This window comes from Pantoea sp. SGAir0180, from assembly GCF_043546245.1.
On sequence record NZ_CP028071.1, the window covers coordinates 1 to 56,224 of the forward strand.

The following is a 56,224-nucleotide window of genomic DNA, read 5'->3' on the forward strand; positions in this document are numbered from 1 at the left end:
AGCGCATCGCCCTGTACTGATAAAGCGGTATCGGTGCCACCGCTAGTCCGGTGCTTCATCATCTTAATGAAACTGTCGGGAAAGCAGGCGTATCGCTTCCTGACACGCTTTCTTTTCAAGCTGCTCTGTGCTCTGTTCACTGTATTATGCAGTGAACTGACAATATCCTGAAGATGGAGCTCGCCATCGGGTTTAAGCAAACGCGCAACTATCGTACCAATAATGGAATAGATGTCTTGCATGGCGGTGTCATCACTCATTCGACCTCCGTCAGCGAAAACGTGCCTTTATTAATCAGCGCGTCGGTTATGTGAATACCTTTCAAGGCGCTTACTCGTGCAAAGCGTTTTTCAGAAAGTAGGGTGAGCCGCTGCCTGGCAGCGACTTAATGAAGGTGATGGATACTGAGATCACCGAGTTCTGTCGTTTGCGATTCAGCCGGACGAGAAATCATCTCCGCACGGATTTCTTCAATGGCCCGCAATGCTGCGCGAATGCGTACCTCATCACTTTCGGTATCCAGAAGCTGTTGCAGCCGCTCAAGGAGAAGGCGCCAGGAAATTGCCGCATCCTCATTCAGTAGCTGCGTCACCATCTCTCCGATGATGATGTCCGTCATTTTTCGTCAAAAACGTTATTCATATACTCCCCGGAAGGCGGTTCTGAGACCGAAAGATTAGCACAGGTTTTTCCAGTGGGGGTTTGCTCAGCATCAAAATGAGACTGCACGGATGTGCAGGCGGCACTGCAATGGCACCGAAAACCTTTACTGGCTTTTTTTGCGGGCAACAGAATAAGTTTCTTTGAGCAATCATTCAATTGTACATTGACGTATTTTTCATCTTTGCCAAAGAAAGAGCCCGGGCAGTGCCGGGCTCTGGCGGTCATGCTGCTGCATCGCCGGTTAACTGAGCAGGCGGTCAGGCTGTACGAAACACAGAAACCATGTCGCGCAAATCACTGGCCCGTTTTGCCAGTTCATCTGCGGATGACGCCGACTGCTCAACCAGTACTGCATTTTGCTGTGTCACCTGATCCATCTGGTTAACGGCAATATTAATTTGGCTTACGCCGCTGCTCTGCTCTTCAGACGATGATGAGATATCGCGAATCAGCTGAGAGGTTTGCTCTATGGCCTCAACGCTCTGCTTAACTTTGCTGCCCGCATCCTGCGCCAGCGTTAAGCCTTCATTCGACTGAACGACAGATTGCTCTATGAGACCTTTAATCTCTTTCGCGGCACCGGCTGAGCGCTGCGCCAGTGCGCGCACTTCGGCCGCTACTACGGCAAATCCTTTACCCAGTTCGCCGGCGCGAGCCGCTTCAACGGCGGCGTTAAGCGCCAGTATATTGGTCTGAAAGGCGATGCTGTCAATGACGGCGGTGATTTCCTCAATCTGGCTTGAGCTGCCACGAATCTTCTGCATTGTCGCCATGACAGCGTTCATCGCATCACCACTCATTAAGGCCGCATTAGTCGCCGATACGGCCATATCGGAGGCGTAACGTGTGTTATCGGCATTCTGTTTAATAATGGACGACAGTTGCTCCATACTGGCGGCGGTTTCAGCCAGCGAGGCGGCCTGTTCCTCCGTACGCGATGAGAGGTCGTTATTACCCATCGCAATTTCTTCCGACGAGTTGGCAATGGTTGACGCGTTATTTTTGATACTGGTCACTAACAGCGAAAGACGTAGCTGCATCTGCGCCAGGGCATTCAGCAGTTCGGCGATCTCATTATTGCCCGATACCGTTATTACGGTGGTTAGATCACCCGCTGCAACTTTACTGGCCACTGCCACCGCTCTTTTACAGGGCGCGTGACCGAACGACTAATCATAAACGCCACAAAGACTGCAATGAGTGCTAACACCAGTAATGCGGCCAGCAGGATATACTGCGAATGACGACGTTGATCGATTTGATCGTTGAGCGTGATTGCCAGTTGCTGGCTGAGTTTGGTGCCAAGATCGTTATAGGCGTTAATCGCCTGGGTAAAGTCTTTTACGTAGTCCAGAGGCGTAATCTGCACGGTTTTCGTGATAAAGACGTTTTCCGCATCTTAAGCACGCTGGCCGAACGTTGATAGGCGTCCTGCGCCTGCGCGGCAAAGTCAGTTTTCAGTCCTGGCTCTACGGTAAAGGCTTTATTCAGTACATTACTGAATTTCTCCAGTGCATTTCGGCCGCCTTCAAGTTGATATTCCATGGCGCCACGATAGGATTCGTCAGCTTTATCCCCCGCCGCAATGATGGACGTACCACTTGCCCGGATGCGCCCGAGCGTTTCGGTCAGCTCTGGCAGGCGGCCATAAATACTCATAATAAGTTGATAAGTATTCAGGTCGGCATCTAAAGAGAGACTATACAAATCAAGAATGTCTTGATTCGTGTCCAGCAGGTTTTGAATGAGTTGGGCATAATGCGTCAGGCTGCTCGACAGCGTTAACTTCCCCGTTAACACGTCCTGTTGTAGCTGTGACCATGCGGTCTGAACGTTTAAAAACGCTGAGTGGGTTGTGCGCTGGCATCATATTGACGCAATTCAGAGGCTATTTTTTCATACATTGCATCGATCTGAGAAGCCAGCGCTACGCGTGGTGCGTTATCCAGCTTATTTTGGGAAATAGCGATGGCGCTTTCCGCACGATGGCGCTGTATCAGGTTAAGTAATGTCAGGATATCTTTTTCGATCGGTACGCCCTGTAACTCTTGTGTTTTTACGTTAATCGCTTCATTACCCGTCTGAATAAATAGATAGGTAGGTAATATAAATAAAACCAGAGCAAAAATACCGAGGATAAAAAATTTTGTCGCAGGCCGAGTTTGTCGAGAATCTTTTTCATTACTTACGGTCCAGGTGGAGTGGTGTCTTTTGATAAAATCATCAAAATATAATTATGTTATGTTTTTACTGTAATAGAATGGAAATTTTTCGCTTATTATCAACGATCTGTTTGATTTAACGGCAGGGCGAGACCCATTTTTCACAGTGAAGACAGTATAGAGTGCATTCTTCTGTTTATCATGTTAAAGATTCACTAAATTTTCTTTTCAGTGTGGCTAAGCCAAATTATTTTTCTTTTTTAATTTTCATCTAATCATAAATAGGTATGTATGGGATGCTTGTTATAAAAAGCAGCCTCGCTCGCAAAGAATGAAAAAAAATTAAAGTTATCCTGAGGGTGACGATAATGGCGATCCTTATTTTTTAGTCAACAATAAAGTCTTACAGGGCTTTTACCGGGTAATATTCTGGTCAGATAATTAAAGCCATATGACTTACGATGAGTATCGCCACGTGCTCAATACGGTTAAACATACATTCCGCTTACTCCCGCAAGACGTTTCGAAGCTGAGATTGTGTTGCAATCTCTGTGCCGCGTTTTGTGTCGCTGCGTGCGTCATCGCCTGCGTGTTTTCCTGCGCTTAAGTATTGTTTACAGTGAAGAAGTGTACACGGTAAGGCACGCTCTGACGCCGCAGCGGCAAACGGCGAGTCTTCCCTGTTAACCAGATTGAATATTTTTCTTATCGCCCGAAAGTAACCAATACAATGTTTTATTCTCTTTTTCTAAATGAAATTCTTCTTTTAGTTTAAGATTTAATATTCGTCAAATTAATTTTGTTTTTATTTAAAAGCTATAATTATCATCATTATTATTTTTTTTGTTGAGGTTGTGTTAATTTTTACTGTGGATTTTTCTTTTTAACCGATATCTGTTTTCACCATAAGCAGGGAGTCCATAATGAAAATTTCAACGCGCCTGACGATGAGTTTTGGCCTTTTAATTACGCTGTTTATTATCTGCACCTCAGTGGCCTATACCGGTATGAATAATGCCGTAACGGCATGGATGAAGCCGTAAATGTCAAAATGAAGAAATACCGTGTGGGGATGGACATGTACGGTGGTTACGTGACATGGCCGTCATTGTGCGTAACCTTGCCTGATTAAGGATCCCGACCAAATGCAGCGAGAGTGGCAACGTATTGTCACGCAAAAAGCGAGCTATAAGAGAACCGTGAGCGTCTGGCTGCAATGGTTGCCAGGGATTCAACGCCAAAGGCCAGAGAGGCTTTGATAAGATAGTAAGTAGCGAGGGCCCGGTACTGGCGGCGCTGGAACATGCCGGCCAGCTTGGCTTACAAAATAAGCAGCAGGACGCGACGTCTTATCTGATAAAAACGGTTCGGCCATTGCAGGGCAATTACTTGAGTCGCTGAAAGAGATGACCAGCCTGCAAATGGAAGACAGTGAAAGTCCGTTGAAATCACCAGTCAAATGTGCGCCGGGCCACGCTGATTCTGTTGATTCTTGCCTCCTGTCGGTGGTCGTTTCCGTCGCAGCGGGGTATATGATTATACGCGTGCTGATGCGTCAGCTCGGTGGTGAACCTGCTCAGGCGCAGGCATTATCTGCGCGATTGCCGCGGCAATTTAACCGCACCGGTCACTTGCGTGCCAACGATTCAACCAGTCTGCTTGCTTCTCTGGCGAATATGCAGTCCAGTTTGCGGCGTCTGGTTAGCCAAATCAAAGAGACCGCCGGCTCCGTCGCTTCGGCATCCGATGAAATTGCTCAGGGCAATACTGAGCTGTCATCACGTACAGAACAGCAGGCTGCGGCCCTACAGGAAACGGCGGCCAGTATGGAGCAGCTCACCGCCACGGTGAAGAGCAATACGGCCAGTGCACAACACACGGCTACCGTTGCCCGCGAGGCTGCAACCCTGGCGCGCAGCGGCGAGTCCGAAGTCCAGCGCATGTCTCATACCATGAATGACATCGCCCTGAGCGCGACAAAAGTACGCGACATCACAGGCGTAATTGAGAGCATTGCGTTTCAGACCAATATTCTGGCGTTAAATGCGGCGGTTGAGGCAGCGCGGCGGGAGAGGGTGGGCGCGTTTTGCCGTCGTCGCTGGCGAGGTCAGAATCCTGGCACAGCGTAGCGCCACTGCCGCAAAAGAGATCAAGGAACTGATTGAACATGCGGTGGAACAGGTGGATAGCGGCGTTCATGTCGCCGCCGGAACCGGAGAAAGTATTCTGAAGGTCGTTGGCATGGTCAATGCACTGGCGGCGCAATGGATGAAATATCAATGGCTTCGTCAGAGCAGATGCAGGGGATCTCGCAGGTCAGCGTTGCCGTCAGTCAGATGGATGGGGTCACCAGAATAACGCGCGCTGGTTGAAGAATCCTCATCCGCCTCGCACTCCCTGTCAGAGCAGGCGCACACCTTACGCGGCATGGTTGAAGCATTTCAGGTTTGATCGCTTAACAGGGGCGGTAACGCCCTTTTTTATATCACAGAGTCTGGCTTGCCCAGCCTCACGACAGGACATCCCCGCGTCGCCAGGCAATCGGGCCTGTCACTGAATGGTCAGTACAACCCGGCCAATCAGTTTGATGTCATCAATCCACAATCAAAGGCCACGCCAATCCCGCTGACGTGGACTTTCCTGACCGGAATACGCGTCAGCGTTCTGACGCTGGCTGTGCCTTCAATTTCGACCAACCAGACGCCGTCATGCATATCTTCGAAGTCAGTATCGATGATGTATTGCGTGGTTTCGGCCAACAGTAAAAAAGCGTTGCGCGGTTCCTGCTTCAGGGGCGCATATAAGGCTTTATCCAGCATCACATAACCCGCATCCTCGATTTTTCCGCTGATTAGTCTTTTTCTAACCAGTGTCGGTGTGTCAGGTTTGCTTTCTGAGAACTTACTTCCTTTACCCGTAATCAACCATTGCAAGTCGCCCCCGTTTCCATAACGCACTGCAAAACGATATCTGACGGAAAAACATCACGTTTATAGCGTGCAGACAGGCTGCTTGCGGCAATTCCAAGGTGATCTGCAAGCTGCATTTTCATGGTAAAGCCATAGGCATCGACAACGCGATCCAGAGCTTCAGCGCTCGAGTTCGGAAATTTGAAATTAGTATAAACGCTCATTTTCATTGACACTTAGATTCAGACTAAGTATCCTCCGGTTTTAGTTAGCTTTTGATTGATGCAGCAGCAGCGGCTTTATCAGATAACGAAAGATTTTGCCTGATGAGGCCCATTTTTACAATCGTCATGCCGGAACCTTATCGCGTCGCTCACCTGTCTGCGTGTAACGGTCAGCACCGGTGAGATAAGGCAACAAGGGCGATTGTGTCGGTAAGCGCCGCGATTGCACGCAAGATGTGAGTGAAAGTGGTTTAACGCCTTGTCGTGCTGACACCGAGGCCAGTTGTCTTACCGTTTCGCTTAATGCTTAACAAAAGCCAGCGATGAGACAGGCGCGAATCCGTCATCAGGTACAGACACCATGATGTCAGTGACGGTGGCGACTGGTCAGTCAAACCCGATGCAAACTTTATCGGAGGAAAACAATGAGCCGCACCGTCCAGATAAAAAGCCCGCTATCCGCTTCGCATGCCGAAGCGCGTTTTGACAACGGCAGCAGCGAAAAGATGACCTTTGATGAATTTCGTCAGCGCTGGCGCTTGCTGCGCGACCGCAACCGTAACCCTGCGCTGCGGTACTTCAATCATCAAAATAACGATTTCAAATTCTGTGTTTTAACGCTGGTCAATCGTGACTGGCCCGGCAGTTTCAGGCAGGAAGATATTGGCAAACCTTTCGAGTGTTTCGATCAGTTACGTCGTGAACGCATCATCATGGCGATGAACAAGCTGGCGCGCTGGGGAAAGATATTGCCGCGACAGTTCTCAACGGCGGACTGCTTTTTGCCTGAATAAACCACCTAATCGTAACGCAATGACGTAAACCCGTCGGGCATGACTTTGCCCAAAATCTGGAGAGAAATGATGAACAGCGAAACCCATTCACTGAATGACGCCACAACCTTTACCCTCAATAAACTGCTTGATAACGAAAGAAAAGCCTGCGCACTGGCGGTCGCCAGACGGCTGAATGTTATGGCGGCGCATATTACGCGTCAGACATTAAACGGCATTGAGGCTGCGGAACTGCTGCGCAACGAAGCTGAACGTTATGAAAACGAATCAGGAGCGCTGCGCTGATGGCCGATACCATTGATGTCGCGCAGCAGCGCAGCGAAGAAATCCTGGCGCACAATATTGCCCAGGTCACGCAACGGCCCGTGGCAATCAGCGCTTCGTTTTGTGAAGAGTGTGATGCACTGATTCCCGAGGCGCGCCGTCGCGCCGTTCAGGGTGTCACCCGCTGCCTGTCCTGTCAGGAAGTCTGCGAGTTACGCACACGTCTTCACCACGGACAGGCGCGATGATGACTTTTGCTTACCCTGGGATGCCCCCGGCTGGCGATTGCCAGCCCGTATCCCACTTATGACCAGCAGCAACACCGCGATCGCCTGATTGCGGCGTGGCTGCATGGGCAGAAAACCTTAACGCCAGGCCAGGATGGTGCAACTGGACGTCCGGCGTCGCATGGCGTTACTTGAAAAGCAACAGGGCACAGCCCGGGCTAATGCGTACTTAGCAAAAACCTTTGTTGAGCGTACATTACCGCGTGTTGAGTCAGTCAACCAGCGCTACCAGTTGCATGCCATGCGTCCGGCATCGTGGCGCAACTGTCCCGAACGCTGTTGTGCCGCAAGGTGCAGCCAGAGCGGCCGGCACATTGTGGGAACTGATGAAGCGGTTTAACCGCCTGCCGGATATGTCCCGTGCTGATGTTGATTTACTCGCGGGCGATATTGCCAGCTTTATTCATGCAGAACTGGTGCAGTTGCATGCCAGCATCAGTGAGAGGACGGATTACCGTTATGTCCATCACCTCTACACAACCGCGGCTATCATCACCGTGAACTGGGACAAACGCCACCGCTCTGGGAAACGGTCAGTACTCGCTTCTTCTGTCCGACGAGGTTACCGCCGCCATCCTGCGTATGCAGGCAGAGAAATGGTGGAAAGGACAGTTGCGTCGTCTCAGCGCCTTCTGGCGAGAACATCTGCATATTGCCTTAGCCAACGTCAGCAAAAAGCGGTCACCTTATGCCAGCCCGATGGCGGTCGCGGAATGGAGGGAACAGCGTCGACGCACTCGTGACTTCCTGCAGAGTATGGATCTGGAAGATGAGGAGGGAACCGCATCAGCCTGATCGAAAAATATGACGGCAGTGTGGCCAATCCAGCCATTCGTCGTGCGGAACTCATGACACGCATTCGTGGCTTTGAAACCCTTTGTCAAAATATGGGCTTCCGGGCGGAGTTTTATACTTTAACCGCCCCGTCTCGCTATCACGCCACCTTGCAAACGGGCCACCGCAATGCGAAATGGAACGGGCCAGCCGGCGGACACGCAGCGCTATCTTTGCACGCTCTGGCAGCGAGTCCGTGCCAAACTGCATCGAAATAACATCAGTATTTTTGGTCTGCGCGTTGCTGAGCCTCATCACGATGGTACACCGCACTGGCACATGCTGATGTTTATGCGCCCTGAGGACGTCAGTCGGGTAAGTGAGATCCTGCGTGATTATGCCTGCCAGCAGGACAACGATGAGCTGAACAGCGCCCGCGCACGCAAAGCGCGTTTTCATGCGGAAGCCATTGATCCAGCAAAAGGCAGCGCGACAGGCTATATCGCTAAATACGTAGCAAAAAACATTGATGGCTATGCGCTCGAAGGCGAGCGGGATCATGAAAGCGGAAAGCCGCTGAAGGAAACGGCGATGGCCGTCTCGGCCTGGGCGGCCCGCTGGCGTATCCGCCAGTTTCAGTTTATTGGCGGTGCACCCGTCACGGTTTATCGCGAACTGCGCCGCCTGGCTGATCTGCAAAGCGCTCATGGTGCGGGCGAGGCGTTTGCTGCCGTACATGCTGCGGCTGATGCGGTCAATGGGCTGCGTACACCGATGCCCAGGGCGGCCCCTTCGTTAAACGTGACGCACTTACCGTGCGTGTCTGGTATCAGCCCGACGAAAATTGTAATGCCTTTGGCGAGGAAACGCAGTCGATTAAAGGCGTTTATGCCACGGCGACAGGGCCGGTGCGCCCGTGTTGACCCGGCTGAAAACATGGAAAGTTGTGCCTAAACGCGCTGAAGAAGAGGGCGGCCAAAAACCGCAGCCGGCGTTGCGGTCTTGGAGTTCTGTTAATAACTGTACGTCTCAGACATATCTTCTTTCTGATAGCGGGACATTATCTGCGGAGGCGCGGAATAAAGTCGGGTTCGGGAACGGTACAGGTCAGAAGCCTTTTCAGTGCCCACACACAACCCAGTCTGTCGCATTCTCCGGCACGGTTTTTAAGCCGGACAGCCGGACAGCGTTGACGGTGCCGCCGCGTTATCGTGACAGGCAGGCCTGGCCTGATCCGGACGAAAACAGGTGGGTTAAAAGGCCAGATTTTTAAACTATAAACAGTAAAAATCTATTGATTTTTCTTACGCTTCTGCAGGTCAGTGCCGCAGGTTTGTCTTAAGGAAGGTTAATAAAAGTTGATGCCTATCAACATGATATAATTTTTTACCAACTATCTTAAAACGCTTCCACAGTTAATCAATGCTATGATACTGTATGTATGTACAGTGTTTATTTTGGGGGAGGGAATTGTGGAAATGAATTACATGAGCGAGTTATGCTTGAGCGCGTTGAGCTTATCGCCAGGCTCACCAGTGAAGGGCCTGCGGCGAACGAGACAGGGAAATTGCGTTAAATTTGATTGCTGAACTCGCAGCTAACTACACCCTTTCCGATAACCGATTTTCCGTTGTCTTTTCGGCTACGCCTTTAAAAAAACCATGATGCCGGCGTTCTCACTGTAACGTCAGCGAGTTGTCCGTCGCCTGAGCCCACCCAAAGGATGATGTGGGTTCAGGCGCGGGCAGCGGTCCGGCAAACAGACCTTCACTTCGATCGGTCTTTAGCGTTCCTTTCTGTCATGTCAGGCCACAAAAAACGCCAGGCAGTTGTCACGTTCCTTTCCCGTTTCACTGCTTCATCCGGCCGCAGACGCTCATCGTTAAAACACGCACTTTTCTTTCCCGTTTCGCTGCCTCTTCCGCCTGCGGATCATCACGGCTAAAACACGCACCTTCCTTTCCCGTTTTATTGCCTCTTCCGGTCGTTGAACCTCATCGTTAAAACGCGCGCTTTTCTTCCTTCCTGCCGTTTTTTTAGCCGGATTCATCCCATTTTTACTGCTTTGCCCGCTCACTGTTGAGCGGGCGCTCCCGCGTTGAGCAATGCGCTGCTGAAGCAGACACTACTCCTGTCGCGCGCTGGCAACGCAGGCCGCGCTGAGCACATGCCCCCTGTTTACCGCATGGCCTGAGCTTTATGAAACCTGCTTTTGCGACAGGAGATATGGCCTGGCGATGCGGTGCGGTAATGCAGGCTACCGACAACATTTCGCCCAGCCAACCATGGTTTTTATGCTCATAAGGGGCCAATCAATGCTGATTTATGCACGACAGGAAGAAACGGTTGATGAGATTTGCTGGCGTTATTACGGACGCACGCAGCAGGCGGTTGAACAGGTTTATGCCGCCAATCCTGGCCTGGCAGAAAAAGGCCCAACCTTACCGCACGGATGCAAAGTGGTCTTACCAGATCTGCCCCAAGCGGCTACTGGTGAGACGCTCAATCTGTGGGATTAGTGCCAATGGAAAAAATCAGTTCTCTGATTAATTACCTCATCGGGATTGTCCTGATGTGGTTTGGACGTCACACACCACAGGATATCGCTTTTATGGTGGGCTCTGGCGTTGCTGTGTTAACGATGTGCATCAATGTCGCAACCTTTTTTATCAACTGGTATTACCGCCGCAAAACCTACGAGCTGCAGCAGCGCAACGTTAAGGGGCTGAATTTTGAGCCAGATCGCTAAGCGATGTGCCGTCGTCGCCGTGCTGGCCATGGCCGCACTGTTACCGCAAATCAAGATGCTAAAAACCTCCGAAGCCGGACTCAGGCTGATTGCTGATGCCGAAGGGTGCCGCACGTCACCTTATCAGTGCAGCGCCGGCGTCTGGACTAATGGCATTGGCCATACGCAGGGCGTTACGCCTGCCAGCGTGGTGAACGAGCGCCAGGCGGCAGTCAACCTGGTTTATGACGTCATGCGCGTTGAGCGCGCATTGATCAGTGCATGACACGTGACATGCCTCCGAGGTCTACGACGCGGTGGTGTCCTTTGGCTTTAACGTCGGCGTACATGCCGCCTGTAACTCCACGCTGGCGGGCTTCATTAACCGTGGCCGCTGGCGCGATGCCTGCCTGCAGCTCAGACGCTGGGTCTATGTCAAAGGGACGTATAACGCCGGGCTGGATAACCGTCGCCAGCGTGAAATGGCCTGGTGCCTGAAGGGGGCTGGATGATGCGACTGATGGTGTTTGCGATCGTGACGTTACTTGCAGCACTGGGGGCCGGCGGCTGGCGTCTCAGCGTCATCGAGGCGCGGCTGGACAAGGCACAGCACAAGGCCGCGGCGCTGGCCGCCGACCTGAGCAACCGGGAGAAGGCCATCGATCAACTCAACCGGACAGTCAGGCCAGCCGAAAACGTGAGGCCGAACTGCGGCTACAGCAAAACCAGGCCAGCGCTCAGGCGCTGAACCGCGAAACGACAATCAGAAGAGAAACCGATGCGAATCCCGCTTTACGTGCCTGGAGTGCGACTGCTTTGCCTGCTGACGTTATCCGGCTGCACAGCCGTCCCGCCTTCAGCAATGCCCGAGATTATCTGGACTGGCTGTCCACGCGTGACCAGTTGCCCCATCCCGGAGAACCACCTGCAAACGCAGGGTGATTTGGCGGCAGATAACCGCCAGTTAGAGGCTGCGCTCGCATCGTGCGGGTTGCAGGTAGAGATGATTAAAGCGTGCCAGGAGCAGCATGATGTTGAAAGCAACCCAACTCCGTCAGGTGCTGATAAACAGCGTTCCGCTGCTACAGCAAAATCCTGACAACCTGACCATCGATATTCAGTCCGGCAGTCTGGTCTCCACCCTCGCCAGCTCGCTGTCGTTTGAATACCACTTTCAGCTGGCTGTCGTCATTACTCAGTATGCCGACGATATTGATCTGATCATGGTGCCCGTGCTGGCCTGGCTGCGGGAAAACCAGCCCGACATCATGGTGTCGGAGGAAAAACGCCGCACCGGCTTTACCTTCACGCTCGATGCCACGGGCGAGGGAAAGCACACCGTGACGGTCACGCTCCAGCTGACCGAACGTGTCTGGGTTGAGCAGCAGGAGGCGGATTACACATCACGCATCTGCCGGAACCTGCGCTGCCAGAAAACGATGCGCGGCCCTGGCAGTTGTATATCAAAGGCAAGCTGGTCAGCGAATGGAAGGCATAGCCACTGCCGCTGTTGCTGAGGCGCTGTTTAGTCATTTCTGAGTAAACGGCATTCGATTGCTGCTTTTCTCCTGCAACGTGAAACTACTGCCATGAACGAGCAAATATTAGAAATCAAGCGCTTGCTGCGCAATATGGTCCGCATCGGTACTGTCTCCGACGTCAATCTGGAGGCGGGCACCTGCCGTGTAAAGACCGGTGATAACACCACTGACTGGCTGCACTGGCTGACAGCCCGGGCGGGACGCACCCGTACCTGGAATGCCCTTCGGTTGGCGAGCAGGTGTTGATCATGAGCCTGGGCGGCGAGCTGAACAGCGGCTTTGTTTTGCCCGGTGTGTTTTCGGATGCCAGTCCGGCGCCATCGGCCTCTGCGGATGCGCTGCACTGCTCCTTTCCCGATGGGGCGGTAATTGAATATGAGCCCCAGACCGGCGCGCTGAAAGCGGAGGGGATCCAGACTGCCACTCTCAAGGCGACCGTTAAAATCCTGCTGGATACGCCCGAGGTGGAGTGCACAACGTTGCTCAAAACCGCCACGCTGGAAGTCACCCAGGGCGGCACGATGAAGGGCGACGTATCGCACAGCGGCGGCAGTTTCGCCTCCAATGGCAAAGTGCTGCATACGCATCAACATCCGGGCGACAGCGGTGGGACAACAGGAGCGCCATTATGACAACAGCACGCTATAGCGGTATGAGCCGCGAAACGGGGACGACGCTGGAAGAGCTGGATCACATCCGACAATCCGTGCGCGACATTTTGACCACGCCACTCGGGCGCGGGTAATGCGCCGTGATTATGGCTCGCTACTGTCGGCGCTGATTGACCAGCCGCAAAACGATACGCTGCGTCTGCAAATCATGTCGGCCTGTTATATGGCGCTGCTGCAGTGGGAGCCGCGCATCAGCCTGACCGGCATCAATTTTGAGTCTGCGTTTGACGGCGGGATGGTGGTGGAAATCACCGGCAACCGTGCGGATACCGCGCAGGATTTTTCGTTAACCGTCCCTGTGAGTTGAATCATGCCTACTATCGACCTGAGCCAGTTGCCTGCGCCAAATGTGGTGGAAACGCTGGACTATGAAACGCTGCTTGCGGAACGCAAGGCGACATTGATTTCGCTCTATCCTGCCGACCAGCAGGCGTCGGTTGCCCGCGTACTGGCGCTGGAGTCGGATCCGCTGGTGAAGCTCCTGCAGGAGAACGCGTACCGGGAAGTTATCCTGCGCCAGCGCGTTAACGAGGCGGCAAAGGCGGTGATGGTTGCCTGGGCCAACGGCGGCGATCTGGATCAACTGGGCGCGAATAACGGCGTGACGCGGCTGGTACTGACCCCTGCAGATCCCACCGCCACGCCGCCTGTTGAAGCCGTAATGGAGCGCGACGAAGATTTTCGTGCCCGCATTGCTGCCGCCTTCGAGGGGCTGAGTGTGGCAGGGCCATCGGTGCCTATGAGTTTCACGCGCGCAGTGCCGACGGACGCGTCGCCGATGCTTCCGCCATCAGTCCGTCTCCTGCCAGCGTCACCATCACTATTCTGTCACGTGAGGGCAACGGCGTGGCGGATAACGATCTGCTGGCAATCGTGGATGCCGCCTGAACGATGAAGATGTAAGGCCGGTCGCCGACCGCGTCACGGTTCAGTCGGCTCAGATTGTGGATTATCGCGTCGAGGCAACGCTGTACCTCTATCCCGGACCGGAAGCCGAACCTATTCGTGCCGCCTCAGAAGCAAAACTGCAGGCATTCGTGAACACCCAGGCACGTCTGGGCCGCGATATCCGTAAGTCTGCGCTTTACGCTGCCCTGCACGTCGAAGGCGTACAGCGCGTCGAACTGGCGCAGCCGACTGCGGATGTGGTGCTGGATAAAACCCAGGCGGCGTTCTGCACCGGTTATCAGATCACGGTAGGAGGTTCTGATGAGTAAACGCCTGCTGCCAACGGGCTCATCGACGCTGGAGGTAGTGGCGGCGGAAGCCTGCGCAACGCTGGAAACCATCCCTGCGCCGATGCGCATGTTGTGGAATGCCCAGACCTGCCCGGTTGAGCTGCTGCCTTATCTGGCCTGGGCCTGGTCAGTGGACCGTTGGGATTCAGGCTGGAGCGAAAGCACCAAGCGCAGCGTGGTTGCCGCATCGGAATACATCCATAAGCACAAGGGAACGATTGGATCGCTGCGCCGTGTGGTCGAGCCGCTTGGCTATCTGATCCGCTTTAAGGAATGGTGGGACACCAACGAAGCGCCGGGCACGTTCCGCCTGGACGTGGGCGTGCTGGAAACCGGTATCACCGAGGCCATGTACAACGAGCTGGAGCGATTAATTGCCGATGCCAAACCGGTCAGTCGTCACCTGACGGGGTTATCCATCAATCTGGACAGCACCGGCACCGTTCCTGTTGCGGCCGCCAGTTACAGTGGCGATGAGCTTACCGTTTATCCCTATACACCTGAAGTTATCACCGCAGGCGGTTCCGGTTACACCGGCGCAGCGGTCCATCTTATTGACCTGACGGAAGTGAGAGCATGACAACGAAATATTTTGCCATACTGACCAATCAGGGCGCGGCTAAGCTGGCCAATGCCGCGGCCTTGGGTACCCAACTGCAAATCACCCAAATGGCGGTGGGGGATGGCGGCGGCACTTTGCCCACGCCCGATCCTGCACAGACCAAACTGATCGGCGAAAAGCGACGCGCCGCGCTGAATTCACTGAAGGTGGATGCCGCGAACACCAGCCAGATTATTGCTGAGCAGATTATCCCTGAAGGCGAAGGTGGCTTCTGGATCCGCGAAATTGGCCTGTATGACGCCGATGGCGTTATGGTTGCGGTGGCAAACTGCGCTGAAACTTACAAGCCACAACTTCAGGAAGGCAGCGGCCGTACCCAGACCGTGCGCATGATTCTGATCGTGAACAGCACTAGTGCCGTCACATTAAAGATTGATCCTTCGGTGGTGCTGGCCACGCGCCAGTATGTGGATGACAAAGTCATCGAAGTGAAAGCCTATACCGACGATGTGATGAAAAAGCATGTCGATGCGGCAAACCCTCATAGCCAGTATTTGCAAACGGCTAAAGCACTGGCAGAGATTAAAGATGCAGGGCTGGTGGCGGAGGTTCTCAAAAACCTCGGTTTGGGCGAAGGCTCTGCTTTGCCGGTTGGTGTACCGGTTCCCTGGCCGTCGGAAAATCCGCCAACCGGGTGGTTGAAGTGTAATGGTGCTGCTTTTAGTGCCACCACATATCCGCTTCTGGCAAAAGTGTACCCGTCGCTTAAATTGCCCGATCTACGTGGAGAGTTTATTCGTGGCTGGGATGATGGAAGAAATGTCGATAATGGAAGAACTATCTTCTCTGCACAAGGAGATGAAATTCGTTCGCATAACCACAGATTTGTTAACGAATACGGAACCCCAACCCCGAATTTTATTGCATTTACTGATCAAAATAGCGAGTCAATGGAAATAATGGGACAAGCTGGTAATCGTTGTCATACATATATATTCATGGAAAACACTGGTGGAGCAGAGACACGACCACGCAACATTGCATTTAACTATATTTTGAGGGCTGCATAATGTTAAGAGCTCAGTTGGATAAAAATCTCATAGCTATTAACTCTGGGGAAGTTAGTGTTTATAATTATGACGGTATTTCACGTGAATATCTTTCAACTATCACTGAAACTCTTGCTAAAGGAGTAGGACTTCCTGCTAATTCATGTGTCGATGCTCCCTTAGAAAAAAAGAAGGCATGAAGGTTTGCAGAACTAAAGACCTTTCTGCATGGGAGTATATTAGCGATCATCGTGGTGAAACTGTCTACAACACTGAAACAGGAAAATCATTTATTATAACTGAACTGGGTGATAACCCAACCAATACAACTTCAAAAGTTCCAGCTTCAGAGTACTGTAAATGGATGGTGAAAACTGGGTCGAGGATTTATCGCTTAAACATGAAGCAGATAAAGAAATCGCGGAAAAACATCGAGAAGATATTTTAAACAATATCGATAAGACAATCTCCGATTGGAAGATTGAACTTTTGCTTGGTGACATTAGCGATAATGACAAAGCAAAACTATCAGACTGGATGGCATACAAGTCTGCAGTGAAAGCCGTCGATGTATCGACGGCACCTGAAGTTAACTGGCCGCAAAAACCGGAATAATTAAAGTTTTTCTCAAGAATGACAGATAGCGAGGGTCGCTATCTGTTAACTCAGCCTGAGTTAGGAGAATTTTTCACTTTTTGGACAGGGTAAAAACAGAAACCAACTTGTCCTTTAGGCCATTTAACACATTAGAATATAATAATTATTTTCCATTAAAATATTCTTCGGGTAGATTAATTTCAGTATCAAGTCACCGTCATCTTAAAAAAATGAATAATTTATCTTTCTAGAGTGAACGTGGTCAGAATTATTTTACACTAAAAAGTCAGCCGCTTTATTCTACGGAAAGATGTTCAACTAAAACTAAACTACCTGCAAATTGCAGAGGCATAAATATCCTTGCCTCTGTAATTCTTTCGATGTCAATTTCGAGCCGGAAGGATAAAGTGAAATGTTGCAGGAGCCGTCGATACATCGACGGCTTTTACTGGATTATCATATGCTATACAAGGTAATAGTTTTGATTTTTCATTACCGCTAATATCACAAAGGAAAGTTTCAATCTTTCAGTGTAATATAATGTCTTTAGTATTGTCCAATAACGCATCCTCAATGCTTGTCGACATTTAACATACAGGGGTTATACTTTTTTTAGCCACTCACTCAGCTTTCGCCATCTCTTAAAAAGAACTCTGGAAAAGGATTTATATAACTTATTACTTAGCTCTCACTATATAATTGAATGCTACGTTACGTGGTCTGATAGATATACCTTTCGATATTCCAGATTTTATAGTGGTAATAATGGTTGAATTCATACCATTGTCTGAAATCGCGCCTTCATAATTATTGGGGTTAGTTCCATCTGGCATTTTAAAGTCAGATTGCTGCATATCAAATAAGGAATCTTCATTTTTGAATCCTAGCCCGACTACACCATTAGCGCCCGTTGCGTCCTGATTATAGTAATCGAGCATCGCTGTTCTGAGGGTCGTAGACTGCTGCGATGTTAAGATCCCTCTTCCATTATCGATACCACGACCACCATCCCAGCCACGAATAAATTCCCCACGTAAATCTGGTAATTTAAGTGATGGATACGCTTTCGCCAGAAGCGGGTAATCAGCTGCGCTAAAAGTATCACCATTACAGGTCAACCAGCCTGATGGCGGTACTTCAGATGGCCAGGGAACCGGTACACCAACCGGCAAAGCAGAGCCTTCGCCCAAACCGAGGTTTCCGCGAAACAAACGCCTGGTCCCTGTAACCTGCGCAATGGCAAACTCCTCACTTTTTACCAGAGGAAAAACGATGCTGATTGGCTATGTCAGGGTGTCAACAAATGACCAAAATACCGATTTACAACGGAATGCCTTGCAGAGTGCAAATTGTGAACAGATTTTTGAGGATAAAATCAGCGGTAAGACCAGCGAGCGGCCTGGTTTAAAGCGGGCGCTGCGGATGTTAAAAGAAGGCGATACGCTCGTAGTGTGGAAGCTGGATCGGCTTGGCCGCAATATGCGCCACTTGGTCATGCTCACTGAGGAGCTGCGTGAACGCGGAGTCAATTTCCGTAGCCTGACAGACAGCATCGACACCAGCACGCCGATGGGGCGTTTTTTCTTTCACGTGATGGGTGCGCTGGCGGAGATGGAACGCGAATTAATCGTTGAACGCACACGAGCAGGGCTCACCGCTGCGCGTGAAAAAGGGCGCATCGGCGGCCGACGGCGCATTATGACGCCGGACGTCGTGGAGCGCGCAAACAGGATGCTGATGAACGGTGCCACGCGTTACCAGGTGGCGCTGGTGCTGGATATCTCTGTCAAAACGCTGTATCGCTATCTTCCTGCCAACGCCGCTAAATCCACCGATCACAATAGTAACTAACAGGAGTAAGCGATGTTATTTACCGTGCGCTTTTACGATCGTGCCGACCGCGCCAATATTCGCAAAACCCATATGGAAGCCCACCTGCAGTGGCTTGAGTGCGCGAAATCGAGCGTACTGATTGCGGGCTCCCCAGAGAGCATGCCACGGCCCATCCGGATGGCGCGTTATGGATTGTGGACGCCGCCTCTAAAGAAGCCGTGGAAGCCCTGCTGAAACAGGATCCATTCTGGCTGGAGGGATTGCGTCAAAACGTTGAGATTCGGCTCTGGAGCAGGGCTTTTGACCGTCCCGTCACCTTATAAATACACGCCGCTGTTTAGCCACGCGCCAGCAAACCGCAATCGCATGCATCCTTTCTGCTGACCTGACACTCTGAGCACACCCTCAACACGGAGTGCTACAGATGTCTGATTTTCATCACGGTGTCCGCGTCGTCGAAATTAATGACGGCACACGCACCATCTCGACTGTTTCAACCGCCATTGTTGGCATGATCTGCACCGCAGAAGATGCTGATGCAACGGCGTTCCCTCTTAACACACCTGTTCTGCTGACCAACGTGCAGGCGGCCATCGGCAAAGCCGGTACCCAGGGCACCCTGGCGGCCGCGCTGCAGGCGATTGCTGACCAGGCGAAGCCGGTAACTGTCGTGGTTCGCGTAGCAGAAGGCGCGAGTCAGGCGGAAACCACCTCTAACCTGATTGGCTCGACAGACGCGAACGGTAAATACACCGGCATGAAGGCGCTGCTCAGCGCGCAAACTCAGCTGGGTGTTAAGCCACGTATTCTGGGCGTGCCAGGGCTGGATTCGCTGGAAGTGGCGACCGCGCTGGCCAGCATTGCACAGCAGCTGCGTGGCTTTGCTTACGTGTCCGCCTGGAACAGCAAAACCATCTCTGATGCCATGAAGTACCGCGAAAACTTCAGCCAGCGTGAGCTGATGGTCATCTGGCCAGACTTTATTGCCTGGAATACCGCGACCAGCAAATCTGAAATGGCTTATGCCACCGCACGTGCGCTGGGCCTGCGCGCCAAAATTGACAACGATACGGGCTGGCATAAAACCCTGTCCAACGTGGGCGTCAATGGCGTAACCGGCATCTCTGCAGACGTTTTCTGGGATCTGCAACAGACTGGCACCGATGCCGATCTGCTGAATGAGAAGTGCGTCACCACGCTGATCCGTAAAGACGGCTTCCGTTTCTGGGGCAACCGTACCTGTAGCGACGATCCGCTTTTCGCGTTTGAGAACTACACCCGTTCAGCGCAGGTGCTGGCCGATACCATGGCGGAAGCGCACATGTGGGCCAACGATAAACCGCTGACGCCAGTACTGGTACGCGAAATCATCGCCGGCATCAATGCGAAGTTCCGTGAACTGGTCAGCGCTGGTTATCTGCTGGGTGCGAACTGCTGGTACGACGAAAGCGCGAACGATAAAGAGAGCCTGAAGGCGGGCAAACTGTTTATCGATTACGACTACACGCCGGTGCCCCCGCTGGAAGATCTGACGCTGCGTCAGCGCATCACTGATACCTATCTGGCGAACTTCGCCGCATCCGTAAACAGCTAAGGAGCCGGATAAATGGCACTGCCACGTAAACTCAAGGGGTTAAACCTCTTCAATGATTCAAACAGCTATCAGGGCATTGTAACCGCCGTTACGTTGCCGAAGCTGTCACGCAAGCTGGATACCTATCGCGCAGGCGGCATGAACGGCGCCGCGTTTATCGATAACGGCCTGGACGATGCGGCGCTCGATATGGAGTGGACGCTGGGCGGTATGGATGAGCTGGTACTCAGCCAGTGGGGCGCAACGGCCAACGTTCCGTTACGTTTTACCGGTTCTTATCAGCGCGATGACACCGGCGAAGAGATTGCCGTTGAAATCGAAGTGCGCGGTAAGCACCAGGCGTTTGACTTCGGTGAAGCCAAGCAGGGTGAAAACGCCGAAACCAAAGTCACCAGCAAAAATACCTATTTCAAACTGACCTGGAATGGCAAAGAGCTGATTGAAATCGACACCGTCAACATGGTGGAGAAGGTCAACGGCGTCGATCGTCTGGAACAGCGCCGTAAAAATCTCGGCCTGGTGTAATAACAAAGGCCAGCGCGTTCTGCGCTGGTCCCTCTTGATTGAGATGGAGAAAAAATGGAACAGCTGGATAAGCCGGAACAGAAAGACAACCTGGTGGTGCTGGAAAGCCCGATTTCACGCGGTGATGTAGTGATCGCCCAGATCGAGCTGGTCAAACCGAACGCCGGCGCACTGCGCGGTGTACGACTGGCCGAGCTGGCCTCGTCCGATGTGGATGCGCTGTTGATGGTGCTGCCCCGTATCACGATGCCTTCGCTGACCAAAGCGGAATGCAATGCGCTGGACCCGGTTGACCTGATTGCCCTGGGCGGCAAGGTGATTGGTTTTTTGTCAGCGAAATCGGCCACGTAAGCTGGCCCCGCGATATGACGGTCAATGATCTGATGGCCGATATTGCCAGCGTTTTTCACTGGCCCCCCTCAGAAATGTATCCCATGTCGCTGGAAGAGTTACTCGACTGGCGGCATAGAGTGATGATCCGCAGTGGAGTAACCTCAGATGAGTAACACGCTCAAGCTGCAAGTGCTGCTGGAAGCGGTTGATCGGGCGACGCGCCCGTTCAGTGCCGTGCGTAAAGAAACAGAAAAACTGTCTGCGGATATCCAGGAAACGCAGGACCACCTGGATGCGCTCAACGCTAAATCCGCGCAGATTGAAGGGTTCCGTGCGACGCGCAAAGAACTGACGCTGACCCAACAAAATCTCAAAAATACCCGGGCAGAAGCGGCAGCACTCGCCATTCAACTTAAAAACACCCAAAACCCCACCGCGGAACAAACGCAGGCGCTGGATAAGCTGCGTCAGTCGGCTAACGCGCTGCAGCAAAAAAATATTCAGCTGCGTCAGTCGGTACAGGAGCAACGCCAGGCGCTGAATGACGCCGGGATTTCCACGCGCCGGTTGAGCAGTGAGCGCCGGAAGCTGAATCAACAAGCCGAGCAGACGACATCCACCCTCAATGCGCAGGGTCAGTCCATGGATCGGCTGAATCAACGTCAGGACAAGCTCAACCGCATACGCGATCGCTACCGTGCCGGCATGGCGCTGGCAGATAACGTGCAAAGTGCCAGTTCGAAGGCCAAAGACTTTGTTGAAAAGGGCCGAAAAGTCATTGATTACCTGTCACCTGCAAATGAGGTTGTGCAAGCCCGCGCGGCGATTACGCAATCGGGTGGCTCATCGGGAGAGGCAAAAGCTGCAGCACCGGCAGTGGCTAACCTTGCAAACGCGACGCAACGTAGCATGCAAGAAAGCGCGTCTTTGGTGCTCAATATTAAAAACGCGTTCGGCATTGCAGATGACCAGGTTGGTCAGTTAGGCGACGTGCTCTCATCGACCTTTGCCAATAAAACCACCGATTTTACCGCGCTTAAGACGGCGATGGTCGCTGTAGGGCCAGCCGCGAAGGACGCCGGTGTAAGCGTCGGTCAGACCGCGGCCATGATGGGCGTGCTGGCGGAAAACGGCATGACGGGCAGCCAGGCCGGTGCTGGCGTCAGCGCCATGTTGACACATGTTCAGGCACCGGACGCCAGCGCAGACAGCGCACTGAAAGCGTTGAATGTGCAAACCGCTGACGAACAGGGCAACAACCAGCCCATTTTCGCGGTGCTCGGTCAGGTACAGGCGGCGTTTGAGAAAAATAAACTCGACGCAGCCCAACAAGCCGCTTATCTGCAGGCCATTTTTGGTGAACAGGGCGCGGCCCCTGCCGCAGTGCTGATGAAGGGCGCAGCCAGTGGCCGACTGGATCAGCTGTCTCAGGCGCCCGCTGCCCAGCCGCCAGCCGCAGACGCGTCGGTTGATACCAGCCTGCAGGCTATCACTCAGGATGGCTTGTCCGTACAGTCCGTCCTGACCGGCGTCATGAATATCAATCCTCAGCTCTCGGACAGCCTGCTGACGCTGGCGGCCGGTGGCTGACGTTGGTGGATTCCCTGGCCAGCGTGGGGAACATTGCCTGGCCCGTCATTAGCGGGCTGAGTACTATCATGGCGGGTGTGGAGCTGCTGGGCAGCGCGTTTGCCATCATCGGTGGCGCGATTACGGCCACGCTGGGGGCGATTACGCTACCGGTGGTCTTGCTTGGCGCGGCTATCGCGGCGGGTGCCATGTTGGTTTACCAGTACTGGGAACCGATTAGCACTTTTATCAGCGGCGTTGCTGAAGGTTTCAGCGCGGCGATGGGCCGATAAGCGACGCGTTCGCGCCGCTGAAGCCGGTATTTGACTGGTTCAGTAACAAAGTGTCTGAGCTGGGCGCATGGTTCTCGAAGCTGCTGGAACCCGTGAAGTTTTCTCAGCAGGAGCTGGCTTCAGCAGGGGAGATGGGGCAGCGCTTCGGCAACATGCTGGCGACAGCGCTGAAATTGCCTGGTGAAGCCCTTAACCAACTGCGGGGCGGCATTGACTGGGTGCTGGGCAAACTTGGCATCATCGATGAGAAATCTGACAAGGTGAAAGACAAGCTGCCACCGCCCAAAATGCGCGAGCAGGACGACGAGGATGAGGATAACGCGGATGCCCGTCCGGCCGCATCGCGCGCCAGCCTTAACAGCACGCTCAGTCAGCCTTTGCCTTCGGTTAACAATTCAAACGTGGATAACCGTCAGCACACCGTAACCAACAACATCTATGCGACAGGCGACCCCAGGCGATCGGACAGGCCGTTGCACAGTATTCCACGGCATCGCCGTGGTCCACGGCTGATAGCAGCTATAACTCCATGTTTAGCCGGATTAATTCACCATGATGATGATATTAGGCATGATGCCGTTTGTACGGCAAACCCTTCCCTTCGACAATCTGAAGCATGACGTGGGCTATCGCTGGGCGAAAAACAGTCGCGTGGGGCGACGTGAGTCGACCCAGTTTTTGGGTGCCGGTGACGATAAAATCACCCTGTCTGGCGAGCTCCGGCCTGAAATCACCGGCGGCAATGTCACGCTGCTGGCACTGAAGGCGATGGCCGATGAAGGCCTGGCGTGGCCGCTGATTGGCGGCAATGGCATTATTTACGGCATGTTTGTCGTCACAGATTTCTCGGCCACGCATACCGAATTCTACAGCGACGGCAGCGCGCGCAAGATAGGTTTTACCCTCAACCTGTTGCGGGTAGACGCTTCATTGACCAGCATGTTCGGCGACTTAAAAAGGCAGGCGGAAGAACTGCAAAACCGGGCCAGTGACGCAGCGCAACGGGTGGGTTCTGTCATCAACAGCGTTACCTCTGCGCTGAGCGGAGGGCGCTGAGATGAGCGATATCGCCCCGATTCCGGTGCCTCTGCGCGTTGCGCCGACGCCGGACTTCAATATCAAAATTGAGACGAAGGATAAAACGGAAGATATTCGCCCACGGCTGATTTCTCTGAAGTTAACGGATAACCGTGGCTTGCAGGCCGATCAACTGGAGCTGACGCTGGACGACAGCGACGGCCAGTTGGTCATGCCGCCTTTTGGCGCAAAAATCGCCCTGGAGATTGGCTGGAAAGGACAGCCGCTTGCAAATAAAGGCATCTACCTCATTGATGAGGTCACCTACCAGGGCGCGCCGGACACGATAACGGTGGTCGCCCGAAGCGCCGATTTTAGTGGCACTCTCGATGTTAAAATCACTGATTCATATCCAGACATGACGGTTGGCGAGGCCGTGGAGAAAATCGCGAAACGTAACAACCTCAAGTGGAAAGTTTCGCAGGAGATAGCTAAGAAAAAGATTAAGCATCTCGATCAAACGCAGGAAACGGACGGCACATTTATTACTCGTCTGGCTATGCTGGTTGGCGCGGTGGCGACAATTAAAAAAGAAATGCTGCAGTTCTTTGCCCCCGGGCAGGGCGTGACCGTGAGCGGAAAGCCGATTTCACTCCTGAATCTGAACCGACAGGATGGCGATAAGTATGAGTACAAATTGTTTAAGCGCGACGATTACAGTGGCGTAGAAGCAAAATGGTACGATCAGAAAAAGGCGCAGCAGAAAGGGGTAACCGTCAACACGATACCGCCAGCAACACCGGCGGTGAACCCTGTCCATCCCGCGGCCAAAAATATCCCCACAATCGGGCAACAAGACCCGGGAAAAACCTATGTTTTTGGCAGCAATAAGAAGCTGTATGTACTGAATACGCACTTCAGTAGCCAGGAGGAAGCAGAGGAGGCGGCTAAGGCAAAGTGGCAGGAACTGCAACGCAACCGGGCTACGCTGAAGATCCTACTGGCGCTGGGTGCTGCGGAGTTGATTCCTGAAACGCCGGTCAAAGCTCAAGGTTTTAAATCGGTCATCGATAATCAAAAATGGCTGATTACCAATATCGTGCATACCCTCGATAAAAGTGGCTTTACCACCCAGTTGAACCTGGAGCTGATGACTGAAAACGTGGACTACATCTTAGTAGAAAATCAAGCTGGTTAGGTTAAGTCTAATTATTGTTGCTTTTTGTTTAGTCTTTGGCTAATGTGATTGTATGCCAGAGAGGAGAACAACTATGATGCATTGCCCAAAATGTCAGACCGCCGCCCATACGAAAAGCAGCCGTTACGTTTCGAAAGAGACGAAAGAACGTTATCACCAGTGCCAGAACATTAACTGCAGTTGTACCTTTAAAACCCTGGAGAGCGTATCCGGGATTATCGTCGAACCGGCGCAGATTAATACCGTGCCGGTGATGGCGAAAGGCAGCAATAACCCGTCACCGCAGCTGCTGTAAGCCCAACCGCGAAAGCGGGTTTTTTTATGGCTGCGGCCTGGATGGGATCGCTGGGAGATCAGGCTGAAGGCCAGCGAGCCGTTGACGTTCAAGGGCGCGACAGCGGCCTCTGGAGTTCTGTTAATAACTGTACGGTGGTGAGGGCCGGGGCCCTTGGGGACACTGGCAATTACTGTACGGAATAAAAAGATTTCACTGATATGAGTCAGGCAAAACAGGCTTCCGGTGAAGAGAGAAAAAGCGTGGCGATTTTCGGCAGAAGAAAACGCAGGGGTGATAAAGTATTTTGGTACTAAGAGTAAGTCCGCGCTGGGATTTGAATTCGGTATGCGAATTCCCTTCTTCCAAAGGGAAGAAGGGAAAGGGTCGGAATTAATGAACGCTATCTGTAAATTTGCTATCGATCATCACCAGCCCCGACGCTGTTTGCACAAAACGCGGCGCGGTTAAGTCATCAGTCATGATGTTAATCATCTGGAATAACAAGCCGGTGATGTGTTTCTGCAAGTCTGTAGAAGCCGGCTGATTCAGCAACACTAACGTCAATGCGCTGCAATATTGCCGCATCTCTTCCGAATCTATCGAACAACCGCTGCGACAGGCTTTGTCATTACCTTTCTCCAGCGTGAGGCGTTTAATCAGGTGTTCTGGCAGTGGCTGGTCTAACAGAACTTTCAATACTTCCAGTGCAGCCAGCAAACGGCCGCACAGTGCCATACGAGCGGCGATATCGTGACATTCAATCAGGGCATCCACATAACGCACGCACGTATCCATCACCTGAAACAGATCGTGCGTGGTGCCAAGCGGCGTTTTCAAAAGGGTTGATACTGCCGGTTCGATAACTGGTTGAATGTCCACGATTTCATAATGAGTGGTTGTGTTACTATTGGTATTAGCCATAGCGTTGTTTCCTTTAGAGTGAACGTTGTGGTCAGACGCTCCGGTATGTGTTGCATCACTGCCGGGGCGTTGCTCTCATAAAAGGCCTCATGTTAGTGTGGTCTTTTAAAGGATTAAAATGAGGGAATAGGTCAGTACATGTCAATTATAATGCGTGAAAAAAAACCAAAAGGTGGAGGCAAGTCCCCACAATTTCAAATGCGCATTGATCCCGCCTTGAAAAAACAGCTCGATGCGGTTGCAGCTGAAGAAGGAATTAGTCTGGCAAGCTGGCTGAAGAATCTGGCGAGAGAGGCGTTAAAGGCAAGGGGAATTGATCCGGAGGGGTAAATTTGTACGTGAAATATTGAGTTAATTATATGTGTGGTAAATGAAAAAAAGCTAAATTTTGCTATTGTGAAGTTTTTAATGTGGCCATTACAAGTTTGATAAAATAGCTGAGGCTTTGATGGAGTTGTGAGTAAATGAAGCTTTTTATTGTATGGTTACTGCAATCTTTTTTCTATCTTGTACCGATTATAGTCAGTGTTGTTGGTGCTTATTTTATTGTGCGATTCGTTCCATTTTACCCAATGGGGTTTGTGGTTGCCTGGGTCGGTATCGTTGCTTATCTTTATGTAAGATACAGTAAGTGGGTTTAACCTCAACCGTATAATCTTTTTCATGGCGATTTTCAAAACACCATGAAGTTTCAATATTTATCTGTAATATGATGTTCAGTGAATCGGGACTTACCCATATTGACTTGCTCAAAGTAAATAATCAGGATGTAAGGTCCTTATAAATGAATGAGCAATCTAAGTTGTACGCTTACAAGATTAGCTATGAGATAACATTCAAATAAAATAAGATTGCCAGAAAGAAGAGCAGACTACGATAATGGACGAGACAGAAAAATCAGTACTCGATCTTGTTGAGACTTACAATGGTCGAAGCATATTTACCTTTAAGCGGTATCCGCTCAAACATAATACCGATCTTAATGAAGATTTTCGAATGAACCCGTTAGATGCCTATGATTTACTAGAGGGATTCACAGAGAAATTTTCGATTAATTTAGATGAAATCAATTTCACTCGCTATTTTCCTGAAGATAATGGCAAAGCAGAAAAGGCGTTGACCATTCAATTACTGATTGACTCGGCCCGAGCAGGTCACTGGACGGATGAAGAAAAATCAAAAACAGAAAATACCTTACCCTCAAACTCAGACAGGAAAATAATGAAAAAGGGAAAAAATAAGACGATTTATATTTTAGCAGTCATTATATGTTTTCTGATTCTTCCGGAAATAATGGTTCGTACACTAACCCCAGAACAACTCGTCAGACTCAGCGATTTCACAAGCCTGGGCGGGATTTTTAGCCATCTCCTTTCGTTAATGTTTTTTCTCGGTATAACATCGATTTTGCTGGGCATTGTCGCTATCTGTCTGGCAAAAAAAATCTACCGATATTTTGTCAGGTTAAAAAAATAGCATACCTGCTGTACGCTCTGTATGCGTTACCAACGCACTGAGAGCAAAATTTTGCCAAAGCTGAAAACGTTGAGCGAAAGCAATCCAGGAAAGCGTATAGGATCTGCGGACCTGTTTTACAGTGGCTGGTCCGCGCAAACTCATGGGGGAAATGTGAGTAGGTCAAAGTGTGCCATTCTTAGCGTAATGTGAGGTGTAATACGTTATTCCGCCCTTACAGGATGCGGACGAGTTGGGCATCGCCATGGAGAGCGAGAAAGCGCTACTGGAGCAATGGAGAACCTACCGCGTGGAGACCTTAACGGCACCGGATATTAGTTGGCCGGGAAAGCCTAAACAGAAACATCCCCGTTACAGCGGGGACTATCAGGAAAATTTTAGAGGCGGGAAGGCTTAATTTTGCCATTCAATCATCTCATCCAGCCGTTTTAAAATATCTGGGAAGTAGCTCTCATTGATGCCGAAATCACCTTTCACCTGAGCGCTGTCAGCATGCGCTTCAGGACGAAGGTCATATTCAATAATTACAACCTCTTCGCCGGTTACTTTCCTGATTATCATATTCAGTTGATGGCACTGGCTTTGAAACACGAAAGGCTTTATCTCTCTTTGAGCAATTAAAGCGTTATGGTGCGCTGCAAATTGCTCACGTAGTTCCAGTAGCTCACCTACCGTAAATTCAGTTTGAAACTGTGCTTTCAGGCCAGGAACAGAAAATTCAACAAAAGATTTTATCCAGTCCCAGCGATGATGTTCAGGGTCAATGTCGTTATCGACCACTCTTTCAAAAGGAGAAACCGTAAACGTAAATTTCTCGTATTTAATATCAAACATTGATGCGTTCCTGTCGGTTTTTAAAAATACATAAAGTGGATGATTGTCCAGTCGGACTCTCTTACCACAACTTCGAGTGTGTATTTTTTATACTCAGTAGTGGCCTTCTTACGATAAAGCTTGTACATCTCAATTTCGTATCTGTACAGGCCTTCAACTTTCCGGGGATCGGTCGTTCGCTTACCAAAACGAATAGCTTTTTCCTGAATATGTAAAGGAACATACCGACCCGTTTCATACATGTGCTTAGCAGCCGTTTCGGTCATTTTCAGGTTGCGTACAGATAAGCCGAGTTTGAACCGGGCGCGCAAAAATGAAATAGTCCCCTGGCCAAGCTTTGCTGTAATCGCTGTTCGCGTACCCGCTTCAAATAAAGCACGGCCAGTGCGGAGAATGCGGAAAACACCAAAAGCAATCAGTGCAATATCAGTGGGATCGAACAACGGCGTTTCAAGCGGAGCCTCTTCAAGCCGGACAAAATGGCCCTGTGCATCATAAATTTGCCAGAGGCCGGGAGCCTGAGCCACGGTGTAGCCGATACACATACCGCTTGTTTCATCAAGCACCGGCTGAGCATTGCGTGGTAGATGTTGTGGCCGAAGCTCAAAAAATTCTCCGGGGGCAATCTTGACTCAAAAGTGTAATACCGTCCAGGTTCCTGTCTTTCTGCTCTTCCTGAGATCATTCTCGTTCCCTCTTTTTGATGATGGCTGTTCATAGTGCCACAGGAAGGCAAAGCGATCATTCCCGAGTAAATGCCCGATCATTCTTCAACAAACCCTAATTGTATAAACGGCATCGCCTGACCTGACACTCTGAGCACATCCATTTTACGGGGGCATCAGATGTCTGATTACTGTCATGGTATCTGCATCGTCGAAATCATGGATGGCACTCGCACCATTTCCATCATCTCTACCGCGATTATTGGGCTGGTCTGTACCGCCTGGGACGCCGACACTACCGCTGAATACGCCGGTATTGTTTGCTAACGTGTAGGGTGGTATCGCCAAAGCCGGGGCAAAATGCACGCTAGCAGGCGATTTTCGACCAGGCCAAATCGGTTAATGTCTTGGTGCGCGTTGCCGTGGGTGCGACCGAAGCGGAAACCATCTCAAACATCATCGGTACCACTTACGAAAACGGCCAATACACTGTAATGAAAGTCCGGTTAAGCGCAGAATCAGCTCGGCGTGCCGGGCCTTAACTCGCTGGAAATGGCGATCGCGCTCGCCAGGATCGCGTAGCAGGTGCACCTTCAAAACGTACGAAAGCATAGCGGGGATGATCGTCTCGCCGGGCCAGACTAATAAGGTGCCGATTTTTACGCATAACGACAGAAGGTAATCGTTACTTCACTGAAAGCTCGCGAAAGTATGCTTTTTGTATCTGCGTTCAAAAAGAACGAATAAAGTCATGTGATGCTTTTGTGACGCTGGCCTATAGAAACAAAAAAGCCACTCGGCTAAAAGTGGCTTAATATCCTGATTCAACAGGTGAAATCTGGTGGCCCCTGCTGGGCTTGAACCAGCGACCAAGCGATTATGAGTCGCCTGCTCTAACCACTGAGCTAAGGGGCCAATGGAGCGGGGATTATAAAGTATCTATTCGGGGCAATCCAGCGTTGTTCGGCTGGTTGCTGAAATAAGCAGCAATGTTTTACTTGCTGATAACTATGATAAAACCGCCAAAAACGCTACGCTGATACGCAGCGTCGTCGCATGCGCGGTGAAGCGCGATTGTCTTATTGGGCTTAACAGTAGGAAAGACAGCCGCGATCACGACATTGCTCCGCAAATAAGCGTTAACCACTGGCAAGATTATGACGAATACGGATTCTTTGCGTGAGCGGCCAGGACGCAGCGCAAAGCCAGGAGGCCCCATGAGCGAACACAACATCACCGATATCATTGCACCGGACCTGAACGTCCTCTTCTGCGGCATTAATCCCGGTCAGTCGACCGCGCACACCGGCTATCATTTTGCCCATCCGGGCAATCGCTTCTGGAAGGTGATTCACCTGGCAGGGTTTACGGTGCAGCAACTGAAGCCGGAAGAAGAGCAGCGCTTACTGGAGACCGGCTGTGGTATTACGATGCTGGTCGAGCGTCCGACCATTCAGGCAAATGAACTGGCCAGTGATGAGCTACGTGATGGCGGTCAGCGGCTGATGGACAAGGTTCTATGCTATCAGCCTGCCGCGCTGGCTATCCTGGGCAAAGATGCCTTTAAACGCGCGTTTCGTCAGAGCAAAGTGGAGTGGGGCGAGCAGCCGATCTACATGGGGAAAACCCAGGTGTGGGTGTTGCCGAATCCCAGCGGATTAAACCGGGCCTCACTGGAAGAGATGGTGGCGCTATATCGCCAGATGTACGAGGCGTTACAGCAGCGGCGTTAATGGTGGCGGTTTGCGGGAAAAGGGCAGGGCAGCAGACATAAAAAACCCCGGCGAACCGGGGTTTTAACGGACTTAGTCGTCGAGGAAGCTACGCAGCACTTCCGAGCGGCTCGGGTGGCGCAGTTTACGCAGGGCTTTCGCTTCAATCTGACGAATACGCTCACGGGTAACGTCAAACTGTTTGCCCACTTCTTCTAACGTGTGGTCGGTGTTCATATCGATACCGAAACGCATGCGCAGCACTTTGGCTTCACGCGCGGTCAGGCCAGCCAGCACGTCGTGGGTCGCAGAACGCAGGCTCTCAGAGGTCGCAGAGTCCAGCGGCAGCTCCAGCGTGGTGTCTTCGATAAAATCACCCAGATGTGAATCTTCATCATCACCAATCGGCGTCTCCATAGAGATAGGCTCTTTGGCAATCTTCAGCACCTTGCGGATCTTATCTTCTGGCATCAGCATGCGCTCAGCCAGTTCTTCTGGCGTCGGCTCACGGCCCATCTCCTGCAGCATCTGGCGCGAAATACGGTTGAGTTTGTTGATGGTCTCAATCATATGCACCGGAATACGGATGGTACGCGCCTGGTCAGCGATAGAACGGGTAATCGCCTGACGAATCCACCATGTGGCGTAGGTCGAGAATTTGTAGCCGCGACGGTATTCAAACTTATCAACCGCTTTCATCAGACCGATGTTACCTTCCTGAATCAGATCCAGGAACTGCAGACCACGGTTGGTGTATTTCTTGGCGATTGAAATCACCAGACGCAGGTTAGCTTCAACCATCTCTTTCTTCGCGCGGCGGGCTTTCGCTTCACCGATCGACATACGACGGTTAATGTCTTTCACCTGCTCGATGGTCAGGCCGGTTTCTTCTTCAATCTGTGCCAGCTTCTGCAGCGAACGCATCACGTCATCCTGCACGTCCAGCAGTTTTTCAGACCATGGCTTGTTCATCGCCAGTGCGGCTTTGAACCAGCTCTCGTTGGTCTCGTTACCGGTGAACAGCGTAATGAAGTTTTTCTTCGGCATTTTGCACACTTCAATACACAGCTTCATGATCAAACGCTCCTGGGTACGGACACGTTCCATCATTTCGCGCATGTTGTTCACCAGGTAGTCGAACTGCTTCGGTACCAGGCGGAACTGTTTGAAGACGTCCGACAGGTTCTGGATCTCAGCGACAGAGGCCGCATGGCTGCGTCCTTTGCTCTTGATCACATCGCGCGTCGTTTCGTATTGCGTACGCAGGTCAGAGAACTTCTCGCGCGCCAGTTCCGGGTCGATAGAGTTATCGTCGTCAGAGCTGTCGTCGTCGCTCTCTTCGTCGTCATCGTCGTCGTCATTACGATCTTCTTCTGACAACTCAGAACCGACGTGGGTGGCGGTCGGTGCCAGGTCTTCTTCTGCGTTAGGATCGACAAAGCCAGTGATAAGGTCTGACAGACGCGACTCACCGGCTTCAACACGATCGTACTGATCCAGCAGGTAGGTAATGGCTTCCGGATATTCAGCAACGGAACACTGAACCTGGTTGATACCGTCTTCAATACGCTTCGCGATGTCGATTTCGCCTTCGCGGGTCAGCAGTTCAACGGTACCCATTTCACGCATGTACATGCGAACCGGGTCGGTGGTGCGGCCAATTTCAGATTCAACGCTGGATAATACCTGAGCGGCAGCTTCCGCGGCATCTTCGTCAGTATCGGAGCTGTTTTCATTCAGCATCAGATCGTCGGCGTCCGGGGCTTCCTCAACCACCTGGATGCCCATGTCGTTAATCATCTGGATGATGTCTTCGATCTGATCGGAGTCGACGATATCTTCCGGCAGATGGTCATTGACCTCAGCATAGGTCAGATAGCCTTGCTCCTTACCACGGGTGACAAGAAGCTTGAGCTGTGACTGCGGGTTTTGCTCCATAAGACGGTATCCACACTTCTGTTAATTAGATTGGTGTCGGTCGGCAGCGAGCCAACAATAACATTGAAGGCATTTCGTTCTCGCCGCTGCCTTCGTCGCGGCCTGGGCTTTGCCCATTAGTAATCGGCACTTAAGCCGCAAATTTTATGTCGGGCCTGGCTTACTCGCCATTTTTGCCTCTGACAGTGCTCGTCATCCTCACGTACATCAGTACGCTCCGGTGACTGCGCGCTTTCAGCGACAAAACCTGCTTCGACGCCGACGGCCCGAGGGCGGAAGCTGGCTTACTCGCCATTTTGCCTCTGACAGTGCTCGTCATCCTCACGTACATCAGTACGCTCCGGTGACTGCGCGCTTTCAGCGACAAAACCTGCTTCAACGCCAATAGCCCGAGGCGGAAGCTGGCTTTCACAACATGTTTGCCACTGGCGGTACTCGTCATCCTCACATAGCGGAGGTAACGGTTCGCTTACCGCGACAAAACCTGCTTCGCCCTGAATAACTAAACCTGCCGCTCCGGTTACGGACAGCAGCAGGTAGGGTAACCTGTTACTTTTTCGCGAAGGCCTGGCTCAGTGTCCAGAGCTCGCGACGTTCGTCGGTGCTGAGTCCGTGGGTGCGTTCTCGCGCAATCAGGAACTCCAGTCGTTCTTCCAGAGCCGCGTCATAAATACTGGCCAGGGAATCCTGGAACACCGCTTCGCTCTCTTCATCCACTATCATGTGGTTCCACACGGCCAGTGTTTCAAGCGTTTGGCTAAAATTTGTTCCGCGATATAACTCTAGTAGCTGACCGGTGGTCAATCCAGGATTCTCGTTACAGCGCTTCACTAATTCAATAAATAGCGGTAAACCGGCTATTTTTGACTCGGCCAGCCCATCCAGTGCAGGGACCAGACTTGCCAGTTGTGGATTCTGAATCAGCAACGCCACCAGAACGCGCATTGTGGTGCGTTTCAGCGGCGGAGCAACCGGTGCGCTTGCGCCCTGTGCCTGTTTAGGCATCAGCTTTTCAAGCTGCGCATCATCCAGAATACCGAGTTTGTTTCCCAGTTCCTGACGCAGATAAATGCGTAACGTTTCACCAGGAATCTGCGTGATCAGTGGCAATGCCAGTGTACTTAAACGCGCTTTGCCGTCACGAGAGCTTAAATCGACCTGCGGCAACAGGCTGTCGAACAAAAACGAAGAGAGCGGCATAGCCTGCTCCATCCTCGCTTCGAATGCGGCTTTACCTTCTTTGCGAACCAACGTGTCCGGGTCTTCGCCGTCAGGTAAAAACATAAAGCGTAGTTGACGACCGTCATTCATGTAAGGCAATGCGGTTTCAAGCGCTCGCCAGGCGGCTTCACGTCCGGCGCGATCGCCGTCGTAACAGCAAATCACGTTATCCGTACTGCGAAACAGCAACTGAATATGTTCAGCCGTGGTCGATGTACCCAGTGAGGCAACCGCGTAGTCCACGCCGTATTGCGCCAGGGCAACGACATCCATATAGCCTTCCACCACTAACAGGCGTTTCGGTTCAGGATGATTTTTTAAGGCTTCATACAGGCCATACAGCTGACGACCTTTATGAAAAACAGGCGTTTCGGGCGAGTTAAGATACTTCGGCGTATCATTACCCAGCACGCGGCCGCCAAAGCCGATAACGCGGCCTCGCTTATCGCGGATGGGAAACATCACGCGCTCGCGAAAGCGATCGTAAACCCGGCCTTTATCATTATTGACCAGCATGCCCGCTTCCATTAATGACTCGCGATCTTCCGGCTGCTTACCAAAGCGTTTGAGAACATTGTCCCAACCGGCGGGGGCATAACCTATCGCGAAATGATTAATGATATCGGCGCTCAGGCCGCGATGTTGAAGATAATCGCGCGCTGACTGGGCACTGGATTGCTGCAAACTCTGCTGATAAAAACCGTTAAGGTTGTCCATCAGTTGGTACAGGCTCTGGCGCTGATGGCGTTCCATCGGGCTGGGCCCGTTACCCGCTTCGTAAGGGACATCTAACCCGTGAGAAGTGGCTAACTCTTCGATACTTTCAACAAACTCCAGACGATCGTAGTTCATCAGAAAGTCGATGGCATTACCGTGCGCACCACAACCAAAACAGTGATAAAACTGTTTTTCGCCATTTACGGTAAAAGAGGGGGTTTTCTCATTATGAAAAGGACAGCACGCATGATAATTCTTTCCCTGCTTTTTCAGCTTTACGCGAGCATCGATCAACTCCACGATGTCCGTGCGGGCAAGTAAGTCATTGATAAATACGCGTGGAATTCGTCCTGCCATAAGCCCCGTTTTTTCAGCTCATAAACGACAACAAGCCGCGCTTCCTTTCGGAAAGCACGGCCTTTTACTTGACTCAGTCTGCGTTTATCACGCTGTGGAGGCGAACCTCCGGGATATTAGTACAGACGAGTGCGGCGTGCGTTTTCGCGAGCCAGTTTTTTGGCATGACGCTTAACTGCAGATGCTTTAGCGCGCTTACGCTCGGTCGTTGGTTTTTCATAAAACTCACGACGACGAACTTCAGCCAGAACGCCTGCTTTCTCGCAAGAACGCTTAAAGCGACGCAGTGCTACGTCGAACGGCTCGTTTTCACGTACTTTAATTACCGGCATGTAACTCTCACCTCAATAAAATTCGGTTTTTCTGCTGACTGCGGCGCCAGCACATTTCAAAATGGTGCAGCATTTTACTCCAACTCGCGTCGGCTTGTAAAGCACCATGGATAATTAAGAACCAACAGGAGCGTGTGCCTGTGCGGCTGCCGGTTTTTTCCGGGGGCGGGAGTATAGCGCACTCTTTAGGCAGCAGAAAATGACTTTTTGCGTGGATTGAGTCCTCTTTTTGCACAGTGGCTATGCTAAACTGCGCGCCGCAAGAATGAGGTGAAGCAATGCGAATTCTGGGTATTGAAACATCGTGCGATGAAACCGGCATCGCAATCTATGATGACGAGGCTGGCTTAGTCGCGAACCAGCTCTACAGCCAGGTAAAACTGCATGCCGATTACGGCGGCGTGGTACCGGAACTGGCTTCGCGCGATCACGTACGTAAAACGGTGCCCCTGATTCAGGCGGCGCTGAAACAGGCGGGTTTAGCGCCGCAGCAGATTGATGCGGTGGCCTATACGGCGGGGCCGGGCCTGGTCGGCGCGCTGCTGGTGGGCGCGACGATTGGGCGCGCGCTGGCCTTTGCGTGGAAGGTGCCTGCGGTGCCCGTGCATCATATGGAAGGCCATCTGCTGGCGCCGATGCTGGAAGACAATCCACCCGCCTTCCCGTTTGTGGCCTTGCTGGTTTCTGGCGGCCACACGCAGCTGATCAGCGTTACCGGCATTGGTGAATATGTACTGCTGGGCGAGTCAATTGACGATGCCGCAGGCGAAGCCTTCGATAAAACCGCCAAATTGCTGGGGCTGGATTATCCCGGCGGTCCCATGCTGTCGAAAATGGCGCAGCAGGGCACGGCTGGACGCTTCACGTTCCCGCGTCCGATGACCGATCGTCCGGGGCTGGATTTCAGTTTCTCGGGCCTGAAGACCTTTGCGGCGAATACCATTCGTGGCCATGACGATGACGCGCAAACCCGTGCCGACATCGCCCGTGCGTTTGAAGATGCGGTGGTGGATACGCTGGCCATCAAATGCAAACGCGCCCTGGATGAAACCGGCTTTAAGCGGCTGGTGATTGCGGGCGGCGTGAGTGCCAACCGTACGCTGCGCGAGCAAATGGCGGTCATGATGCAGAAGCGCGGTGGTGAGGTGTTTTATGCCCGTCCTGAATTTTGCACCGATAACGGTGCCATGATTGCCTACGCGGGCATGGTGCGTCTAAAAGGCGGTACGCGGGGAGAGCTGGGCGTAAGCGTCAGGCCGCGCTGGCCGCTGGCCGAACTGCCTGCCATCTGACAGAAAAAAGCCGGTCAACCGGCTTTTTTTACGCTTACTGTTTCTTTTTGCGCTTCCAGATTTTACTTTCCTGACGACGCCACAGACGTTGGATGTTGTCATGATGCCGCAGCAAAATCAGGCAGGAGAGCATGGAAACCGGGAACGTAAACTGCGGTTTAAACCACCAGACATAGAACGGCGCAATCAGGGCGCTGACAATCGCCCCAAGCGATGAGTAGCCGCTGAGCAGCACGGTCAACAGCCAGGTGCCGGTCATTAGTCCGGTCAAATCCCAGCCGATAGGCGCGATAGCACCAAACGCGGTCGCCACGCCTTTCCCACCCCTGAAGCGGAAAAACACCGGATAAATATGGCCCAGACAGGCGGCAATGGCGGTTAAGCCCAAATAGAGCGGGGGCACATGAAGCAGGTACGCCAACCAGACAGGCACCATACCTTTCAGAATATCGAATACCAGCACCGTTGCTGCCGCCGCTTTGCCGCCAAGGCGCAGCACATTGGTGGCACCCGGGTTGCCTGAACCGTGGGTGCGGGGATCGGGTAGCCCGGCGAGTTTGCATACCAGAATCGCACTGGAGATGGACCCACACAGATACGCGAAAATAATCATACCAAGCGCGAAAGCACTCATAACACCGTCCCGTTTCCTTTGGGGTCGTTTTGATCACGTCAACTATGGATAATACGCACAATCTGCCGGAAGTGGTATCCGGCCTGGCCAAAAACAGAGAGCACCGTCATGGATATCGTCTTTATAGAACAACTCACCGTCTTCACTACAATTGGCGTTTACGACTGGGAGCAGGGGATTCAGCAGAAGCTGGTGATCGATATCGAAATGGCCTGGGATAACCGCCAGGCGGCCGCCAGTGACGATGTTAAGGATTGTCTGAGCTACGCCGACGTCTCTGAGGCGATCCTGACACATCTGACGGGCGGACGTTTTGCACTGGTCGAACGCGTTGCCGAAGAAATTGCGGATCTGTTGATGAACCGTTTCAATTCGCCCGGTGTGCGTATAAAGGTAGCAAAACCGGGCGCTGTAGCGCAGGCCGCGCAGGTTGGCGTGCGAATTGAGCGCGGGACTATTCCTAAATAGTGATGATGTGATTGCCATCACAATGAAACCAAACCAAATTATGGTCTGTCTCAGCAGATACCGTTTCGTTAGTAAAAACTCAACGGTAGTTAACCTTAAGGTTTTACTCAGACTGAAGCAGATAAGATTTAAGGCGATAGCGCGGCTGCTAGCGCCTTTTTCATGGTTTTAAAACGGACAGAGGGAATACATTGATGGCAGATATTCATCAGCTGTGGGTAGCTGCAATCCTGGGCGTGGTAGAAGGGCTGACCGAGTTTTTACCGGTCTCTTCCACCGGGCACATGATTATAGTGGGGCATTTGCTTGGCTTTGAGGGTGACAAAGCCGAAACCTTTGAAGTCGTGATTCAGCTAGGCTCCATTCTGGCGGTAGTCGTGATGTTTTGGCGGCGTTTGTTTGGCCTGATCGGCATCCACTTTGGCGAAGTCAAACACGAAGGGACAGGAACCGGTCGCTTAACGCTGATTCATATCCTGCTGGGCATGATTCCTGCTGTCGTGATAGGGCTGGTCTTACACGATCAAATTAAAACGCTGTTTAATCCGATAAATGTTATGTATGCGCTGGTGGTCGGCGGTTTGCTGCTGTTAGCGGCGGAATTCCTGAAGCCAAAACAGCCAAAATCCGTTGGCGTGGATGACATTACCTATCGTCAGGCGTTTATGATCGGCTGCTTCCAGTGTCTGGCGCTGTGGCCGGGCTTCTCGCGTTCAGGTGCCACGATTTCAGGCGGGATGCTGATGGGCGTGAGTCGCTATGCGGCGTCCGAGTTCTCCTTTATCCTCGCCGTACCGATGATGATGGGGGCGACCGGGCTGGATCTGTATAAGAGCCTGGGCTTCCTGAGCATGGCCGACTTCCCGATGTTTGCGGTGGGTTTTATCACTGCCTTTATCGTCGCGATGATTGCGATCAAAGTGTTCCTGGAGCTGATCAAACGCATCTCTTTCGTATCGTTTGCGGTCTACCGCTTTATCGTAGCGGCTGCGGTTTACATGCTGTTCACGTAAACCCAACGCGGCCAGGTCACTGGCCGCGTTAACCTCTGCCTTCGGCAACGGCGTCGATGCGGCGCCGCGTCAGCTCTTCCCGCACCGCACTCCCTTTAAAGCCCGCCTCAACCACCGCTTTCGATGACACGGCCTGCGCCCGCACAAATGCGCGTCGCAGATAGTCACCCTGTGGATACGGCATGCTGGCGAGCCCACCGCGCCCACGGGCATCGGCTTCGCTACACAGCGCCAGTTGATGCACGCGTTCAGGCTTACGCCAGGCGTCGAGACGGTCAAATAACGCCACAATCGCCTCAGAAGGCAACTGCTCAATGGTGTGCATCGTGTCGTGGAATTCGGTTACCAGCAGGGCTAAATCGCGAATGGCATTCGGCACGCGCAAACGCTCACAGAGTGCGGCAACCAGCGGCACACCGGCGGGGCCATGACCGCGATGGCTGGGCCACTTTTCAACGGGCGTTAACGCTTTGCCTACATCGTGAAACAGCGTGGCAAAACGTACATCAATGGCCTCACTTAAGGCGGCGGACAGCGTCAATGCCATCAGCGTATGCACGCCCGTGTCAATTTCAGGATGCCATCTGGCGGGGGCGGGGATGCCATAAAGGTTATCGATTTCCGGGAACAGCACCTTCAGGGCACCGCAGTCACGCAGCACCTGAAAATAGACCTGAGGATTATGCGAGGACAGCGCTTTTTCGGTCTCTTTCCACACGCGCTCAGCGGTAAGATCGGCCAGCTCGCCGCTCTCCACCATTTGCCGCATCAGCGCCTGGGTTTCATCGGCAATGCGAAAGTTAAGGTGGGCAAAGCGCGCAGCAAACCGCGCCACGCGCAGCACGCGCAGCGGATCTTCACTAAAGGCTTCTGAAACGTGGCGCAGCAGTCGGTCAGCAATATCCTGTTGCCCCTGGTAGGGATCATAGAGCGTGCCGTTTTCATCGCGGGCGATGGCGTTGATCGTCAGATCGCGGCGTTGTAAATCCTGCTCCAGGGTGACGTCCGGGGCCGACCAGGTGGTAAAACCGGTATAGCCTTTGCCGTTTTTGCGTTCGGTGCGCGCCAGTGCATATTCTTCGCGGCTGTCAGGATGCAGAAACACCGGAAAATCGCGGCCCACCTGCTGATAGCCCTGTTCCAGCATGCTTTCTGGCGTTGCGCCCACGACCACCCAGTCTTTGTCTTTAACCGGCAATTTCAACAACGCATCACGTACCGCACCGCCAACAAGAAACGTCTTCACACACCACTCCAGAGATAAATAAGCGACCTGCGCGTCTGCGGGCGTCCTGCACCTGAATTCAGACGGGCACAACCCTTATTGTTACACAAATTCGACATATTGCAGACAGGCCAAAAAGGGCATCTTACGATCCCCTTTTGCAGCGAGCGGTGGAAAAGGTTAGTTCATCCAGCGATCGTTTTTCTTGCGACGCGGCACCATATGCGGCAGCAACAGACCCAGCAGCAGGCCCACGCCGAGCACGCCGCCACCGTACATAAACCACTGCATGATGATCGTGCGCTGTTTGTCATCCAGCTGAACGTTAGCGGCATTGACCTTCTTCTGGGCCACGATCAGTTCGTTCTTCAGCTTCTGATTTTGCTCTTTCAGCCCATTGATGACGCTGTCGCTGCTGGCCACTTTATTCTGCATCTCGGCCGTGCGCTGGTTCCAGCTGTTGTCAATGTTCGCTAACTTAGCCGTCAGGTCTTTAACCTGTTGTTCTAACTGAGGCACCCGGGTGCGCAGGCTGGGATTTTCACTCAACTGCGACAGGGGAATCCAGACGGTGCGGCCTTCCGCATCGCGCACCTGGCCATATTTGGTGGCGTCATTGGTTTGTAGCAGTTCGACCTGTTCACCCGCGTTCAGCTTACCGAGCAGGCGAAACTGGTCGCCGGGGCCGCTGCGAACCCAGGTGGATAATTCGTCAGAAACATAGCGTTTTTGATCGGCATGAGCAGGTGTAAGGGCGCTGAGGGCCAGCAAAGTGATTCCAGCAAGTGTGATTTTTTTCATTCGATTTCGTTTTGTTTAAAAATAAAGATAATTTACCGGCACAGTCTGTAGAGGCTTCGCATAAATCTGAATGAGAACTATCCTGGTCTCATAACAGTGCGAAAAGGCGAGCGAAAGCAGAAAGAAACCAGAGACAGCAAGGCTTCTGTGCATTACTCTTCGCCTGAAAACCCGCATCTTCGGCTCAGTGGATGCAGCAGAAGATAACCTTAAACGGGCAGGGAATATATCCTCAAGTGCCAGCGACGTAGTGAATAAAAAAATATGACCATTGAGATTGAGCTTAAGTTCATTGCAAAACCCAACGCTGCCGGGAAACTGGCAGAGAGGCTGGCGGCTTTTCCGCATCAGCATCAGGCAGCGCGCCAGCTGACCAATATCTATTTTGAAACCGACGATAACCAGTTACGACGGTGGAACATGGGCTTACGTATTCGCGGCGTGGACCAGCGTTACGAAATGACGCTGAAAACGGCCGGCAGTACGCTGGGCGGTTTACATCAGCGCGGCGAATACAACGTTGACCTGACGGAACCTACGCTGGATATCAGCCGTCTGCCCGCCGACATCTGGCCAGAGGGAACGGATATCGCGGCCTTGCAGCAGCGCCTGAACCCGCTGTTCAGCACGCATTTTGACCGTGAAATCTGGCTGGTGACGGCAGGTAAGAGCGAAGTGGAAATCGCGTTCGATAAAGGCGAGGTCGCGGCCGGTGAGCATCAGGAAGCGCTGTCAGAAGTCGAACTGGAGTTAAAAAGCGGTGAGCGCAGCGATATGCTGGCGTTTGCGCAGCAGCTGATTGCCGTGGGCGACCTGCGTATGGGCAGCCTGAGCAAAGCGGCACGCGGCTATCAGCTGGCGAAAGGTAACCTTCCACGTGAATTACGTGCTTTTCCGCTTTTGAAAGCCGGACCGAAGGCGACGGTGGAAGCTGGCATGGTGGCGGCAATGGCCGCTGGCCTGGAGCACTGGCAATATCATGAAGAAGTGTGGTTACGGGGCAATAAGCGCGCGCGGGAATCAGTACGTGAAGCGCTGGACGTGCTGCGCCAGGCCTTTGCGCTCTTTGGTGCGTTAGTGCCGCGTAAGGCCAGTAGCGATCTGCGTCAGAAGCTGACGACGCTGGAAGAAACGCTGCTGAATGAAGACGTGGATGCAGACAGCTTCTGCTTCTCTACTCGCTCCGTAGAAACTCAGTTAGCACTTACTCACTGGCTGGCTGAGGCACAATGGACGCCGTGGATTGATCAGAAGGGGCAAGCCAAGCTGCAAGGTTCCTTCAAGCGCTTCGGCGATATCATGCTGGGCCGCATTAATGCCGATCTGAAAGAAACCTTTGCCACTATTCATCAGGCGAATGAATATCAGGACAAAGCCACGCGTCTCGATCGACAATTACTGGCCGTTCATTTGCTGGCGGGCGCTTACTCGCCGGACGCGGTAGAGCGCTGGCTGGCCCCGTGGCAGCAGCTACAGCGCGCCATACACGAAAAGCAGCACGTCAGCTTAGACGGCTTAACCGCGCAGGCAATGAAACAACCGCCGTTCTGGTTAACCAGCGGCTCGCCGCGCTGAATCTAACAGCACGCTATCAGGGAGAGAACATGTTGCCAGCCTTACCTACCGTATTGCGTACTCAGGCCGAGCGGGCGGTCGAACAGTCAGGTCTTACCGGTTCTGCTCTTACGGAAGAGCAACTTGCCGGTCTGGCCTTCAGCGATTTCGTGCTCGACAACCTGCAGCAGAACCCGGACTGGTGGCAGGCGATCGCTGACCGCTCGCCTCAGCCTGAAGAGTGGCGGCACTATGCGCAGTGGCTGAGTGGTGACATGGCGGCGGCAGACAGCGAAGCCAGTCTGATGCGCGTGCTGCGCCTGTTTCGGCGTCGGATGCTGGTGCGCATTGCCTGGATGCAGTGCCTGCATCACGCCAGCACAGAACAGACGTTGCAACAGCTGAGTGTACTGGCGGAGGTCCTGATCAGTGCGGCGCGTGACTGGGTTTATCAGGACTGCTGTCGTGAGTTTGGCACGCCGTGTAATGCCGCGGGTGAGCCTCAGCCGCTGCTGATCCTGGGCATGGGAAAACTGGGCGGCGGCGAGCTGAATTTCTCCTCTGATATCGATTTAATTTTTGTCTGGCCCGAGAACGGCAGTACCCGTGGCGGTCGACGTGAACTCGACAATGCGCAATTTTTTACCCGTATGGGGCAGCGCCTGATCAAGGTGCTCGATCAGCCCACCGCGGACGGGTTTGTTTACCGGGTGGATATGCGTTTACGGCCCTTTGGCGACAGTGGGCCGCTGGTGATGAGCTTTGCCGCTCTGGAAGATTATTACCAGGAGCAGGGGCGCGACTGGGAACGCTATGCCATGGTGAAAGCCCGGCTGATGGGCGATGATCAGGATCGCTGGAGCCAGGAGTTGCAGCAGATGCTGCGGCCGTTTGTCTATCGCCGCTACATTGATTTCAGCGTGATTCAGTCGTTACGTAACATGAAGGCGATGATCTCACGTGAAGTGCGCCGCCGTGGCCTGAAAAATAACATTAAGCTGGGGGCGGGCGGCATCCGCGAAACGGAATTTATCGTCCAGGTCTTTCAACTGATTCGCGGTGGACGTGAGCGCTCGCTTCAGCTCAGAGCTTTGCTGCCCACGCTTTCCGCCATTGAATCCCTGGGCTTACTGCCACCGGAGCAGGTTGCTGCACTGCGCGAGGCCTACCTGTTTTTGCGGCGGCTGGAAAACCTGCTGCAAAGCCTGGCCGATGAACAAACGCAAACGCTGCCGGAAGATGCCCTGCACCGCGCCCGACTGGCCTGGGCGATGCAGTGTCAGGACTGGTCAGAACTTAGCGCAAAACTGGATACGCACATGGCCGCCGTGCGGGCAATCTTTGACGAGCTGATCGGTGAAGATTCGCCGGATGTTGGCGATCAACCGGAGCTGGCCGATTTTAATATGCTCTGGCAGGACAGTCTGGAAGACAGCGAGCTGGCCCCGCTGGTTCCTCAACTGGACGCGGAACACTGTCAGGCGCTCAATCAGTCACTGGAAGCGTTTCGTCAGGATATCAGCCGCCGTTCCATTGGTCCGCGCGGCCGTCAGGCACTGGATCAGCTGATGCCGCGCCTGCTGAGCGAAGTCTGTCTGCGCAGCGATGCGGCCGTCACCTTTAGCCGGCTGGCACCGCTGCTGCTCAGCGTGCTGACGCGCAGTACCTATCTGGAGCTGCTGACGGAATATCACGGAGCCCTGCGGCACCTGATCCGTCTGTGTGCAGCCTCGCCGATGGTGGCAAGCCAGCTGGCGCATTATCCGCTGCTGCTGGATGAGCTTCTCGATCCCGCCACGCTGTATCAGCCCACCGCGACGGATGCCTATCGTGATGAACTGCGCCAGTACCTGATGCGCATTCCCGCCGATGATGAAGAGCAACAGCTTGAAGCGTTACGCCAGTTTAAACAGGCGCAGATGTTACGTATCGCGGCAGCCGACATTGCAGGGACGTTGCCGGTGATGAAAGTGAGCGATCACTTAACCTGGCTGGCCGAAGCCATCATTGAATCGGTGGTGCAACAGGCCTGGAATATGATGGTGCAACGTTACGGTCGGCCTTCGCATCTGGTGCAGGAGCACGAGCGGGGCTTTACCGTGCTGGGCTATGGCAAGCTGGGTGGATGGGAGCTGGGTTACAGCTCCGATCTTGATCTGGTTTTTCTGCACGACTGCCCGCTGGACGCGGTGACCCAGGGCGAACGCAGCATTGACGGCCGACAGTTTTATCTGCGGCTGGCCCAGCGTATCATGCACCTGTTTAGCACCCGCACCTCATCCGGGATTTTGTACGAAGTGGATGCGCGCCTGCGTCCTTCCGGTGCGGCGGGCATGCTGGTCAGCACGTTCGACGCTTTTGATGACTATCAACGTAACGAAGCCTGGACATGGGAACATCAGGCGCTGGTGCGTGCCCGGGTTGTCTTCGGTGAGCCCGCCCTGAGCGAACGTTTCAACGCCATTCGCCGGGCGATTCTCTGCCTGCCCCGTGAACCGGCGGCGTTGCAAACCGAGGTCAGGGAGATGCGTGATAAAATGCGCGCGCATCTGAGCAATAAGCATAAAGGGCGCTGGGAGATCAAAACCGACGAAGGCGGCATTACCGATATCGAGTTTATTGCCCAATATCTGGTACTGCGCTATGCCGCAGCAGACCCTGCCTTAACGCGCTGGTCGGACAATGTGCGGATCTTTGAACTGATGGCAAACCATCAAAAAATGGCAGACGACGAAGCGGCGGCGTTAACCCATGCCTATGTCACGCTGCGCGATGCCTTGCACCATCTGGCGCTGCAGGCGCTGCCGGGACACGTCGAACCGGATGCCTTTGCGCAGGAAAGAGCGTCGGTCAACGCCAGCTGGCAGCGGTGGTTGCAGTCAGCAGAATCTCTCACGGCGTGATGCTGATAGCAACTGTGCTATCATCCGCGCACTATTTTGAATGCAGTCTGGAGTGTCTGGAATGAAAGTTACTCTGCCCGCGTTCGGCCAGGCTTCGGTACTGGTCGTTGGCGATGTCATGTTGGATCGTTACTGGTATGGCCCTACCAGCCGTATTTCCCCTGAAGCCCCGGTGCCGGTGGTGAAAGTGGAGACCGTTGAAGAACGCCCTGGCGGCGCCGCTAACGTGGCGATGAATATTGCTGCGCTGGGTGCCGGTTCACGGTTGATCGGGCTGACCGGTGAGGACGATGCGGCTCAGGTCCTGAGTAAAACGCTGAAGGACGTTCGTGTTGACTGCGATTTTGTCACGTTAAAAAGCCATCCGACGATCACCAAACTGCGTGTGCTGTCCCGCAACCAGCAGCTTATCCGCCTGGATTTTGAAGAAGGTTTTGAGCAGGTTGATGCCGCACCGATGCACGAAAAAATGCGCCAGTCGCTGGCCAGCAGTGGCGCGGTGGTGCTGTCGGATTACGGCAAAGGGGCGCTCGACAGCGTTCAGCAGATGATCACTCTGGCGCGTGAAGCCAGTGTGCCCGTCCTGATCGATCCGAAAGGCACCGATTTTGCCCGCTATCGCGGCGCGACGCTGCTGACGCCCAACCTGTCGGAATTTGAAGCTGTTGTCGGTAAATGCAGGACGGAGCAGGAAATTGTTGAACGCGGCATGAAACTGATTGCCGATTGCGACCTTTCCGCGCTGCTGGTCACGCGTTCTGAGAATGGCATGTCGCTGCTACAGCCGGGGAAAGCGCCGCTGCACTTGCCCACGCAGGCACAGGAAGTGTTTGACGTTACCGGCGCCGGGGATACGGTGATTGGTGTGCTTGCTGCTGCTCTGGCGGCGGGGGATTCGCTGGAAGAAGCCTGTTTCCTGGCCAACGCGGCAGCCGGTGTGGTGGTGGGTAAACTGGGAACCTCAACCGTCAGCATCGTGGAGCTCGAAAACGCCATTCATGCCCGTCCGGAGCGCGGTTTTGGCATCATGACCGAAGCGGAACTAAAAGAGGCCGTCGCTATGGCCCGTCAGCGCGGCGAAAAAGTGGTCATGACCAATGGCGTCTTCGACATCCTGCATGCCGGTCATGTTTCCTACCTCGCAAACGCCCGTAAACTGGGCGATCGCCTGATTGTGGCGGTAAACAGCGATGCGTCGACGAAACGTCTTAAAGGCGACAGCCGTCCGGTGAATCCGCAGGAAAACCGGATGATCGTGCTGGGTGCACTGGAAGCCGTAGACTGGGTCGTGCTGTTTGAAGAAGATACGCCGCAGCGTTTGATCGCCAGCATATTACCGGATTTACTGGTGAAAGGCGGGGATTACAAGCCGGAAGACATTGCAGGCAGTAAGGAAGTCTGGGCGAATGGCGGTGATGTGCGGGTGCTGAACTTTGAAGATGGCATTTCAACCACCAATATCATTAAAACCATTCGCGGCAACTGAGTCGTGATGGCGGGAGCCTGCGCTCCCGCCAGCCAGCATCACTCGCCGGATTTATCCGCAGGGTTCGCCGCCGGGACAATCGCCGGTGCCGGGCCTGGCGTGGTGGGCACCGCGGGTGCAGACGATGCGGTCCCGGTTCCTTTGCTTTCCAGCTGGGCCAGACGTTGTTCCAGCGCCGCCAGTTTTTCCCGCGTACGCAGTAAAACCTGAGTCTGTACATCAAACTCTTCACGGTTGACCAGATCCATGCGGGTCAGTTGGGCCTGCAGAGTCTGCCGTATTTTCTTTTCAACATCATCGCCAAATTCACGAACTCCCTTCGGCAGCGCGTCATGAACCTGACGGGCAATTTGTTCAATTTTTTTCGTGTCGATCATGATGATTTCCTGGTTACGGGTTGCTGTGGCAGCATTTTACCAACGCTAGAGTCACTTAAGTGTAATGCCTGAATTGAAAAGGTTAAACCTGAAATCCATAGCGCAAAAAAAGCTAAAGCAATAATGGCTTTGTGGATTGCTGCCCTGACGGGGAAACGTTATAGTTAAAACGCTTATTCTCAGGGCGGGGCGAAATTCCCCACCGGCGGTAAATCAGCCCAGGCTGAAAGCCCGCGAGCGCTTCGCCGTAATGGTGAAGGTCAGCAGATCCGGTGTAATTCCGGGGCCGACGGTTAAAGTCCGGATGGGAGAGGGTAACGACATCTGTCAGGCATTATGTCTGTTTTGCGTCATTGCTACGTCTTTACGACGTCACTCCTAAGCTTGCCCTGATTCTGGTAACCCAACACATTTATAAGGTTTTATTACCATGAATCAGACTCTACTTTCTGAATTTGGCACGCCGAAACAGCGTGTAGAACGTGCTATCGCAGCCTTACGCGAAGGCCGTGGTGTTATGGTTCTCGACGATGAGAATCGCGAAAACGAAGGTGACATGATTTTCGCCGCGGAGACCATGACCGTGGAGCAGATGGCGTTAACCATTCGTCACGGCAGCGGTATCGTTTGTCTGTGCCTGACTGAAGAACGTCGCCAGCAACTGGCGCTGCCGATGATGGTGGAAAACAACACCAGCGCCTACGGCACCGGTTTCACCGTGACGATTGAAGCGGCAAAAGGCGTAACCACCGGCGTATCTGCTCAGGATCGTATTACCACTATCCGTGCCGCGATTGCCGATGACGCAAAACCTGAAGATTTAAACCGTCCGGGTCACGTCTTCCCGCTGCGTGCCCATGATGGCGGCGTTCTGACGCGCGGTGGCCACACCGAAGCCACGATCGATCTGGTGACGCTGGCAGGCTTCAAGCCCGCAGGCGTTCTGTGTGAACTGACCAACGACGACGGTTCCATGGCGCATGCGCCGGAAGTGATCGCGTTCGCGAAACAACACGCCATGCCCGTCGTCACCATCGAAGATTTGGTAGCCTACCGTCGCGAACACGAAACGCGTCAGGCCAGCTAGTTTTCGTCTTAATCAGGCCAGTTCTCTGGCCTGATCGTCTCGCCTTGTCCTGTCTGTGTGCTTCCTCAGTTCCTGCCATTTTTATTCAAAATTTCTGACAGAGAACATCATGCTTATCCGCGTGATCACGCCGGTAAAAAGCGTATCGTGGTGTTCACAGAATGAACACATCAAGGATCACTATGAGTCAGGTTCGCATGCCGGCGCTGTTTTTGGGACACGGCAGCCCAATGAATGCCTTAGAAGAAAACCGCTATACCGCTGCCTGGCGTAAAGCCGGTGAAATCCTGCCACGGCCACGTGCGATTCTGGCGGTTTCGGCTCACTGGTACACACAGGGAACTGCCGTAACGGCGATGGACAATCCACGCACTATTCACGATTTTGGCGGCTTTCCTCAGGCGCTTTTTGATACCCGTTATTCCGCGCCGGGCTCACCCGCACTGGCGGAAGAGATTGCGGAACGGTTATCCCCGGTGCCGGTTCATCTGGATCACGCATGGGGATTGGATCATGGCTCGTGGGGCGTGCTGATTAAAATGTATCCCGACGCAGATATCCCGGTCGTCCAGCTCAGTATCGACAGCGGCAAGCCCGCCGCCTGGCATTTCGGGATGGGAAGAAAGCTGTCTGCGCTGCGCGATCGCGGCGTGATGATCGTCGCCAGCGGTAATGTGGTGCACAACCTGCGTAAAGTTCTCTGGGGCGGTGGCGAAGCTTACAGTTGGGCCACGGGGTTCAATAACTTCGTGCGGGACAATCTGGCGGTGCAGGCCGAGGCGGACGCACATCCGTTGGTGAGTTTTATGCAGCATCCGGATGCGGCCTTATCCAACCCGACGCCGGAACACTTCCTGCCATTGCTGTATGTGCTGGGTTCCCGTCACGCAGATGAGCCAGTGACCGTTCCGGTGGAAGGTATGGAGATGGGCGCAATCAGTATGTTGTCGGTACAGGTCGGTTAACGCGTAAGACAGGCCAGCGAACTGGCCTGGAGATAAAAGGCTATTCAATAAAGGCGTGCGGATAGAAACGCGACAGATCCTGCGTGATCAACTCCCGATCTTCCCGCAGGCCAATACCGGCCGGTTGATCGTCGATGAGCCAACTGCCAATCAGCGTATAACTGTCACCAAATTTTGGCAGCGGATGGAACTGCTGCACAATCATGCCTTCTTCGCCGTATGGACCATCCACCCGGGCGATCTCTTTGCCGTTTTCCACGATACGAATGTTAGCGCCTTCGCGGGAGAACAGCGGTTTGACCACATACTTGTCCATAGGCGGCACGTCGTCTTCAGCAAACCAGGCAGGCAGCAGGTTGGGATGATTGGGAAACATCTGCCACAGCATCGGCAATAACGCTTTGTTTGACAGAATGCTTTTCCAGGCGGGTTCAAGCCACCGCACGCCCGCATCCGCCAGCTTGGTCGAAAACATTTCGCGCAGCATAAATTCCCACGGGTAAAGCTTAAACAGATTACTGATCACCTGATCGTGCGGGTCAGTAAACTGGCCTTTCTCACCCAGCCCTATCTCATCAATATAGAGAAATTCGCTGGGTAAGCCGGCTTCCGTGGCGCAGTCCTGCAGGTATTGCACCGTGCCGCGATCTTCCTCGGTATCCCGGCAGCAGGCAAAGTGCAGCCAGTTAAAGCCGTGCTGCTGATGCAGCACCGTGAAGCGATCGATAAGCTTTTCCTGCAGGCTGTTAAACTGGTCGCTGCCAGGCGGCAACTGGCCCGCATTCAGCTGGTCTTCCAGCCACAGCCACTGGAAAAACGCCGCTTCATACAGCGAGGTCGGTGTATCGGCGTTGTTTTCCAGCAGTTTGGCATCGCCTCGGCCATCCCACGCCAGATCGAGACGGGAATAAAGTGAAGGCTGACGCTGATTCCACGAGTCACGCACGAAATCCCAGGTGTGTTTTGGAATACGGAACCGGGTAAGCAGGGCTTCACTGTTTACCACTTTTTCCACCACCTGCAGACACATCTGATGAAGTTCGGCGGTCACCTCCTCCAGATAGTCGATTTGCGCCAGGGTAAACTGATAGTAAGCATCTTCGCACCAGTAGGGCTCACCGTGCATGGTGTGAAAACGAAAACCAAACTCTGTGGCTTTTTCCCGCCAGCCCGGACGCTCAGAAATCGCGATACGTTGCATAAACGGTATTAGCCTCCCAGCGAACGGCTGGAGGTGCCGGAAGCACTGCTGCGTTGCATCGCGTTTTGTTTCGCGACCGTTTCGCCAAAACCACCACGTGTGATGGTTGAGGTGGTGGTCGGTTTCGGCGCCAGGGCAGTTTTGGGCACGTTCATGGTCTTACCTGGGGTGGCATTACCGTAGTTACGGCCAGAGGCATCCACGAACTGACCGTTTGCCGGGCTGTTGGGGGTTTTCGGTGAGAACAACGGTTGCTGGGCAAAGCCCGCGCCACCGCCCATCATGCGCCCCATCATGTAGCCTGCCATTAACGGCATCCAGAAGCTGCCACTTTGCTGCGCTTCGGCATTCGTACTGCCTGTGCCCGCCTGTGCCGGTGCCTGCTGGCACTGGTTTTCACCAAATTCGGCGACACAGTCTTCACGTGTCGCATATTTTGGCGCGGTGCGTTCAGCTTCCTTTTTAGCGTTGTTAAACGCGGTGGTGCACTGCGCACTTTGTCCCGGATTGGCTTTTGAACAGTCGTCCGCGTTTTGATAAAGGGTGACGGTTTCGTCGTTTTGCTCACAACCTGCCAGCATAAATACCGCTGAAACAGCGATAGCAACAGGCGTTAAGTGTCTTGCTTGCCAGCTCTTACGAAAGGCGGCATAGCGGATCGTTTTAGTCCGTTTCATTATAAATATCCTGTGCCCAAAGGTAGTGCATAGAATAGGGGATGAGTGGTGAGAAATGAAGCTAACGGCCAGGCAGGACGGGGATCTTTACGTAGTTATACGTTTTGCAGAGAGGCGGGCCGCAAAGCAGCCCGCAACAGGCTTAGTGACTGAACGGATTACGGCTGCTCTTATGTGCGGCCTTATGTACGGGGGCCGGTGCTGGTGCCGTTTCGGAAGTGGAGATGTGATCTTCACCCAGCACCTGCTGTACATTTTGTGGCTGAACCGTTTCCGGCGAGGTTGAGATTTCTTTACCTAACTGACTGTTAAGCACACCCAAACTCTGCTCGTTCAGCGTGCCCAGGGCATAGCTGATATTCAACTGGTTAATCAGATAGCTGTAACGCGCATCCGACAACTGCTGCTTAGCGTTATAAAGCGTTGATGTCGCATTCAGCACGTCAACGATGGTACGGGTTCCCACCTGGTAACCGGCTTCCATCGCGTCTAATGAACTTTGCGCGGACACCACGGCTTGTTTGTAAGCGGCAATGCTACTTGCTGACGCATTGACGTTGTTGTAAGACGAGCGCACGGTCTGCACGGCTGAACGGTGCGCGGCTTCCAACTGCTCACTGGCGCTGACAAAGTTGTATTGCGCCTGTTTCACCTGCGAGGTCACGCTGCCACCGCTGTAAAGCGGCAGGGTAAAGCTCAGGCCCACTTTGTTGTTGCCGGTGATGGAATCTGTCGAGCTGGCATTTTGCTCAGCACGGCTTCCGCCGTATTTGCTGTTGGACAGGCCAGTCGAGGCGGTCAGATCCAGCGTCGGTAAATGGCCCGCCTCCGCTGAACGGATTTGCTCACGGGCTAAGTCCTGGTTCAGACGGGCAGAAAGCAGGTTCAGGTTGCGGCTTTCAGCCTGCTTAAGCAGCGAGTTAACCGCTTCAGGTTTAGTGGTTTTGAAGCGATCAATATCCAGCGACGCCAGCGCCAGGTAATCCATACCGGTAATCTGACGCAGAGACTCCACTGCGTTGTCCAGGTCATTACGCGCGGTCACTTCATTCGCCAGGACACTGTCGTACTGCGCGCGGGCGTTCTGCACGTCGGTAATGGCGACCAGGCCCACGTTAAAGCGCTGGGTCGTTTGATCCAGTTCGCGATAAATCGACATCTTCTGCGCTTCGACGTAAGAAAGCGTATCAATGGCTTTCAGCACATTGAAGTAGGCCGTCGCGGTGTTCAGAATCAGATCCTGCTGGGCGACCTGGTAGGTCACATCCTGAATACCGGCTGCTTTTTCCTGCAGCGTCAGCGCACGCCATTTTGACATATCGAAAATGGTTTGCGTCAATTGCAGCGAGCCACTGGTGGTATTGGAGTGAATACCGCTACTATCACGGTAGCCGTTTGCGTAGGTATAGTCTGCACCCAAACCCAGTTGGGGTAATAAAGGACTGCGCGCTTCGTTAATTTTCTCGAACGCCGCATCACGCGTCGCCGCAGAGCTACGCAGATCAGGGTTGCTTAAACGCGCTTGCTGGTAAACCTGAAGCAGGTTTTCCGCCTGGCTGGCGAAGCTGAAACCGCCCAGGCTCAGCCCAATAAAAAATGGGAGCAGTTTTTTCATTTGCATTCCTTTTGTTGCAGCAAATCGCAGTGACTGTGCCGCCTGTAAGCCAAAAATTATCGCAGATTCTAGCAGAGGGCAACTGTGAGATAAGGTGGCTGAACGTGCCATATTTGTGTGTTTCAGGTAAATAACTCAGTAATAACCCTTTGGATGGCATCTGGGCTTGTGTTTTATCTGTGTTATCCCAATCTGCATAAGGAACTTAATGATGAAGGACAATAAAACATCACCTGTGACTTTCACAAAAAATGATGTAGAAATTATTGCACGAGAAACCGCATACGAGGGTTTTTTTTCCATTGTGCGTTATCGCTTTCGTCATCGGTTGTTTAATGGCCAAATGAGCCGGGAAGTGACGCGTGAAGTTTTTGAGCGCGGTCATGCCGCTGTGCTGCTACCTTATGATCCCGTCCGTGATGAAGTGGTGCTGATTGAACAGATCCGCATCCCGGCTTTCGATTGCAGTCCCACGCCCTGGCTGCTGGAAATGGTGGCAGGCATTATTGAACCGGGTGAAACCCCGGAGCAGGTGGTACGCCGTGAGGCCGTCGAAGAAGCGGATCTGACGGTTGGCCGGGTCAAACCGGTGCTGAACTACCTGGCCAGCCCCGGCGGCACCAGCGAACGGTTATCGGTAATGGTCGGAGAAGTGGATGCCAGCCAGGCAAAAGGATGCCATGGTCTGGAGGAAGAGAATGAGGATATTCTTGTCCATGTGGTCAGTCGTGAACAGGCTTACCACTGGGTGGAACAGGGGATTATTGATAACGCGGCATCTGTCATCGCCTTGCAATGGCTGGCACTGCACCATAAAAAACTTCGAGAAGAGTGGACGCAAAAATGAAACAGCGCTATATCCCTGATTTCCCCGAGATGATGAGGCTGTGCGAAACCAATTTCGCCCAGTTACGTCGTCTGCTACCACGTGATGACGCAGCAGGCGCATCGGTGATCTATCAGGTGAGTGGCGCCCGCTACCAGGTAACCGTTGAAGAATCAACGCGTTATACTACCCTGGTCGATATCCGTCAGACGGCCCCAGCCGTAAGTTACTGGAGCCTGCCGTCAATGTCTGTCAGGCTGTATCATGACGCGATGGTGGCTGAAGTGTGTTCGACACAGCAGATCTATCGGTTCAAAGCACGTTATGATTATCCGAATAAAAAAATGAATCAGCGTGATGAGAAGCATCAAATCAATCAGTTTCTTGCTGACTGGTTACGTTATTGCCTGACGCACGGCGCGATGGCAGTACCGGTTTGCTGATGCGTATAATGCACTGAATGGCGTAGAGACGAAGGAAACGCTTTGGATAGCCTGCTAACTCTTCCTGCGACAACAGAATCTGAGGTTCGGATTCTGCAAGTAACGGACACGCATTTGTTCGCAGGAAAACACGAATCCCTGCTGGGGGTGAATACCTGGGCCAGTTATGACGCGGTACTGGATGCGATCATCGCGCAGCAGCGTGATTATGATCTTATCGTTGCCACCGGCGATCTCTCTCAGGATCACTCAGTCGAAGCCTATCAGCATTTTGTTGAGGGCATTTCGCGCCTGCCTAAACCTTGCGTCTGGCTGCCGGGGAATCATGATTTTCAACCTGCGATGGTCGATACGCTGGCAGAGGCCGGCATTAACGCACACAAGCATGTGCTGTTAGGCGATCACTGGCAGGTTGTTCTGCTGGACAGCCAGGTCTTCGGCGTGCCCCATGGCATGTTAAGTGACTACCAGCTTGAGTGGCTGAATACCACGCTTGCCCGTTATCCGCAGCGCCATACGCTGGTGCTGTTGCACCATCATCCTTTAGCGTCGGGCTGCACCTGGCTTGATCAACACAGCCTGCGCAATCCGCATCAGTTAGACGCCGTGTTGCAGCACTATCCGCTGGCAAAAACGCTGGTCTGCGGCCATATTCATCAGGAAATGGATGTACCGTGGCAGGGCCGCCGTGTGCTGGCAACGCCGTCGACCTGCGTGCAGTTCAAACCGCACTGTACCAGCTTTACCATCGATACCGTTGCGCCCGGCTGGCGCTGGTTTACGCTGCACAATGACGGTCAGCTTGAGACCGAAGTCAACCGACTCACCACACAGGCTTTTCGCCCCGATCTGGATGCTGAAGGATATTAACGGATGAAGGCGCTGCTTTATCTGCACGGCTTTAACAGCTCACCGCGTTCAGCAAAAGCGACGTTGTTTAAACGGTGGCTGAGCCAGCATCATCCCGATATCGAGATGATTGTGCCGCAGTTGCCAACGTTTCCTGCGGATGCGGCAGCTATGCTGGAAGATATTGTGCTCAGCCACAGCGGACGACAGCTGGGCCTCGTCGGTTCTTCGCTGGGCGGCTACTACGCCACCTGGCTGTCACAATGTTTTATGCTGCCGGCGGTGGTGGTCAATCCCGCCGTTCGCCCGTTTGAGTTGCTGGTGGATTTTTTGGGTGAAAATCAGAATCCCTACACCGGTCAGCAATATGTGTTAGAGTCTCGCCACATTTACGATCTGAAAGTGATGCAGATTGATCCGCTGGAAGCGCCTGATTTATTGTGGTTGCTGCAACAAACCGGCGATGAAGTGCTCGACTACCGCCAGGCACTCGACTATTACAGCGCGTGCCGTCATACGGTTGAAGAGGGCGGAAATCATGCATTTACTGGATTCGAGCGCCATTTCCCGCAAATTCTGGACTTTCTGGGCCTGAATCACGCTTGAGCAACGTGGAAATCGCAACCATTTTCTTCATCTAATCAGACAGTTACCATGAGTCAATCAAGCTATAATGCGGGTGACATTGAGGTCCTGACTGGCCTTGAGCCGGTTCGCCGTCGCCCGGGAATGTATACCGATACGACGCGCCCTAACCACTTGGGTCAGGAAGTCATTGATAACAGCGTCGATGAGGCACTGGCGGGCCATGCCAAACGGGTAGAGGTGATTTTGCATGCCGATCAGTCGCTGGAAGTCATCGACGACGGGCGCGGCATGCCGGTGGACATCCACCCGGAAGAAGGCGTTCCGGCTGTTGAACTCATTTTGTGCCGGCTGCACGCGGGCGGTAAATTTTCCAATAAAAACTACCAGTTTTCCGGTGGCCTGCACGGCGTCGGGATTTCGGTGGTTAATGCCCTGTCCAAACGCGTTGAAGTGAATGTGCGCCGTAACGGCGAGATCTACACTATCGCCTTTGAAAATGGTGAAAAGGTGCAGGATCTGACCGTCACCGGCACGGTAGCCAAACGCAACACCGGCACCAGCGTCCATTTCTGGCCGGACGAACACTTCTTTGACAGCCCGCGTTTCTCGGTTTCCCGCTTATCTCACCTGCTGAAAGCGAAAGCCGTGTTGTGTCCGGGTGTCGAAATCGTCTTTAAAGACAAGCTCAACAATACCGAGCAGCGCTGGTGTTACGAAGATGGCCTGACAGATTATCTGTGTGAAGCCGTAAACGGCCTGCCGACGCTGCCGGAAAAACCGTTTGTGGGTGCCTTTACAGGCGATATCGAAGCGGTGGACTGGGCGTTACTGTGGCTGCCGGAAGGCGGTGAGCTGTTGACCGAAAGCTATGTGAACCTGATCCCGACCATGCAGGGTGGGACACACGTTAATGGTCTGCGCCAGGGCCTGCTGGACGCCATGCGT

The 56,224-nt window shown here is 53.1% G+C and carries 56 protein-coding genes, 1 tRNA gene, 12 pseudogenes and 1 riboswitch (1 of these 70 cut by a window edge); of the genes and pseudogenes, 50 read left to right on the forward strand and 19 right to left on the reverse strand.

Annotated elements, in window-relative coordinates; genetic code table 11:
• From C1N58_RS00005 to C1N58_RS00015, 3 genes and pseudogenes are all read right to left on the reverse strand, one after another.
• Positions 1–260: hypothetical protein (locus tag C1N58_RS00005; RefSeq protein WP_394564465.1), on the reverse strand; the 260-nt coding region annotated here is incomplete at its 3' end.
• Positions 261–385: 125 nt separating this feature from the next.
• Entirely contained in the window at positions 386–619 is a 234-nt protein-coding gene (locus C1N58_RS00010; protein ID WP_394564466.1) for a hypothetical protein, read from the reverse strand.
• 301 nt (positions 620–920) lie between these two features.
• Positions 921–2,845 (reverse strand): annotated as a pseudogene (locus C1N58_RS00015) (methyl-accepting chemotaxis protein).
• A gap of 1,920 nt (positions 2,846–4,765) precedes the next feature.
• Here C1N58_RS00015 and C1N58_RS00020 point away from each other — a divergent pair.
• Positions 4,766–5,183: pseudogene (locus C1N58_RS00020) on the forward strand (methyl-accepting chemotaxis protein).
• Between the two features lie 192 nt (positions 5,184–5,375).
• On the opposite strand, the pseudogene C1N58_RS00025 reads toward C1N58_RS00020, so the two are convergent.
• Positions 5,376–5,958, reverse strand: a pseudogene (locus tag C1N58_RS00025) (phage repressor protein CI).
• Positions 5,959–6,383: 425 nt separating this feature from the next.
• Here C1N58_RS00025 and C1N58_RS00030 point away from each other — a divergent pair.
• The 19 genes and pseudogenes from C1N58_RS00030 (at position 6,384) to C1N58_RS00120 (ending at position 16,481) form a co-directional block, all read left to right on the forward strand.
• Complete coding sequence (locus C1N58_RS00030; protein WP_394550278.1) at positions 6,384–6,752, forward strand: hypothetical protein; 369 nt, start codon at positions 6,384–6,386, stop codon at positions 6,750–6,752.
• A gap of 66 nt (positions 6,753–6,818) precedes the next feature.
• Positions 6,819–7,037 carry a DUF2732 family protein gene (locus tag C1N58_RS00035; protein WP_006118223.1) on the forward strand — a complete coding sequence of 73 codons (219 nt, stop codon included), beginning with the start codon at positions 6,819–6,821 and terminating at the stop codon, positions 7,035–7,037.
• Positions 7,037–7,264 carry a TraR/DksA C4-type zinc finger protein gene (locus C1N58_RS00040; RefSeq protein WP_394564449.1) on the forward strand — a complete coding sequence of 76 codons (228 nt, stop codon included), beginning with the start codon at positions 7,037–7,039 and terminating at the stop codon, positions 7,262–7,264. Before C1N58_RS00035 ends, C1N58_RS00040 begins: the two co-directional genes overlap by 1 nt.
• Positions 7,265–7,270: 6 nt before the next feature.
• The gene (locus C1N58_RS00045) at positions 7,271–7,438 is read left to right on the forward strand and encodes a hypothetical protein (RefSeq protein ID WP_394564467.1); all 168 of its coding nucleotides are present in this window, start codon (positions 7,271–7,273) and stop codon (positions 7,436–7,438) included.
• Positions 7,425–7,643 carry a hypothetical protein gene (locus C1N58_RS00050; protein ID WP_394564468.1) on the forward strand — a complete coding sequence of 73 codons (219 nt, stop codon included), beginning with the start codon at positions 7,425–7,427 and terminating at the stop codon, positions 7,641–7,643. The genes C1N58_RS00045 and C1N58_RS00050 overlap by 14 nt, the downstream gene beginning before the upstream one ends.
• A gap of 242 nt (positions 7,644–7,885) precedes the next feature.
• Positions 7,886–9,031, forward strand: a pseudogene (locus tag C1N58_RS00055) (replication endonuclease).
• 1,361 nt (positions 9,032–10,392) lie between these two features.
• Entirely contained in the window at positions 10,393–10,596 is a 204-nt protein-coding gene (locus C1N58_RS00060; protein ID WP_033739932.1) for a tail protein X, read from the forward strand.
• 5 nt (positions 10,597–10,601) lie between these two features.
• The gene (locus tag C1N58_RS00065) at positions 10,602–10,826 is read left to right on the forward strand and encodes an HP1 family phage holin (protein ID WP_033739930.1); all 225 of its coding nucleotides are present in this window, start codon (positions 10,602–10,604) and stop codon (positions 10,824–10,826) included.
• Positions 10,810–11,317: pseudogene (locus tag C1N58_RS00070) on the forward strand (lysozyme). The gene C1N58_RS00065 and the pseudogene C1N58_RS00070 overlap by 17 nt, the downstream one beginning before the upstream one ends.
• Positions 11,314–11,553 carry a hypothetical protein gene (locus tag C1N58_RS00075; RefSeq protein WP_394564469.1) on the forward strand — a complete coding sequence of 80 codons (240 nt, stop codon included), beginning with the start codon at positions 11,314–11,316 and terminating at the stop codon, positions 11,551–11,553. The pseudogene C1N58_RS00070 and the gene C1N58_RS00075 overlap by 4 nt, the downstream one beginning before the upstream one ends.
• A gap of 30 nt (positions 11,554–11,583) precedes the next feature.
• Positions 11,584–11,904: an Rz1-like lysis system protein LysC gene (lysC, locus tag C1N58_RS00080; protein ID WP_394564470.1), complete on the forward strand. Its 321-nt coding sequence runs from the start codon at positions 11,584–11,586 to the stop codon at positions 11,902–11,904.
• Positions 11,834–12,303 (forward strand): annotated as a pseudogene (locus C1N58_RS00085) (phage tail protein). The gene lysC and the pseudogene C1N58_RS00085 overlap by 71 nt, the downstream one beginning before the upstream one ends.
• A 91-nt stretch (positions 12,304–12,394) precedes the next feature.
• Positions 12,395–12,978: pseudogene (locus C1N58_RS00090) on the forward strand (phage baseplate assembly protein V).
• Positions 12,975–13,324: pseudogene (locus C1N58_RS00095) on the forward strand (GPW/gp25 family protein). Before C1N58_RS00090 ends, C1N58_RS00095 begins: the two co-directional pseudogenes overlap by 4 nt.
• Positions 13,325–13,327: 3 nt before the next feature.
• A pseudogene (locus C1N58_RS00100) lies at positions 13,328–14,234 on the forward strand (baseplate assembly protein).
• The gene (locus C1N58_RS00105) at positions 14,227–14,835 is read left to right on the forward strand and encodes a phage tail protein I (protein WP_394564471.1); all 609 of its coding nucleotides are present in this window, start codon (positions 14,227–14,229) and stop codon (positions 14,833–14,835) included. The pseudogene C1N58_RS00100 and the gene C1N58_RS00105 overlap by 8 nt, the downstream one beginning before the upstream one ends.
• The gene (locus C1N58_RS00110) at positions 14,832–15,887 is read left to right on the forward strand and encodes a phage tail protein (protein WP_394564472.1); all 1,056 of its coding nucleotides are present in this window, start codon (positions 14,832–14,834) and stop codon (positions 15,885–15,887) included. Before C1N58_RS00105 ends, C1N58_RS00110 begins: the two co-directional genes overlap by 4 nt.
• Positions 15,887–16,066 carry a hypothetical protein gene (locus C1N58_RS00115; protein ID WP_394564473.1) on the forward strand — a complete coding sequence of 60 codons (180 nt, stop codon included), beginning with the start codon at positions 15,887–15,889 and terminating at the stop codon, positions 16,064–16,066. Before C1N58_RS00110 ends, C1N58_RS00115 begins: the two co-directional genes overlap by 1 nt.
• 160 nt (positions 16,067–16,226) lie before the next feature.
• Positions 16,227–16,481: a tail fiber assembly protein gene (locus C1N58_RS00120; protein ID WP_394564474.1), complete on the forward strand. Its 255-nt coding sequence runs from the start codon at positions 16,227–16,229 to the stop codon at positions 16,479–16,481.
• Between the two features lie 659 nt (positions 16,482–17,140).
• Here C1N58_RS00120 and C1N58_RS00125 read toward each other — a convergent pair.
• A pseudogene (locus C1N58_RS00125) lies at positions 17,141–17,665 on the reverse strand (phage tail protein); the annotation flags it as partial.
• Between the two features lie 70 nt (positions 17,666–17,735).
• On the opposite strand from C1N58_RS00125, the gene C1N58_RS00130 reads away from it, so the two are divergent.
• The 12 genes from C1N58_RS00130 (at position 17,736) to C1N58_RS00185 (ending at position 25,120) form a co-directional block, all read left to right on the forward strand.
• Complete coding sequence (locus C1N58_RS00130; protein ID WP_394564454.1) at positions 17,736–18,314, forward strand: recombinase family protein; 579 nt, start codon at positions 17,736–17,738, stop codon at positions 18,312–18,314.
• A 98-nt stretch (positions 18,315–18,412) separates the two neighbouring features.
• Positions 18,413–18,619: a YciI family protein gene (locus tag C1N58_RS00135; RefSeq protein ID WP_394564475.1), complete on the forward strand. Its 207-nt coding sequence runs from the start codon at positions 18,413–18,415 to the stop codon at positions 18,617–18,619.
• 101 nt (positions 18,620–18,720) lie between these two features.
• Positions 18,721–19,890, forward strand: coding sequence for a phage tail sheath protein (locus C1N58_RS00140; protein WP_039341968.1), 1,170 nt, complete (start codon positions 18,721–18,723; stop codon positions 19,888–19,890).
• A 12-nt stretch (positions 19,891–19,902) separates the two neighbouring features.
• A complete protein-coding gene (locus tag C1N58_RS00145) occupies positions 19,903–20,415 on the forward strand; it encodes a phage major tail tube protein (RefSeq protein ID WP_033739911.1) in 513 nt (170 codons plus the stop codon).
• 54 nt (positions 20,416–20,469) lie between these two features.
• Positions 20,470–20,766 carry a phage tail assembly protein gene (locus C1N58_RS00150; protein WP_375097014.1) on the forward strand — a complete coding sequence of 99 codons (297 nt, stop codon included), beginning with the start codon at positions 20,470–20,472 and terminating at the stop codon, positions 20,764–20,766.
• Positions 20,767–20,798: 32 nt separating this feature from the next.
• A complete protein-coding gene (locus C1N58_RS00155) occupies positions 20,799–20,921 on the forward strand; it encodes a GpE family phage tail protein (protein ID WP_013027268.1) in 123 nt (40 codons plus the stop codon).
• Entirely contained in the window at positions 20,914–22,338 is a 1,425-nt protein-coding gene (locus C1N58_RS00160) for a phage tail tape measure protein (protein ID WP_394564476.1), read from the forward strand. The genes C1N58_RS00155 and C1N58_RS00160 overlap by 8 nt, the downstream gene beginning before the upstream one ends.
• 2 nt (positions 22,339–22,340) lie before the next feature.
• The gene (locus C1N58_RS00165; protein ID WP_394564477.1) at positions 22,341–22,610 is read left to right on the forward strand and encodes a hypothetical protein; all 270 of its coding nucleotides are present in this window, start codon (positions 22,341–22,343) and stop codon (positions 22,608–22,610) included.
• A 50-nt stretch (positions 22,611–22,660) separates the two neighbouring features.
• Positions 22,661–23,230, forward strand: a complete 570-nt coding sequence (locus C1N58_RS00170; RefSeq protein ID WP_394564478.1) for a hypothetical protein — start codon at positions 22,661–22,663, stop codon at positions 23,228–23,230.
• Entirely contained in the window at positions 23,163–23,666 is a 504-nt protein-coding gene (locus C1N58_RS00175) for a phage tail protein (protein WP_394564457.1), read from the forward strand. The genes C1N58_RS00170 and C1N58_RS00175 overlap by 68 nt, the downstream gene beginning before the upstream one ends.
• A gap of 1 nt (position 23,667) precedes the next feature.
• Entirely contained in the window at positions 23,668–24,825 is a 1,158-nt protein-coding gene (locus tag C1N58_RS00180) for a contractile injection system protein, VgrG/Pvc8 family (protein ID WP_394564479.1), read from the forward strand.
• Between the two features lie 73 nt (positions 24,826–24,898).
• On the forward strand, positions 24,899–25,120 hold the full coding sequence (locus tag C1N58_RS00185; protein ID WP_033739904.1) for an ogr/Delta-like zinc finger family protein: 222 nt from the start codon (positions 24,899–24,901) through the stop codon (positions 25,118–25,120).
• A gap of 372 nt (positions 25,121–25,492) precedes the next feature.
• Here C1N58_RS00185 and C1N58_RS00190 read toward each other — a convergent pair whose 3' ends face one another.
• The gene (locus C1N58_RS00190) at positions 25,493–26,023 is read right to left on the reverse strand and encodes a hypothetical protein (protein ID WP_394564480.1); all 531 of its coding nucleotides are present in this window, start codon (positions 26,021–26,023) and stop codon (positions 25,493–25,495) included.
• A 138-nt stretch (positions 26,024–26,161) separates the two neighbouring features.
• On the opposite strand from C1N58_RS00190, the gene C1N58_RS00195 reads away from it, so the two are divergent.
• From C1N58_RS00195 to C1N58_RS00205, 3 genes and pseudogenes are all read left to right on the forward strand, one after another.
• Positions 26,162–26,353 (forward strand): toxin-antitoxin system HicB family antitoxin, encoded by a 192-nt coding sequence (locus tag C1N58_RS00195; protein ID WP_394564481.1) that lies wholly within the window; start codon positions 26,162–26,164, stop codon positions 26,351–26,353.
• 549 nt (positions 26,354–26,902) lie between these two features.
• Positions 26,903–27,190, forward strand: a pseudogene (locus tag C1N58_RS00200) (DUF1493 family protein); the annotation flags it as partial.
• A gap of 514 nt (positions 27,191–27,704) precedes the next feature.
• Positions 27,705–27,896 (forward strand): tail fiber assembly protein, encoded by a 192-nt coding sequence (locus C1N58_RS00205; protein WP_072209571.1) that lies wholly within the window; start codon positions 27,705–27,707, stop codon positions 27,894–27,896.
• Here the strand turns inward: C1N58_RS00205 and C1N58_RS00210 are convergent.
• Together C1N58_RS00210 and C1N58_RS00215 are read right to left on the reverse strand one after the other, a co-directional pair.
• Positions 27,893–28,333, reverse strand: coding sequence for a WapI family immunity protein (locus tag C1N58_RS00210; RefSeq protein ID WP_394564482.1), 441 nt, complete (start codon positions 28,331–28,333; stop codon positions 27,893–27,895). The two genes, C1N58_RS00205 and C1N58_RS00210, sit on opposite strands and share 4 nt — an antisense overlap.
• Positions 28,334–28,353: 20 nt before the next feature.
• The gene (locus C1N58_RS00215; RefSeq protein ID WP_394551400.1) at positions 28,354–28,899 is read right to left on the reverse strand and encodes a hypothetical protein; all 546 of its coding nucleotides are present in this window, start codon (positions 28,897–28,899) and stop codon (positions 28,354–28,356) included.
• Positions 28,900–29,178: 279 nt separating this feature from the next.
• Between C1N58_RS00215 and C1N58_RS00220 the strand changes: the two are divergent.
• A pseudogene (locus tag C1N58_RS00220) lies at positions 29,179–29,574 on the forward strand (phage tail protein); the annotation flags it as partial.
• A 263-nt stretch (positions 29,575–29,837) separates the two neighbouring features.
• On the opposite strand, the gene C1N58_RS00225 reads toward C1N58_RS00220, so the two are convergent.
• Positions 29,838–29,913: transfer RNA gene (locus C1N58_RS00225), tRNA-Ile, on the reverse strand.
• A gap of 302 nt (positions 29,914–30,215) precedes the next feature.
• Between C1N58_RS00225 and mug the strand changes: the two genes are divergently transcribed.
• Complete coding sequence (gene mug, locus C1N58_RS00230) at positions 30,216–30,731, forward strand: G/U mismatch-specific DNA glycosylase (RefSeq protein ID WP_054633119.1); 516 nt, start codon at positions 30,216–30,218, stop codon at positions 30,729–30,731.
• A 72-nt stretch (positions 30,732–30,803) separates the two neighbouring features.
• On the opposite strand, the gene rpoD is transcribed toward mug, so the two are convergent.
• The 3 genes from rpoD to rpsU form a co-directional block, all read right to left on the reverse strand.
• Entirely contained in the window at positions 30,804–32,648 is a 1,845-nt protein-coding gene (rpoD, locus tag C1N58_RS00235) for an RNA polymerase sigma factor RpoD (RefSeq protein ID WP_028723590.1), read from the reverse strand.
• Positions 32,649–33,197: 549 nt separating this feature from the next.
• On the reverse strand, positions 33,198–34,943 hold the full coding sequence (dnaG, locus tag C1N58_RS00240; RefSeq protein ID WP_394550313.1) for a DNA primase: 1,746 nt from the start codon (positions 34,941–34,943) through the stop codon (positions 33,198–33,200).
• Positions 34,944–35,059: 116 nt separating this feature from the next.
• Positions 35,060–35,275 (reverse strand): 30S ribosomal protein S21, encoded by a 216-nt coding sequence (gene rpsU / locus C1N58_RS00245; RefSeq protein WP_001144069.1) that lies wholly within the window; start codon positions 35,273–35,275, stop codon positions 35,060–35,062.
• Between the two features lie 278 nt (positions 35,276–35,553).
• Here rpsU and tsaD point away from each other — a divergent pair, with 278 nt between their 5' ends.
• Positions 35,554–36,567, forward strand: coding sequence for a tRNA (adenosine(37)-N6)-threonylcarbamoyltransferase complex transferase subunit TsaD (tsaD, locus tag C1N58_RS00250; protein ID WP_058708785.1), 1,014 nt, complete (start codon positions 35,554–35,556; stop codon positions 36,565–36,567).
• A gap of 34 nt (positions 36,568–36,601) precedes the next feature.
• Here tsaD and plsY read toward each other — a convergent pair whose 3' ends face one another.
• Positions 36,602–37,201 carry a glycerol-3-phosphate 1-O-acyltransferase PlsY gene (plsY, locus tag C1N58_RS00255; RefSeq protein ID WP_006118206.1) on the reverse strand — a complete coding sequence of 200 codons (600 nt, stop codon included), beginning with the start codon at positions 37,199–37,201 and terminating at the stop codon, positions 36,602–36,604.
• Positions 37,202–37,309: 108 nt separating this feature from the next.
• Between plsY and folB the strand changes: the two genes are divergently transcribed.
• Together folB and bacA are read left to right on the forward strand one after the other, a co-directional pair.
• A complete protein-coding gene (gene folB, locus C1N58_RS00260) occupies positions 37,310–37,669 on the forward strand; it encodes a bifunctional dihydroneopterin aldolase/7,8-dihydroneopterin epimerase (RefSeq protein WP_006118205.1) in 360 nt (119 codons plus the stop codon).
• A gap of 194 nt (positions 37,670–37,863) precedes the next feature.
• Positions 37,864–38,682, forward strand: coding sequence for an undecaprenyl-diphosphate phosphatase (gene bacA, locus C1N58_RS00265; RefSeq protein ID WP_033739833.1), 819 nt, complete (start codon positions 37,864–37,866; stop codon positions 38,680–38,682).
• Positions 38,683–38,710: 28 nt separating this feature from the next.
• Here the strand turns inward: bacA and C1N58_RS00270 are convergent, their stop codons facing one another.
• Both C1N58_RS00270 and C1N58_RS00275 read right to left on the reverse strand, forming a co-directional pair.
• Entirely contained in the window at positions 38,711–39,928 is a 1,218-nt protein-coding gene (locus tag C1N58_RS00270; RefSeq protein ID WP_394564483.1) for a multifunctional CCA addition/repair protein, read from the reverse strand.
• A gap of 159 nt (positions 39,929–40,087) precedes the next feature.
• Positions 40,088–40,708, reverse strand: coding sequence for a TIGR04211 family SH3 domain-containing protein (locus tag C1N58_RS00275; RefSeq protein WP_006118202.1), 621 nt, complete (start codon positions 40,706–40,708; stop codon positions 40,088–40,090).
• Between the two features lie 264 nt (positions 40,709–40,972).
• On the opposite strand from C1N58_RS00275, the gene C1N58_RS00280 reads away from it, so the two are divergent.
• The 3 genes from C1N58_RS00280 (at position 40,973) to hldE (ending at position 46,651) form a co-directional block, all read left to right on the forward strand.
• Positions 40,973–42,283 (forward strand): CYTH domain-containing protein, encoded by a 1,311-nt coding sequence (locus tag C1N58_RS00280; protein WP_058708788.1) that lies wholly within the window; start codon positions 40,973–40,975, stop codon positions 42,281–42,283.
• A 29-nt stretch (positions 42,284–42,312) separates the two neighbouring features.
• The gene (glnE, locus tag C1N58_RS00285) at positions 42,313–45,165 is read left to right on the forward strand and encodes a bifunctional [glutamate--ammonia ligase]-adenylyl-L-tyrosine phosphorylase/[glutamate--ammonia-ligase] adenylyltransferase (RefSeq protein WP_394550316.1); all 2,853 of its coding nucleotides are present in this window, start codon (positions 42,313–42,315) and stop codon (positions 45,163–45,165) included.
• A 61-nt stretch (positions 45,166–45,226) separates the two neighbouring features.
• Positions 45,227–46,651: a bifunctional D-glycero-beta-D-manno-heptose-7-phosphate kinase/D-glycero-beta-D-manno-heptose 1-phosphate adenylyltransferase HldE gene (hldE, locus tag C1N58_RS00290; protein ID WP_033739825.1), complete on the forward strand. Its 1,425-nt coding sequence runs from the start codon at positions 45,227–45,229 to the stop codon at positions 46,649–46,651.
• Positions 46,652–46,689: 38 nt separating this feature from the next.
• Here hldE and C1N58_RS00295 read toward each other — a convergent pair whose 3' ends face one another.
• Positions 46,690–47,028, reverse strand: coding sequence for a ubiquinone biosynthesis accessory factor UbiK (locus C1N58_RS00295; RefSeq protein ID WP_006118198.1), 339 nt, complete (start codon positions 47,026–47,028; stop codon positions 46,690–46,692).
• Positions 47,029–47,199: 171 nt separating this feature from the next.
• Positions 47,200–47,348, forward strand: a riboswitch (FMN riboswitch).
• A 110-nt stretch (positions 47,349–47,458) separates the two neighbouring features.
• Between C1N58_RS00295 and ribB the strand changes: the two genes are divergently transcribed.
• Both ribB and ygiD read left to right on the forward strand, forming a co-directional pair.
• Positions 47,459–48,115: a 3,4-dihydroxy-2-butanone-4-phosphate synthase gene (gene ribB, locus C1N58_RS00300; RefSeq protein ID WP_006118197.1), complete on the forward strand. Its 657-nt coding sequence runs from the start codon at positions 47,459–47,461 to the stop codon at positions 48,113–48,115.
• Between the two features lie 182 nt (positions 48,116–48,297).
• Positions 48,298–49,080, forward strand: a complete 783-nt coding sequence (ygiD, locus tag C1N58_RS00305; RefSeq protein ID WP_033739824.1) for a 4,5-DOPA-extradiol-dioxygenase — start codon at positions 48,298–48,300, stop codon at positions 49,078–49,080.
• Positions 49,081–49,120: 40 nt separating this feature from the next.
• Here ygiD and C1N58_RS00310 read toward each other — a convergent pair whose 3' ends face one another.
• The 3 genes from C1N58_RS00310 to tolC all read right to left on the reverse strand — a co-directional run bounded on the left by C1N58_RS00310 (position 49,121) and on the right by tolC (position 52,573).
• Positions 49,121–50,281: a glutathionylspermidine synthase family protein gene (locus tag C1N58_RS00310; protein WP_006118195.1), complete on the reverse strand. Its 1,161-nt coding sequence runs from the start codon at positions 50,279–50,281 to the stop codon at positions 49,121–49,123.
• Positions 50,282–50,289: 8 nt separating this feature from the next.
• Positions 50,290–50,958, reverse strand: a complete 669-nt coding sequence (locus tag C1N58_RS00315) for a DUF1190 family protein (protein ID WP_033739822.1) — start codon at positions 50,956–50,958, stop codon at positions 50,290–50,292.
• A 142-nt stretch (positions 50,959–51,100) separates the two neighbouring features.
• The gene (gene tolC / locus C1N58_RS00320; RefSeq protein WP_006118193.1) at positions 51,101–52,573 is read right to left on the reverse strand and encodes an outer membrane channel protein TolC; all 1,473 of its coding nucleotides are present in this window, start codon (positions 52,571–52,573) and stop codon (positions 51,101–51,103) included.
• A gap of 211 nt (positions 52,574–52,784) precedes the next feature.
• On the opposite strand from tolC, the gene nudF reads away from it, so the two are divergent.
• The 5 genes in view from nudF to parE are tightly spaced (at most 48 nt apart) and all read left to right on the forward strand, a layout consistent with a single transcriptional unit that may run on beyond the window.
• Positions 52,785–53,420: an ADP-ribose diphosphatase gene (nudF, locus tag C1N58_RS00325; protein ID WP_033739821.1), complete on the forward strand. Its 636-nt coding sequence runs from the start codon at positions 52,785–52,787 to the stop codon at positions 53,418–53,420.
• Positions 53,417–53,842, forward strand: coding sequence for a DUF1249 family protein (locus tag C1N58_RS00330; RefSeq protein ID WP_006118191.1), 426 nt, complete (start codon positions 53,417–53,419; stop codon positions 53,840–53,842). Before nudF ends, C1N58_RS00330 begins: the two co-directional genes overlap by 4 nt.
• A gap of 42 nt (positions 53,843–53,884) precedes the next feature.
• A complete protein-coding gene (cpdA, locus tag C1N58_RS00335) occupies positions 53,885–54,712 on the forward strand; it encodes a 3',5'-cyclic-AMP phosphodiesterase (RefSeq protein ID WP_033739819.1) in 828 nt (275 codons plus the stop codon).
• A 3-nt stretch (positions 54,713–54,715) separates the two neighbouring features.
• The gene (gene yqiA, locus C1N58_RS00340; RefSeq protein WP_394564484.1) at positions 54,716–55,297 is read left to right on the forward strand and encodes an esterase YqiA; all 582 of its coding nucleotides are present in this window, start codon (positions 54,716–54,718) and stop codon (positions 55,295–55,297) included.
• A 48-nt stretch (positions 55,298–55,345) separates the two neighbouring features.
• Positions 55,346–56,224: the start of a DNA topoisomerase IV subunit B gene (gene parE, locus C1N58_RS00345; protein WP_394564485.1), read on the forward strand. 1,017 nt of this gene lie beyond the right edge of the window; 879 of the gene's 1,896 nt are visible here — the first part of the coding sequence; it begins with the start codon at positions 55,346–55,348; its stop codon lies beyond the right edge, outside the window.

Coding starts and splice junctions, on each gene's coding strand:
- glnE (WP_394550316.1), top strand. CDS start 42,313: ATGTTGCCAGCCTTACCTACCGTATTGCGTACTCAGGCCGAGCGGGCG.
- mug (WP_054633119.1), top strand. CDS start 30,216: ATGAGCGAACACAACATCACCGATATCATTGCACCGGACCTGAACGTC.
- C1N58_RS00310 (WP_006118195.1), bottom strand. CDS start 50,281: ATGCAACGTATCGCGATTTCTGAGCGTCCGGGCTGGCGGGAAAAAGCC.
- C1N58_RS00050 (WP_394564468.1), top strand. CDS start 7,425: ATGGCGTTACTTGAAAAGCAACAGGGCACAGCCCGGGCTAATGCGTAC.
- C1N58_RS00315 (WP_033739822.1), bottom strand. CDS start 50,958: ATGAAACGGACTAAAACGATCCGCTATGCCGCCTTTCGTAAGAGCTGG.
- C1N58_RS00330 (WP_006118191.1), top strand. CDS start 53,417: ATGAAACAGCGCTATATCCCTGATTTCCCCGAGATGATGAGGCTGTGC.
- C1N58_RS00035 (WP_006118223.1), top strand. CDS start 6,819: ATGATGAACAGCGAAACCCATTCACTGAATGACGCCACAACCTTTACC.
- tolC (WP_006118193.1), bottom strand. CDS start 52,573: ATGAAAAAACTGCTCCCATTTTTTATTGGGCTGAGCCTGGGCGGTTTC.
- C1N58_RS00180 (WP_394564479.1), top strand. CDS start 23,668: ATGAGCGATATCGCCCCGATTCCGGTGCCTCTGCGCGTTGCGCCGACG.
- C1N58_RS00145 (WP_033739911.1), top strand. CDS start 19,903: ATGGCACTGCCACGTAAACTCAAGGGGTTAAACCTCTTCAATGATTCA.
- yqiA (WP_394564484.1), top strand. CDS start 54,716: ATGAAGGCGCTGCTTTATCTGCACGGCTTTAACAGCTCACCGCGTTCA.
- C1N58_RS00010 (WP_394564466.1), bottom strand. CDS start 619: ATGACGGACATCATCATCGGAGAGATGGTGACGCAGCTACTGAATGAG.
- C1N58_RS00155 (WP_013027268.1), top strand. CDS start 20,799: ATGGCCGATATTGCCAGCGTTTTTCACTGGCCCCCCTCAGAAATGTAT.
- folB (WP_006118205.1), top strand. CDS start 37,310: ATGGATATCGTCTTTATAGAACAACTCACCGTCTTCACTACAATTGGC.
- C1N58_RS00175 (WP_394564457.1), top strand. CDS start 23,163: ATGATGATGATATTAGGCATGATGCCGTTTGTACGGCAAACCCTTCCC.
- C1N58_RS00130 (WP_394564454.1), top strand. CDS start 17,736: ATGCTGATTGGCTATGTCAGGGTGTCAACAAATGACCAAAATACCGAT.
- dnaG (WP_394550313.1), bottom strand. CDS start 34,943: ATGGCAGGACGAATTCCACGCGTATTTATCAATGACTTACTTGCCCGC.
- ygiD (WP_033739824.1), top strand. CDS start 48,298: ATGAGTCAGGTTCGCATGCCGGCGCTGTTTTTGGGACACGGCAGCCCA.
- C1N58_RS00150 (WP_375097014.1), top strand. CDS start 20,470: ATGGAACAGCTGGATAAGCCGGAACAGAAAGACAACCTGGTGGTGCTG.
- C1N58_RS00115 (WP_394564473.1), top strand. CDS start 15,887: ATGTTAAGAGCTCAGTTGGATAAAAATCTCATAGCTATTAACTCTGGG.
- plsY (WP_006118206.1), bottom strand. CDS start 37,201: ATGAGTGCTTTCGCGCTTGGTATGATTATTTTCGCGTATCTGTGTGGG.
- C1N58_RS00195 (WP_394564481.1), top strand. CDS start 26,162: ATGTCAATTATAATGCGTGAAAAAAAACCAAAAGGTGGAGGCAAGTCC.
- rpoD (WP_028723590.1), bottom strand. CDS start 32,648: ATGGAGCAAAACCCGCAGTCACAGCTCAAGCTTCTTGTCACCCGTGGT.
- C1N58_RS00105 (WP_394564471.1), top strand. CDS start 14,227: ATGAGTAAACGCCTGCTGCCAACGGGCTCATCGACGCTGGAGGTAGTG.
- ribB (WP_006118197.1), top strand. CDS start 47,459: ATGAATCAGACTCTACTTTCTGAATTTGGCACGCCGAAACAGCGTGTA.
- C1N58_RS00040 (WP_394564449.1), top strand. CDS start 7,037: ATGGCCGATACCATTGATGTCGCGCAGCAGCGCAGCGAAGAAATCCTG.
- C1N58_RS00210 (WP_394564482.1), bottom strand. CDS start 28,333: ATGTTTGATATTAAATACGAGAAATTTACGTTTACGGTTTCTCCTTTT.
- rpsU (WP_001144069.1), bottom strand. CDS start 35,275: ATGCCGGTAATTAAAGTACGTGAAAACGAGCCGTTCGACGTAGCACTG.
- C1N58_RS00065 (WP_033739930.1), top strand. CDS start 10,602: ATGGAAAAAATCAGTTCTCTGATTAATTACCTCATCGGGATTGTCCTG.
- C1N58_RS00030 (WP_394550278.1), top strand. CDS start 6,384: ATGAGCCGCACCGTCCAGATAAAAAGCCCGCTATCCGCTTCGCATGCC.
- C1N58_RS00075 (WP_394564469.1), top strand. CDS start 11,314: ATGATGCGACTGATGGTGTTTGCGATCGTGACGTTACTTGCAGCACTG.
- nudF (WP_033739821.1), top strand. CDS start 52,785: ATGAAGGACAATAAAACATCACCTGTGACTTTCACAAAAAATGATGTA.
- C1N58_RS00190 (WP_394564480.1), bottom strand. CDS start 26,023: ATGGCTAATACCAATAGTAACACAACCACTCATTATGAAATCGTGGAC.
- lysC (WP_394564470.1), top strand. CDS start 11,584: ATGCGAATCCCGCTTTACGTGCCTGGAGTGCGACTGCTTTGCCTGCTG.
- C1N58_RS00275 (WP_006118202.1), bottom strand. CDS start 40,708: ATGAAAAAAATCACACTTGCTGGAATCACTTTGCTGGCCCTCAGCGCC.
- C1N58_RS00280 (WP_058708788.1), top strand. CDS start 40,973: ATGACCATTGAGATTGAGCTTAAGTTCATTGCAAAACCCAACGCTGCC.
- C1N58_RS00160 (WP_394564476.1), top strand. CDS start 20,914: ATGAGTAACACGCTCAAGCTGCAAGTGCTGCTGGAAGCGGTTGATCGG.
- C1N58_RS00120 (WP_394564474.1), top strand. CDS start 16,227: ATGGATGGTGAAAACTGGGTCGAGGATTTATCGCTTAAACATGAAGCA.
- C1N58_RS00185 (WP_033739904.1), top strand. CDS start 24,899: ATGATGCATTGCCCAAAATGTCAGACCGCCGCCCATACGAAAAGCAGC.
- tsaD (WP_058708785.1), top strand. CDS start 35,554: ATGCGAATTCTGGGTATTGAAACATCGTGCGATGAAACCGGCATCGCA.
- C1N58_RS00060 (WP_033739932.1), top strand. CDS start 10,393: ATGCTGATTTATGCACGACAGGAAGAAACGGTTGATGAGATTTGCTGG.
- hldE (WP_033739825.1), top strand. CDS start 45,227: ATGAAAGTTACTCTGCCCGCGTTCGGCCAGGCTTCGGTACTGGTCGTT.
- C1N58_RS00140 (WP_039341968.1), top strand. CDS start 18,721: ATGTCTGATTTTCATCACGGTGTCCGCGTCGTCGAAATTAATGACGGC.
- C1N58_RS00295 (WP_006118198.1), bottom strand. CDS start 47,028: ATGATCGACACGAAAAAAATTGAACAAATTGCCCGTCAGGTTCATGAC.
- C1N58_RS00110 (WP_394564472.1), top strand. CDS start 14,832: ATGACAACGAAATATTTTGCCATACTGACCAATCAGGGCGCGGCTAAG.
- bacA (WP_033739833.1), top strand. CDS start 37,864: ATGGCAGATATTCATCAGCTGTGGGTAGCTGCAATCCTGGGCGTGGTA.